The organism is Mesorhizobium intechi (assembly GCF_002879535.1).
GTDB lineage: Bacteria > Pseudomonadota > Alphaproteobacteria > Rhizobiales > Rhizobiaceae > Mesorhizobium > Mesorhizobium intechi.
In genome coordinates, this window is sequence record NZ_PNOT02000051.1 from 1 (window position 1) to 41,508 (window position 41,508).

Annotated in this window: 39 protein-coding genes and 1 pseudogene; 23 read left to right on the plus strand and 17 right to left on the minus strand. The window is 63.1% G+C overall.

Annotated features, from left to right (window positions below):
• The 4 genes from C1D09_RS04735 to C1D09_RS04750 all read left to right on the plus strand — a co-directional run.
• The coding region (locus tag C1D09_RS04735; RefSeq protein WP_143973226.1) for an SEL1-like repeat protein at positions 1-747 on the plus strand (747 nt) is incomplete at its 5' end.
• Between the two features lie 183 nt (positions 748-930).
• On the plus strand, positions 931-1,854 hold the full coding sequence (locus C1D09_RS04740; protein ID WP_143973227.1) for a sulfite exporter TauE/SafE family protein: 924 nt from the start codon (positions 931-933) through the stop codon (positions 1,852-1,854).
• Positions 1,854-2,642 carry a TIGR02186 family protein gene (locus C1D09_RS04745; protein WP_143973228.1) on the plus strand — a complete coding sequence of 263 codons (789 nt, stop codon included), beginning with the start codon at positions 1,854-1,856 and terminating at the stop codon, positions 2,640-2,642. Before C1D09_RS04740 ends, C1D09_RS04745 begins: the two co-directional genes overlap by 1 nt.
• Before the next feature lie 173 nt (positions 2,643-2,815).
• The gene (locus tag C1D09_RS04750; RefSeq protein WP_143973229.1) at positions 2,816-4,072 is read left to right on the plus strand and encodes an Hsp70 family protein; all 1,257 of its coding nucleotides are present in this window, start codon (positions 2,816-2,818) and stop codon (positions 4,070-4,072) included.
• Here the strand turns inward: C1D09_RS04750 and C1D09_RS04755 are convergent, their stop codons facing one another.
• Entirely contained in the window at positions 4,073-4,975 is a 903-nt protein-coding gene (locus C1D09_RS04755) for a LysR family transcriptional regulator (RefSeq protein ID WP_143973230.1), read from the minus strand.
• Positions 4,976-5,098: 123 nt separating this feature from the next.
• Between C1D09_RS04755 and C1D09_RS33040 the strand changes: the two genes are divergently transcribed.
• From C1D09_RS33040 to C1D09_RS04780, 5 genes are all read left to right on the plus strand, one after another.
• The gene (locus C1D09_RS33040; RefSeq protein ID WP_167514492.1) at positions 5,099-5,257 is read left to right on the plus strand and encodes a hypothetical protein; all 159 of its coding nucleotides are present in this window, start codon (positions 5,099-5,101) and stop codon (positions 5,255-5,257) included.
• Positions 5,254-8,184 (plus strand): molybdopterin oxidoreductase family protein, encoded by a 2,931-nt coding sequence (locus tag C1D09_RS04765; protein WP_143973232.1) that lies wholly within the window; start codon positions 5,254-5,256, stop codon positions 8,182-8,184. The genes C1D09_RS33040 and C1D09_RS04765 overlap by 4 nt, the downstream gene beginning before the upstream one ends.
• Positions 8,181-8,915, plus strand: a complete 735-nt coding sequence (locus C1D09_RS04770) for a 4Fe-4S dicluster domain-containing protein (protein ID WP_143973233.1) — start codon at positions 8,181-8,183, stop codon at positions 8,913-8,915. Before C1D09_RS04765 ends, C1D09_RS04770 begins: the two co-directional genes overlap by 4 nt.
• Before the next feature lie 2 nt (positions 8,916-8,917).
• Positions 8,918-9,853, plus strand: coding sequence for a dimethyl sulfoxide reductase anchor subunit family protein (locus tag C1D09_RS04775; protein ID WP_143973234.1), 936 nt, complete (start codon positions 8,918-8,920; stop codon positions 9,851-9,853).
• A 278-nt stretch (positions 9,854-10,131) separates the two neighbouring features.
• Complete coding sequence (locus C1D09_RS04780; protein ID WP_143973235.1) at positions 10,132-10,752, plus strand: tetratricopeptide repeat protein; 621 nt, start codon at positions 10,132-10,134, stop codon at positions 10,750-10,752.
• 18 nt (positions 10,753-10,770) lie between these two features.
• Here the strand turns inward: C1D09_RS04780 and pdeM are convergent, their stop codons facing one another.
• From pdeM to C1D09_RS04805, 5 genes are all read right to left on the minus strand, one after another.
• On the minus strand, positions 10,771-11,487 hold the full coding sequence (gene pdeM / locus C1D09_RS04785) for a ligase-associated DNA damage response endonuclease PdeM (protein WP_143973236.1): 717 nt from the start codon (positions 11,485-11,487) through the stop codon (positions 10,771-10,773).
• On the minus strand, positions 11,484-14,018 hold the full coding sequence (locus C1D09_RS04790; protein ID WP_143973237.1) for a ligase-associated DNA damage response DEXH box helicase: 2,535 nt from the start codon (positions 14,016-14,018) through the stop codon (positions 11,484-11,486). Before C1D09_RS04790 ends, pdeM begins: the two co-directional genes overlap by 4 nt.
• A gap of 196 nt (positions 14,019-14,214) precedes the next feature.
• The gene (locus tag C1D09_RS04795) at positions 14,215-15,075 is read right to left on the minus strand and encodes a C40 family peptidase (protein ID WP_143973238.1); all 861 of its coding nucleotides are present in this window, start codon (positions 15,073-15,075) and stop codon (positions 14,215-14,217) included.
• A gap of 31 nt (positions 15,076-15,106) precedes the next feature.
• The gene (locus C1D09_RS04800) at positions 15,107-15,457 is read right to left on the minus strand and encodes a MarR family winged helix-turn-helix transcriptional regulator (RefSeq protein WP_096453375.1); all 351 of its coding nucleotides are present in this window, start codon (positions 15,455-15,457) and stop codon (positions 15,107-15,109) included.
• Positions 15,458-15,527: 70 nt separating this feature from the next.
• Positions 15,528-16,892 (minus strand): leucyl aminopeptidase family protein, encoded by a 1,365-nt coding sequence (locus C1D09_RS04805; protein ID WP_143973239.1) that lies wholly within the window; start codon positions 16,890-16,892, stop codon positions 15,528-15,530.
• A 131-nt stretch (positions 16,893-17,023) separates the two neighbouring features.
• On the opposite strand from C1D09_RS04805, the gene C1D09_RS04810 reads away from it, so the two are divergent.
• The gene (locus C1D09_RS04810; RefSeq protein ID WP_143973257.1) at positions 17,024-17,845 is read left to right on the plus strand and encodes a tetratricopeptide repeat protein; all 822 of its coding nucleotides are present in this window, start codon (positions 17,024-17,026) and stop codon (positions 17,843-17,845) included.
• A gap of 87 nt (positions 17,846-17,932) precedes the next feature.
• On the opposite strand, the gene C1D09_RS04815 is transcribed toward C1D09_RS04810, so the two are convergent.
• The 9 genes from C1D09_RS04815 to C1D09_RS04855 all read right to left on the minus strand — a co-directional run bounded on the left by C1D09_RS04815 (position 17,933) and on the right by C1D09_RS04855 (position 27,041).
• Positions 17,933-18,952, minus strand: a complete 1,020-nt coding sequence (locus tag C1D09_RS04815; protein WP_010913358.1) for a type II secretion system F family protein — start codon at positions 18,950-18,952, stop codon at positions 17,933-17,935.
• Between the two features lie 9 nt (positions 18,953-18,961).
• Entirely contained in the window at positions 18,962-19,975 is a 1,014-nt protein-coding gene (locus C1D09_RS04820) for a type II secretion system F family protein (protein ID WP_143973240.1), read from the minus strand.
• A 23-nt stretch (positions 19,976-19,998) separates the two neighbouring features.
• A complete protein-coding gene (locus tag C1D09_RS04825; protein ID WP_143973241.1) occupies positions 19,999-21,507 on the minus strand; it encodes a TadA family conjugal transfer-associated ATPase in 1,509 nt (502 codons plus the stop codon).
• 24 nt (positions 21,508-21,531) lie between these two features.
• A complete protein-coding gene (locus C1D09_RS04830) occupies positions 21,532-22,815 on the minus strand; it encodes a CpaE/TadZ family protein (RefSeq protein WP_425463403.1) in 1,284 nt (427 codons plus the stop codon).
• Positions 22,816-22,873: 58 nt separating this feature from the next.
• Positions 22,874-23,611 (minus strand): CpaD family pilus assembly protein, encoded by a 738-nt coding sequence (locus tag C1D09_RS04835; RefSeq protein ID WP_143973243.1) that lies wholly within the window; start codon positions 23,609-23,611, stop codon positions 22,874-22,876.
• 14 nt (positions 23,612-23,625) lie between these two features.
• A complete protein-coding gene (locus C1D09_RS04840) occupies positions 23,626-25,152 on the minus strand; it encodes a type II and III secretion system protein family protein (RefSeq protein WP_143973244.1) in 1,527 nt (508 codons plus the stop codon).
• The gene (cpaB, locus tag C1D09_RS04845; protein ID WP_143973245.1) at positions 25,149-25,964 is read right to left on the minus strand and encodes a Flp pilus assembly protein CpaB; all 816 of its coding nucleotides are present in this window, start codon (positions 25,962-25,964) and stop codon (positions 25,149-25,151) included. The genes C1D09_RS04840 and cpaB overlap by 4 nt, the downstream gene beginning before the upstream one ends.
• 212 nt (positions 25,965-26,176) lie before the next feature.
• Positions 26,177-26,695: an A24 family peptidase gene (locus tag C1D09_RS04850; protein WP_143973258.1), complete on the minus strand. Its 519-nt coding sequence runs from the start codon at positions 26,693-26,695 to the stop codon at positions 26,177-26,179.
• Between the two features lie 169 nt (positions 26,696-26,864).
• Positions 26,865-27,041 carry a Flp family type IVb pilin gene (locus tag C1D09_RS04855; RefSeq protein WP_019863098.1) on the minus strand — a complete coding sequence of 59 codons (177 nt, stop codon included), beginning with the start codon at positions 27,039-27,041 and terminating at the stop codon, positions 26,865-26,867.
• Between the two features lie 355 nt (positions 27,042-27,396).
• Here C1D09_RS04855 and C1D09_RS04860 point away from each other — a divergent pair, with 355 nt between their 5' ends.
• The 3 genes from C1D09_RS04860 (at position 27,397) to C1D09_RS04870 (ending at position 29,208) form a co-directional block, all read left to right on the plus strand.
• Positions 27,397-27,819, plus strand: coding sequence for a pilus assembly protein N-terminal domain-containing protein (locus C1D09_RS04860; RefSeq protein WP_143973246.1), 423 nt, complete (start codon positions 27,397-27,399; stop codon positions 27,817-27,819).
• A 140-nt stretch (positions 27,820-27,959) separates the two neighbouring features.
• Positions 27,960-28,550 carry a TadE/TadG family type IV pilus assembly protein gene (locus tag C1D09_RS04865; protein ID WP_143973247.1) on the plus strand — a complete coding sequence of 197 codons (591 nt, stop codon included), beginning with the start codon at positions 27,960-27,962 and terminating at the stop codon, positions 28,548-28,550.
• A 34-nt stretch (positions 28,551-28,584) separates the two neighbouring features.
• Complete coding sequence (locus tag C1D09_RS04870; protein ID WP_143973248.1) at positions 28,585-29,208, plus strand: TadE/TadG family type IV pilus assembly protein; 624 nt, start codon at positions 28,585-28,587, stop codon at positions 29,206-29,208.
• A gap of 6 nt (positions 29,209-29,214) precedes the next feature.
• Here the strand turns inward: C1D09_RS04870 and C1D09_RS04875 are convergent, their stop codons facing one another.
• Positions 29,215-30,138 carry a phosphate/phosphite/phosphonate ABC transporter substrate-binding protein gene (locus C1D09_RS04875; protein ID WP_143973249.1) on the minus strand — a complete coding sequence of 308 codons (924 nt, stop codon included), beginning with the start codon at positions 30,136-30,138 and terminating at the stop codon, positions 29,215-29,217.
• Between the two features lie 276 nt (positions 30,139-30,414).
• Between C1D09_RS04875 and C1D09_RS04880 the strand changes: the two genes are divergently transcribed.
• The 9 genes from C1D09_RS04880 to C1D09_RS04920 all read left to right on the plus strand — a co-directional run bounded on the left by C1D09_RS04880 (position 30,415) and on the right by C1D09_RS04920 (position 40,108).
• The gene (locus C1D09_RS04880) at positions 30,415-31,656 is read left to right on the plus strand and encodes a phosphopentomutase (protein WP_143973250.1); all 1,242 of its coding nucleotides are present in this window, start codon (positions 30,415-30,417) and stop codon (positions 31,654-31,656) included.
• On the plus strand, positions 31,649-32,539 hold the full coding sequence (gene mutM / locus C1D09_RS04885) for a bifunctional DNA-formamidopyrimidine glycosylase/DNA-(apurinic or apyrimidinic site) lyase (protein WP_143973251.1): 891 nt from the start codon (positions 31,649-31,651) through the stop codon (positions 32,537-32,539). Before C1D09_RS04880 ends, mutM begins: the two co-directional genes overlap by 8 nt.
• 30 nt (positions 32,540-32,569) lie before the next feature.
• Entirely contained in the window at positions 32,570-33,343 is a 774-nt protein-coding gene (locus C1D09_RS04890; protein WP_143973252.1) for an enoyl-CoA hydratase, read from the plus strand.
• 181 nt (positions 33,344-33,524) lie between these two features.
• Positions 33,525-33,791, plus strand: a complete 267-nt coding sequence (gene rpsT, locus C1D09_RS04895; RefSeq protein ID WP_010913342.1) for a 30S ribosomal protein S20 — start codon at positions 33,525-33,527, stop codon at positions 33,789-33,791.
• Between the two features lie 850 nt (positions 33,792-34,641).
• Entirely contained in the window at positions 34,642-36,186 is a 1,545-nt protein-coding gene (gene dnaA / locus C1D09_RS04900; RefSeq protein WP_143973253.1) for a chromosomal replication initiator protein DnaA, read from the plus strand.
• A gap of 305 nt (positions 36,187-36,491) precedes the next feature.
• On the plus strand, positions 36,492-37,610 hold the full coding sequence (gene dnaN / locus C1D09_RS04905; RefSeq protein ID WP_010913340.1) for a DNA polymerase III subunit beta: 1,119 nt from the start codon (positions 36,492-36,494) through the stop codon (positions 37,608-37,610).
• Between the two features lie 83 nt (positions 37,611-37,693).
• Positions 37,694-38,833: a DNA replication/repair protein RecF gene (gene recF, locus C1D09_RS04910; RefSeq protein ID WP_143973254.1), complete on the plus strand. Its 1,140-nt coding sequence runs from the start codon at positions 37,694-37,696 to the stop codon at positions 38,831-38,833.
• A 31-nt stretch (positions 38,834-38,864) separates the two neighbouring features.
• Positions 38,865-39,617, plus strand: a complete 753-nt coding sequence (locus C1D09_RS04915) for a molybdopterin-synthase adenylyltransferase MoeB (protein ID WP_143973255.1) — start codon at positions 38,865-38,867, stop codon at positions 39,615-39,617.
• A gap of 14 nt (positions 39,618-39,631) precedes the next feature.
• Positions 39,632-40,108, plus strand: a complete 477-nt coding sequence (locus C1D09_RS04920; protein WP_143973256.1) for a GNAT family N-acetyltransferase — start codon at positions 39,632-39,634, stop codon at positions 40,106-40,108.
• A 47-nt stretch (positions 40,109-40,155) separates the two neighbouring features.
• On the opposite strand, the gene C1D09_RS04925 is transcribed toward C1D09_RS04920, so the two are convergent.
• On the minus strand, positions 40,156-41,157 hold the full coding sequence (locus C1D09_RS04925; protein ID WP_019863085.1) for a 2-hydroxyacid dehydrogenase: 1,002 nt from the start codon (positions 41,155-41,157) through the stop codon (positions 40,156-40,158).
• A gap of 148 nt (positions 41,158-41,305) precedes the next feature.
• Here C1D09_RS04925 and C1D09_RS04930 point away from each other — a divergent pair.
• A pseudogene (locus C1D09_RS04930) lies at positions 41,306-41,508 on the plus strand (SH3 domain-containing protein); the annotation flags it as partial.

Below are 41,508 nucleotides of genomic sequence, written 5' to 3' on the forward strand. Positions count from 1 at the left end.
GTCAAGGAAGACATGGCAGCAGCGGCCAAATGGTACGAGAGATCGGCGGAACTCGGTTTCGCGCCGGCCGAATACCGCATCGGCAATTTCTATGAGAAGGGCATCGGCGTCGCCCGCGACATCAAGAAATCCAAGACCTGGTACCAGCTGGCAGCCGAGCAGGGCAATGCCAGCGCCATGCACAATCTGGCCGTGCTGTTCGCCATGGCCGCCGATGGCGTGACCGACAATGAATCGGCCGCGCACTGGTTCCAGGAGGCCGCCGATCTCGGCGTCAAGGACAGCCAGTTCAATCTCGGCATCCTCGCCGCCAAGGGCGTCGGCATGAAGCAGAACCTCGAGGAATCCTACAAATGGTTCGCGCTGGTCGCCAAGACCGGCGACAAGGACGCTGCCGCCAAGCGCGACGAGATCGCCAACGCGCTGCGGCCCGAACAGCTCGAGCGGGCACGCGCCGCGACCGAACTGTGGAAGGCCAAGCCGCTCAACGCGGCGACCAATTCGGCCGACATTCCCGAATCCTGGCAGGAAGGCACGCCGCAGACGACCGCCGGCATCGACATGAAGAAGGCGGTCAAGAACATCCAGCTCATCCTCAACAAGAACGGCTATGACGCCGGCGGCGCCGACGGCGTCATGGGTGAGAAGACCAAGAACGCGATCATCGCTTTCCAGACCGACAACAAGCTGCCGGCGACCGGTGCCGTCGATGAAAAACTGGTGCGGGCGCTGCTGGCGCGCAAATAACAGAGAAGCGTCGTTTCCACGACGCTCTTGCCACACATTTGCCTGTTAACTGATTGAGATACTTTTTGTTTCGGCGCGGCGGCGGGGTTTGACCGCGCCGGTGCAAGGAAAAATTGGCTTTTCGGTGCGAGACTGCCCAGAACGGCTGTATTCGCCGACAGGCAAACTGATCGAGACTGACGGGTGGGCATCTATCTCCCGATTGCGGAAATTTCCGTCAACGTCTTCGTGCTGCTGGCCATGGGCGCGGCGGTGGGCTTCCTGTCGGGCATGTTCGGCGTCGGCGGCGGATTTCTCATCACGCCGCTCCTGATCTTCTACAACATCCCCCCGGCGATCGCGGTCGCCACCGGCGCCAACCAGGTCATCGCCTCTTCCGTCTCCGGCGTGCTTTCGCACATGAAGCGGGGCACGCTCGACTTCAAGCTCGGCGGTGTGCTGCTGGCGGGCGGCATCATCGGCTCGACCGCCGGCATCTATGTCTTCGCCTTCCTGCGCCGGCTCGGCCAGCTCGACCTGTTCATCTCGCTGCTCTATGTCGTGCTGCTCGGCACGGTCGGCGGGCTGATGCTGGTCGAAAGCATCAATGCGCTGCGCGCCACACGCAGCGGCGCCGCGCCGGTGCTGAAGAAATCCGGCCAGCACAACTGGATCCACCGGCTGCCGCTGAAGATGCGCTTCAGGGCGTCGAAACTCTTCGTCAGCGTCATCCCGGTGCTCGGCCTTGGTGCCGGCATCGGCTTCCTATCGTCGATCATGGGTGTCGGCGGCGGCTTCATCATGGTGCCGGCGCTGATCTATCTGCTCAAGGTGCCGACCAATGTCGTTATCGGCACCTCGTTGTTCCAGATCATCTTCACGTCCGCCTACACCACGCTGGTTCACGCCACCACCAACCAGACCGTCGACGTCGTGCTTGCCTTCCTGTTGATGGCGGGCGGCGTCGCAGGCGCGCAATATGGTGCCAAGGCCGGCCAGAGGCTGCGTGGCGAGCAGCTCAGGGCGCTGCTGGCCTTGCTGGTGCTGGCTGTGGCGATCAGGCTGGCGATCGATCTTTTCGTCACCCCGCCCAATCTCTATTCGCTGTCCAGCGCGAGCCTCAACTGATGGCGGGCCCGAAAGCATTCGCAGCCGCCATCCTCCTGTCCCTGCTTGTTGCCGCGCCGGCGAAGGCACAGACGCCGCTGACGGAAGGCATCCAGATCGGTCTCTCCACCGACAATGTCTCGATCACCGCCGGTTTTTCCGGCGCCGACCTGACCATTTTCGGTTCACTGGAAAACCCCGACCCGCTGGTCGCCCGCCAGGGGCGCTACGACGTCATCGTCGTGCTCGAAGGGCCACCCAAGCCGGTGGTGGTGCGCCGCAAGGACCGGGTGCTCGGCGTCTGGGTCAATCTGGACTCCGAAACCTTCGAGAACGTGCCGGTCTCCTACTCGGTGGCGACGACGCGGCCGCTGCAGGACATCACCGAACCGAACAGCTACAAGCAGCTGTCGCTCGGCGCCTCCAACCTCTATATGCAGCCCGCAGACGCCGGCGACAACCCGGCGACGATCGAGGAATTCACCGCGGCGCTGCGCGAGCGCAAGGGCGCGGCCGGCCTCTACAGCGAGAATGTCGGCGGCGTGCAGTTCCTGTCGCAGAACCTGTTCCGCGCCACCGTGAGGCTGGCACCGAATGTACCGGTCGGCACCCACAAGGCCCGCGCGTTCCTGTTCAAGAGTGGCCTGTTCATCAAGGAGAGCTCGGCCCAACTCGAAATCCGCAAGTCCGGCTTCGAACAGTCGATCTTCCGGGTCGCCCACGACTACTCCTTCCTCTATGGCGTCTTCGCCATATCGCTGGCCATGCTGACGGGCTGGCTCGGCAGGCTGATCTTCCGCAAGGATTGAGCGGCCAAAAGGGGTTTCCCTTTCCCGCGTCATGCTATAGACCGCACCTCCCCGCCCAACGGGCAAGCACGCACAATTCAATTCGGCAGAGGCGTCCGGTCGTCCGGAACCACAGCGCACGCGTCTCCCGCGAGCGCCGATCCGCTGTCCGCCGCCAATGACAGGAGGCTGCCTTGCGACCAGCATTCGCCGGCATCGACTTCGGCACTTCGAACTCCACGGTCGGCGTGGTCCGCAACGGGCAGCCTCACCTCGTCGCCCTCGAAGGCGGCCAAGTCACGCTGCCCAGTGCGGTGTTCTTCAATTTCGAGGACGGCCGCATCTGTTTCGGCCGCCAGGCCATCGCCAACTACACCGACAGCGTGGAAGGCCGGCTGATGCGCTCGCTGAAGAGCGTGCTGGGCAGCTCGCTGGCGCATGAAAAGACGCGCATCAAGGCGCGCTCGATCGGCTTCATGGAGATCATCGGCCTGTTCCTCGGGCATCTCAGGAAGAAGCTTGAAGACGATGGCGGCGATCTGGTCGAGACCGTTGTGCTCGGCCGTCCGGTGCAGTTTGTCGATGACGACCCACAGGCCGACGCGAACGCGCAGAGCGACCTGGAAAAGGCCGCGCATGCCCAAGGCTTCAAGCACATCGCCTTCCAGTTCGAGCCGATCGCGGCTGCGCTCGACTACGAGCAGAGGGTGACGCGCGAGGAGCTGGCGCTGATCATCGACATGGGTGGCGGCACGTCTGACTTTTCAGTCGTGCGCGTCTCGCCTGAGCGTGCCCGACTGCCGGACCGCAAGGACGATATCCTGGCCAGGCGGGGCGTCCATATCGGCGGTACGGATTTCGACCGGCTGCTCAGCATTGCCCACGTGATGCCGCAGCTCGGCTATTTGACCCCGACCAAGGACGGCAAGCGCAATCTGCCGGCCAGCTACTTCGTCGATCTCGCGACCTGGCAGCGCATCAACCTGGTCTACACAGCCAAGGCGATGACGCATCTGCGCCAGATCCGTTACGAGGCCGCGCGCGCCGACCTGGTCGATCGTTTTATCCACATTGTGGAGCACCGCTATGGGCACGCTTTGGCGGCATTGGTGGAAAAGGCCAAGATAGAGTTGACCGACCTGTCATCGGCCGAAGTCGCGGTGAGACTATCCGACGTGGAGTTCGCGGCCGAAATCACGCGTGGCGGGCTAGACGCAACCATCGCCCGGGACATCGAGCGGGTTACGGCAACGGTGGCTGAGACCATGCGCGACGCGCAGGTCAAGCCGTCCGACATCACCGCGGTGTTCCTGACCGGCGGCTCGACCGCCATCCCGCTGGCAAGACGGGAAATCCTGGCGCTGGTGCCGCAGGCTTCAGTCATCGACGGCGACATGTTCGGCTCGGTCGGCCTTGGCCTGGCGCTGGATGCGCAGCGGAAGTTCGGCTGATCAGGCCGAACCGCTTCGGCTCGTCTCGGCGCCGAGATGCGCCTTGAGCGCCATCTGGGCCAGGCTTGCCTGGCGGTCGCGGTGGGTGATCATGGCGAAGTCGCGTTTGGGCAGTTCGAGCGGCACGGACCGCAGGCTGCCTTCGGCGACGGCGTGCCCGACGACGAGCTCCGAAATGATGGTGGCGCCGGCACCCGCCTCGACCGCCTGGCGAACCGCCTCGTTGCTTGGCAGCACCAGGAACACCTGCAGATCGGCTAGCGAAATCCCCTCGCGCCGCGCCAGATCCTCCAGCACTTCGCGCGTGCCCGACCCGCCTTCGCGGATGATCCAGCGCAGGCCCCTGATGTCGGGACGGCCCGGTGCGGTTTCGACGATCTCGGGATGTGACGCCGCGACCACCAGCATCAACCGGTCGGTGTCGACCTTGGCCCGACGCAATATGTCGGATTCGGTGCGCCCCTCGACCAGACCGAGATCGGCGGTCCCATCCAGCACGCTGGCCTCGACCTGCCTCGTGTTGCCGATGCTCACGCTCAGCCGCACCGCGGGATAGGCCTCGTGGAAGGACGCCAGCCGGCGCGGCAGCCAATAGCTGGCGATGGTCAGGCTGGCGGCGATGGAGAGGCTGCCGGCGACCGTCTGCGAGACATGTTCCAGCACATTGCGCGCGGCGGCGGCCCGCTCCAGCACCGCCTTTGCCTCCGGCAGGAACCGGTGGCCTGTCTGGGCAAGCTCGATGTTGCGGCCGACGCGGTTGAACAGATGGACGCCGTGCTGCTCTTCAAGCGAGCGGATGGCGGCCGATGCGGCCGACTGGGAGATACCCAAAAGCTCCGCCGCCTTGGTCATGTGGCCGCGCTCGGCGACGGCGACGAAAATGCGCAACTGATCCAGGGTCATGATGATATCAAGAACCAATATCGATCGAATTTACAAGAACAACTGATTAGACGGATCGATAGCTTCATTCTACATTTTCATGCGAAGTTAGGAAAAATTCGCCAGCGGATGGCAGAGACTAAAATGATCGGGCGCTTCAAGTCCCTTCTCGCGCATTGGACCCGCGGCATCCGCAGACGGCTGGCCGGCAATCGCTATCACCCGGAAGAGCACTACATGCGCGGCCCCGGGCCGAAGACGCGAGCCAAATCCGCCGGCCGCGCGGGCACATCCGGATCATGAGGCATCCACCGCCGCGCGGCGCGAATTCAGCACCATCGCAACGCCCGCTTGCCGACACACGCGCGCCCGATGAAGGCGACGGCGTGGACACCTCGCCTGGCATTTCCGACAGCATCGCCAAGACGACCTGCTATATGTGCGCCTGCCGCTGCGGTATCGACGTGCACATCAAGGACGGCAAGGTCCGCTACATCAACGGCAACAAGGACCATCCGGTCAATCGCGGCGTGATCTGCGGCAAGGGCAGCTCCGGCATCATGCAGCATTACAGCCCCGCCCGGCTGAGGAAGCCGCTGCTGCGCACCGGCCCGCGCGGCTCGGGCGTGTTCCGCGAGATCGAGTGGGAGGAGGCTTTTTCGATCGCGACGGAGCGGCTCTCGGCCATCCGTCGCACCGATCCGAAGAAGCTCGCCTTCTTCACTGGCCGCGACCAGTCGCAATCCTTGACCGGTTGGTGGGCGAGCCAGTTCGGCACGCCGAATTTCGCCGCCCATGGCGGCTTCTGTTCGGTCAACATGGCGGCCGGCGGGCTCTATTCGATCGGCGGCTCGTTCTGGGAGTTCGGCGAGCCCGACTGGGACAACACACGATATTTCATGCTGTTCGGCGTCGCCGAGGACCATGATTCCAACCCGATCAAGATCGGGCTGGGCAAGCTCAAAGCGCGCGGTGCCAAGGTGGTGTCGATCAACCCCTGCCGCACCGGCTACAACGCGATTGCCGACGACTGGGTCGGCATCCGGCCCGGTACGGACGGCCTGTTCGTGTTTGCGCTCATCCACGAATTGCTGAAGGCCGGCCGTGTCGATCTCGATTATTTGCTCCGCTACACCAACGCCCATGTCCTCGTGGTGCAGGAGCCTGGCACCTCAGACGACGGGCTGTTCGTCCGCGACGCCGGCGGCAATCCGCTGGCCTGGGACAGGGTGGCGAAGACCTTCGTCAAGGCAACCGACCCGGAAGCGAAGCCGGCGCTGACCGGGAACTTCGAAGTCGGCGGCCGCCGCTGCACGCCGGTTTTCCAATTGATCGCCGACCGCTATCTCGACGACTGCTATGCGCCGGATGCGGTGGCGGAACGTTGCGGCATTCGCGCCGATACGATCCGCCGGATCGCCGCCGAGCTTGCCCATGTCGCCTTCGAACAGACGATCGAACTGCCGATCGCATGGACCGACTGGGCCGGGCGCCGGCACGAGACGATCAAGGGCCGGCCGGTTTCGATGCATGCCATGCGCGGGATCTCAGCGCATTCGAACGGTTTTCACTCTTGCCGCGCCATCCACCTGCTGCAAGTGCTTCTGGGCACGGTGGATGTTCCCGGCGGCTTTCGCTTCAAGCCGCCCTATCCCCGTTCGGCGCCGCCGGGGCCGAAACCCGCCGGCAGGACGGTCAAGCCGATGACGCCGCTGGATGGCATGCCGCTTGGTTTCGTCTGCGGGCCGGACGACCTGCTGGTCGAAGAAGACGGCACGCCGACCCGCATTGACAAGGCCTACTCCTGGGACGCGCCGCTCGCCGCTCACGGGCTGATGCACACCGTCATCCGCAATGCCTGGGCCGGCGATCCCTACCCGATCGACACGCTGATGATGTACATGTCGAACATGGCCTGGAATTCCTCGATGAACACCGTCGAGACGATTCGTATGCTGACCGACCGCGACGAGGCGGGCAACTACAAGATCCCCTTCATCATCTATTCCGACGCCTATTATTCCGAGACAGTCCCGTTCGCCGACCTCGTGCTGCCGGATACCACCTATCTCGAACGGCATGATTGCATCAGCCTGCTCGACCGGCCGATCAGCCATGCCGACGGACCGGGCGATGCCATCCGCCATCCCGTCGTCGAGCCCGATCGCGACGTCAGGCCATTCCAGTCGGTGCTGATCGAACTGGGCGCCCGGCTCGGCCTGCCCGGTTTCGTCGACGAGGACGGATCGGCCAGATATGCCGACTATGCCGACTATATCGTCAACCACGAGCGCACACCGGGCATCGGACCGCTGGCCGGCTGGCGCGGCAAGGACGGGACGTCGATCGGCAAGGGCGAGGTCAATCCGAACCAGTTGCAGCGCTACATCGACAATGGCGGCTTCTGGCATCACGACTTCGCCGACAACCAGCGCTACTACAAGATGGCCAACCGCTCCTATCTGGATTTCGCGGTGCAGATGGGTTTCATCCATAAAGCCGAGCCGATCATCTTCCAGCTCTATTCCGAGCCGTTGCAGCGGTTTCGGCTCGCCGCACGCGGCCATGGCCGTGTGCTGCCGCCGGAGGCCGAGCGGCAGCGCATCGAGACCTACATGGATCCGCTGCCGTTCTGGTACATGCCGTTCGAGGAAGCGGTGGTCGACCTCGAAAAATACCCCCTGCACGCGCTGACGCAGCGGCCGATGCACATGTATCATTCCTGGGGAGCGCAGAATGCGTGGCTGCGGCAGATCACCAGCCAGAACCGGCTGTTCGTGCACCACCGGACCGGCGCCGGTCTCGGTCTCGTCGACGACGACTGGGTGTGGATCGAGAGCATCAACGGCAGAGTTAAGGGGCAGATCAAGCTGGTCGACGGGGTGAACGAAAGCACGGTCTGGACCTGGAACGCGATCGGCAAAAGGCGCGGCAGCTGGGGGCTGAAAGATGATGCCGCCGAGAGCAATCGCGGCTTCCTGCTCAACCATATCATCGGCGACCAGACCTCGGCCGACGCCCAGGGCAAACGCTATTCGAATTCCGATCCTGTCACCGGCCAGGCGGCGTGGTTCGACCTGCGCGTGCGCATCGTCAAATGCAGGGCGGAAGAGGCCGGCTTCACCGAGCCGCATTTCGAGCGTTTCAGCCAACCGGCGCATTTCGAGCCTTCGCCCGACATCCTTCGTTTCGGCGCCGAATTCCGCCGGACAAGAGAGGCCGCCGAATGACCTGCCTGCCCGCCCATACCGACAAGAAACTTGGTCTCGTCATCGACCTCGACACTTGCGTCGGCTGCCAGGCCTGCGTCACAGCCTGCAAGGAATGGAACACTGGCGGTCACATGGCGCCGCTGACCGACATCGACCCCTATGGCGGCCATGTCGACGGCGTCTGGTTCAACCGCGTGCACAGTTACGAGCACACGACAGAGATGGGCGGGCGCACCGTCAACTTCCCCCGCTCCTGCCTGCATTGCGAAACGCCGGCCTGCGTCACGGTCTGTCCCACCGGCGCTTCCTACAAGCGGGCCTCGGACGGCATCGTGCTGATCGACGCGGACAAGTGCATTGGCTGCAAATTGTGCAGCTGGGCATGCCCCTATGGCGCGCGCGAATTCGACACCGATGTCGGCGTGATGAAGAAATGCACGCTGTGCGTCGACCGCATCTACAACGATAATCTGGCCGAAGAAGACCGTGTGCCGGCCTGCGTCGCGGCTTGCCCGACCAGCGCTCGGCATTTCGGCGATCTCGGCGATCCTCGGTCCGCCGTCTCGCAGCTGGTTGCCGAGCGCGGCGGTGTCGACCTGATGCCGGAACTCGGCTATCGCCCGACCAACAAATATCTGCCGCCGCGCGCCCATACGCAGCGCGCCGCATCGGTGCCCGCGAAGCCACTGGAGCCGGTGCGGGCCGAAGGCGGCCTCCTCGGCTGGGTCGATCGCATGCTTTCGAACTGACCATGCATCCAGCCTTCTCCGTTGTCTTCTTCACCACCGCCACGGGCGCCGGCTACGGCCTGCTGGCGCTGTTCGGCGTGCTCGGTGGATTGCAGATCGTGCCGGCCGATTTCTGGCTCGGTTTCGTCGGCCTGGGGCTGGCGCTCGGCCTCATCGCGGCGGGATTGTTGTCCTCGACCGGCCATCTCGGCAGGCCGGAGCGCGCCTGGCGGGCGTTCTCGCAATGGCGCAGTTCCTGGCTGTCGCGCGAAGGCGTGGCCTCGGTCATCACCTTCATCCCGGCGGGACTGTTCGGGCTCGGCTGGGTGTTGTTGGGCCGCACTGGCGGCTGGGTGACCATTGCCGGATTGCTGGCCGCTATCGGTGCAATCGTCACCGTCTGCACCACCGGCATGATCTACGCGTCGCTGAAACCGATCGCCCAATGGCACAGCCGCTATACTTTGCCGGCCTATCTGATCTTCGCGGCCACGACCGGCAGCGTCCTGTTGAACGCGCTCCTGCAGAGTTTCGGCGTCGGCTCGGTGGCCGTTCTGGTATTGTCGCTGCTGGCCACTCTGGCCGGCTGGGGCTGGAAGCGCGCGACCTGGCGGCACAATGACCGTCTCGAAATCGCGACCACCGCCAACACCGCGACGGGTTTGGCCGGCGGCACGGTGCGATCGCTTGAATGGCCACATACCGAGGAAAACTACCTGCTCAAGGAAATGGGCTTCCGCATCGCGCGCAAGCACAGTGCGAAACTTCGCATGCTGGCGCAGGCACTGGCCTTCGCCCTGCCCGTCCTGCTGCTCGCGGCCACCTTCGCCTTACCCTGGCCCGTTGCGGCGATCCCGTCGGTCCTCGCCGCGATCGTCCAGTTCGCCGGGATGCTGGTCGAGCGCTGGCTGTTCTTCGCCGAGGCAAAGCACACGGTCGCGCTTTATTATGGGCGATAGGACAGCTGAAAATGACTTCCGCCAGTTCCCTGGACGACAGTAAAATTCGGCATTATTGTTGACAGCGGAGTCGATACTATCCTTTAAATTCAGAACGCTCCAGTTCTCTATGCGTAGTTCACGGTGATGAATCTTTCTGCCTTCCTCTCTCCGACCTATCTCGCACGCGGCTTGTTTGCCGCATGTATGTTTATCCTTGCACCCTGCAACTTAATAGCAGGCGCGCTCGAAGCCGAAGCCGCCTTTAAAGCGAATAATTATTCAGAAGCGTACAAAGAATGGAAGGCTCTCGCCCAAAGGGTGATGCCATTGCCCAATTTAACGTCGGATTTCTGTATTCCAGGGGACTTGGTGTTCCACTGGATTATTCCAAAGCTGCCGAATGGTGGGGTAAGGCGGTGGATCAAGACATGGCAGTGGCCGAGTTGAAACTTGGACTTTTGTACTCCTGGGGCAAAGGCGTTCAGCAGGATGATTCCAAAGCGGCGGAGCTATGGCGCAAGGCGGCGATCCAAGGTTTGCCCGAAGCTCAGCAGTATCTTGGATACGCGTATTTTTCTGGGACGGGAGTGCCCAAAAGTGGTTCCGATGCGGTACTTTGGTTAAACAAAGCAGCTGAGCAAGGTAATGTTGCCGCGCAAATTAATTTGGGCGTTGCTTACCTGACCGGCGAGATTGTAGATAAGAACCCCAAGCTAGCCTTCTATTGGTACGAAAAGGCTGCGCAACTGAATGACAGCAAGGCGCAATTCAACGTGGCTTTGATGTATCTCAAAGGTGTTGGGGTTGAGCAGAATGATGACCTTGCCATCCAATGGTTAAAGCGCTCGGCAGCGCAGGGATACCGCGGCGCGGAAGAAGCGCTCGACCGCATTCATGCTGCGCTTAAGAAGACGTGAGCTTCAGGCGGCGGCCCCTCAACCCGGCCGCAGCATCGAACCCGAGATGGCAAAGATGCGGTCGGTGCCAAGCATATAGGCCATCAGCGATTCCAGGCGGAACAGCCCGGCATAGGCGCGATCGAGCACGTTGAGCGAACCGGTATAGGAGCCGAAGGCCGGCATGATCATGCGTCCGCCGTCACCGGCAAAGCAGCGCCGACGCACCGAACGGCCGCGCTGCACGATGCGCGCGCAGGGATGGAGATGGCCCGCGATCTCGCCCTCGACGCGCACTTTCGACGGTTCATGCCGGAACAGCAGCGAACCTATGGCCAATTCCCGCACCGTTTCACCGGGAAGATCGGCCGGCGCCTCCGGATCGTGATTGCCGGCGACCCAGAACCAGTCACGACCCACCATCAGCGCTTCCAGCCGCTCGCGAAAACTCGCATGCATGCGCTCGGCGCCGCCGCCATCATGAAAGGAGTCGCCAAGGCTGATGACGATCGACGGCTGGTAGTCGGATATGACGGCCTGCAGTCTGAGCAAGGTCGCGCCGGTGTCATAGGGCGGGATCAGCATACCGCGCCTTGCCAGCGAGGAGCCTTTTTCCAGATGCAGGTCGGAGACCGCCAACAGCCTGAGTTCGGGAAAATAGAGCACACCGCGCGGATCGCAGAGCGCACGCTCGCCGGCGATGCCTATCATATCGGCCTCGGTGATCAGCGACGTACGCGCCAGCGAAAAATTCATCCCTCACTCATTTCCGGCCCCATGGCCTCCTCGACCAAAGTCGCCGCATCCATCAGCAGTGTTTCATCGGCTTCGCCGTTCACCGGCATCTTGCCGATCTCGAGCATGATCGGCACGGCCAAAGGCGAAATCTGCTCCAGATTCTTATGCATGATTCGACCCTGGACGCGCGAGAGCATGTCGGCAAGTCTGCTGACATCGAGCAGACCGGCCGCCGCATCGGCACGCGTCGCCTGCAGCAGGATATGGTCCGGCTCATGGCTGCGCAGCACATCGTAGATCAGATCGGTCGATACGGTGACCTGACGACCGCTCTTCTCCTGGCCCGGATGGCGCTTCTCGATCAACCCCGAAATCAGCGCGCAATTGCGGAAGGTGCGCTTGAGAAGCCAGCTGTCGGCCAGCCAGGCTTCGAGGTCGTCGCCCAGCATGTCCTCGTCGAACAATGCGCCGAGAGACGGTTTCCTGGCTTTGAACATCGCGCCCATGTCGCCCAGCGACCATACGGCAAGCGCGTAATCTGTGGCGACAAAGCCAAGCGGCCTGGCGCCTGCCCTGTCGAGGCGCCGGGTCAGCAACATGCCGAGCGTCTGGTGGGCCAGCCTGCCTTCAAAGGGATAAGCGACCAGATAGTAGCGGTTGCCGCGTGGAAAGGTTTCGATCAGCAGGTCATCGCGTTTGGGCAGAACCGATTTATCGGCCTGGAATTGCAGCCAGTCGGCCACCTGCTCCGGCAGCTTCTTCCAGCGCCGCGGATCGTCCAGCATCATGCGGACCTGCTCGGCAAGGTAGGTCGAAAGCGGGAACTTGCCGCCGCCATAGTAGGGCACCTTGGCGTCGCTGCCGGGCGCGTTCGACACGAGGCATTCATTCTCACGAATGCCTTCGAAGCGAAGCACTTTGCCGGCGAACATGAAGGTGTCGCCATGCGTCAGCGTTTCGAGGAAGGCCTCCTCGATCTTGCCAAGAACGGCGCCGCCGCGTGTAGCCGAGCCTTTGCTGCCTGCCTTGACGTAACGCACGTTGAGCGCCGGCACTTCGATGATGGTGCCGACATTCAGCCGGTATTGCTGAGCCACGCGCGGATTGGAGACGCGCCACAACCCGTCCTTGTTCAGGCGGATGCGAGCATAGCGCTCGTAATTCTTCAGCGCGTAGCCGCCGGTGGCGACGAAGTCGATGACGCGGTCGAAGGTCGGCCGGTCGAGACTTGCGTAGGGTGCTGCCGTTCGCACTTCCTCGAACAGATCGTCGGCACGGAACGGCGCGCCGCAGGCGCAGCCGAGCACATGCTGCGCCAGCACATCGAGGCCGCCATCGACCAGCGGCGGCGTGTCCTGCGCGCCAAGATAGTTGGCATCGAGGGCAGCCCGGCATTCGAGCACCTCGAAACGGTTGGCAGGGATCAAGATCGCCTTGGAGGGTTCGTCCATCCGGTGGTTGGCACGGCCAATGCGCTGCGCCAACCGGCTGGCGCCCTTCGGCGCACCGACATGCACGACCAGATCGACGTCGCCCCAGTCGATGCCGAGATCGAGCGTCGAAGTGGCGACGATAGCACGCAGCGCGTTCTCGCCCATCGCCTTCTCGACGCGCCGCCGCTGGCCGACATCGAGAGAGCCGTGATGAAGCGCGATAGGCAAGGTGTCCTCATTGACCCGCCACAATTCCTGGAAAAGCAGCTCCGCCTGGCTGCGGGTGTTGACGAACAGCAGGGTCGTTTTGTGGCGCTTGATCTCGCGGTAGATCTCCGGCGTGGCATAGCGCGCCGAATGCCCCGCCCACGGTACACGCTCTTCGGAATCGAGAATGGAGATTTCGGGTTTCGCGCCTCCCGTGACGACGATCAGCTCGGACATATCACCCGGCGGATTCTGGCTGACCAGCCAGCGCCGCAACTCGTCCGGCTCGGCCACCGTCGCCGACAGACCGATGGTCTGCAGGCCGGGGACAAAGCTGCGCAGCCGCGCCAGCCCGAGCGCCAGCAGATGGCCGCGTTTCGACGTCACCAGCGAATGCAATTCGTCGAGAACGACATAGCGCAAATCCTCGAAGAAGCGCCTGGCATCGCCTGCTGCGATTAGCAGTGCCAGTTGCTCGGGTGTGGTGAGCAGGATGTCGGGCGGCACCAGCTTCTGCCGCTGGCGCTTGTGGGAGGGCGTGTCGCCGGTGCGCGTCTCGATGGTCACAGGCAGACCGATCTCTTCCACCGGCTTGGCGAGATTGCGCTCGATGTCGACCGCCAGCGCCTTGAGCGGCGAGATGTAGAGCGTGTGGATGCCGCGATGCGCCTGCCCCGGCTTCCGCCTTGGCCTCACCGCCAGTTCGGTCAGCGACGGCAGGAAGCCGGCCAGCGTCTTGCCGGCTCCGGTTGGCGCGATCAGCAGCACCGATTGGCCGCTTTGAGCCTTCGCCAACAATTCGATCTGATGGGCGCGCGGCGACCAGCCTTTCTCGCCGAACCATCTGAGGAATGGTTCGGGCAGGGCAATGGCGGCATTCTGCTCGGCAAGGCGCGGCTCAACTGTCACGCGCCAGAGGTAGCGCGGCTAGGGGCGATCGCCAAGGAAAATCGGAACAAAAGGGGATCGCAGCGCTCCTCGCCCCGTTCAAGGGGAGCGGATGCGGCAGGCCTTTAAGGGGCAGCACTGACTGTTCAAAACTTCGCGCTGCCCTCATCCGCCCTTCGGGTACCTTCTCCCGTATAGTGACCGGGAGAAGGAAAGGTCATGGCCTGCGAAACCCGGTCGGGCCGCCATAGAGGTAGCCGATGCGGGCGATGGCCTCCTTCAGTCCTTCGAGCGAGACCAGCATGGTGTGGCCGTTGGCATGAATCATGGTCTTAGCGTCGGCCATGACAGCGACATGGCCTTTCCAGAAGACGAGGTCGCCGCGGCGCAACCCGGCATAATCCGGACCCGGTTCGAGCGGCTCACCGATGCTTGCCGCCTGCATGTCGGAGTCGCGCAGCACGTTTTTGCCCGCCATGCGCATCGCCAGTTGCACCAGGCCGGAACAGTCGATGCCGAAACCGGACGCGCCGCCCCACAGATAGGGTGTGCCAAGAAACGTCTCGGCGACCGCGACATAGTCGGCGGCAATTTGTCCGATTGGCCTGAGGTGACCAGCAATGATCGCTTCGCCCGATGGCAGGACGGCGTAGTGTGTACCGCGCGTCTCGGCGGCGGCCGTCACCGTCACCGTCGACCCCATCGACAGCTGTCCCGCGATCGGAAAGCGCAGATCCGGACCGGGGTACAGGAAGGTGCGGGGCACCGAGACGACATGGGTGGGCGCGTGGTCACGTCCGCCTAGCTCAGTTGCCGCGACGTAGCCGACATAGCCGTCGCGTTCGGCCTGGATCCAGGCCCAGCCTTCGGCATCCTCGAAAACCAGCACATCGTCGCCGAACAAGGCTTGCGTGTTGACGCCGGCATCCGCACGCGGCGCCTTGCGGATGTCGGCCACCGAGGCCGAAATCCGCGCCGGCCTGCCGGCGACAAAACGCTCGGCAGAAACCTCGCCTTTCAGCCTCGCATCGGCAAGGTCGGAACGGAAGGCGTGGAGACGGGCATCGTGAGCAGTCAAAATCGGTAACCCTGTTGTATGGGCGGAACGGTCAGATCGGCAGTTCGTGGGCCTTGGCGATGATACCATCGCCGAAGCGCTCGACAAAGAGCGCGCCCTCGACCGTGCGCTTGATCAGCACGTTGCGCTTGTCGAGTTCGTCGCGATGGCGCGACACCAGCTTCAGCGCGCCCATCGTGTCGAGCGCGCGGGTGATCACCGGCTTGGTGACGTTGAGCCGGGCGGCCAGCCCGCGCACCGTGTGCGGCGGCGGATCGAGATAGATGGTGAACAGGATCGCCGTCTGGCGCATGGTCAGGTCAGGCGCATCGTCGCGCACCTGCGACAGCATCACCTGCTGCCACAGTCGCAAGGCCTGGCTCGGGCGCATCGCAATCGACATCGCGCCAGCATGACGGCAAATTGTTTCGGTTCCGTTTCAGTTTTGGCGATTTGCCGGCTCTGCCACCCCGTCAGCCAAAGCGTGTCGAGATGACCCGCTCCAGCGCGCGAATGCCTTGCGCCTCGCCGCCGGCAGGCCCATGCGGGCGATCGGCGGGGTTCCAGGCAAAGATGTCGAAATGCGCCCAGCTTGCCGTCTTCTCGACAAAGCGCTTGAGGAACAGCGCCGCGGTGATCGAACCGGCGAAACCGTCCGTGGTGACATTGTTGATGTCGGCGATCTTCGACGACAGTTTGGCATCGTAGGGCCGCCACAGCGGCAAGCGCCACAGCGGATCCTCGACCGCCAGCGACGCCGCAGCGAGGTCCGAGGCCAGCGCCTCGTCGCCGGTATAGAAAGGCGGCAGATCCGGGCCAAGCGCCACACGGGCCGCTCCGGTCAGTGTCGCCATGTCGACCAGCAAATGCGGCTCCTCGTCATCGGCCAGCGCCAGCGCGTCGCCGAGCACGAGCCGGCCTTCGGCGTCGGTGTTTCCGATCTCGACAGTAATGCCCTTGCGGCTCGCCAGCACGTCGCCCGGTCTGAAAGCATTGCCGGCTATCGAGTTCTCGACCGCCGGGATCAGCACGCGCAGCCGCAGGTTCAACCCGGCCGCCATGATCATCGAGGCCAGGCCAAGCACATTGGCGGCGCCGCCCATATCCTTCTTCATCAAGAGCATGCCGGATGACGGCTTGATGTCGAGACCGCCCGTGTCGAAGCAGACGCCCTTGCCGACCAGGGTCACCTTCGGCGCGCCCGGTTGCCCCCAGATCATGTCGATCAGACGCGGCGCACCGGATGAAGCACGGCCCACGGCGTGGATCATCGGGAAGTTCTGACTCAGCAGTTCGTCGCCCTTGATGACGGAGACTTCGGCCTTGTGAGCCGCGGCCAAGGTGCGCACCGCCTTCTCCAGATCATCCGGTCCCATGTCGCTGGTCGGTGTGTTGACCAGATCGCGGGCCAGGAAGACGCCATCGGCGATGCGGCGAACGCGCGCCGCGTCGACGCCGTCCGGCACGTCGAAACGCAAGGCCTTACCCGGCTTCTTGCCGTAACGGGTAAAGACATAGCCGCCTAGCGCCAGCGCGATCGCCGCGAGTTCCGGCTCGGCAGGAATGGAGGCGAAATGCCAGTCGCCTTCCGGCAGGGTTTTCGACAGTGCACCGAGCGCGAGTGCGCCTTCGCCTTCGCCGGTGCCGAACAGCGCGCCGGCAAGTGCGCCGTTTTCGCCGGGCACGGCGAGCGTCCTGCCTGCCTCGCCGGCAAAGCCGTTGGCCTTGGCCCATGCGAGCGCAGATGGCGCAAGGCCCGCCGCCTCCAGGCCGTCACGGGCCACCAGATGCACCGGCAGCGCACCTTGCAATTTCGTCTCGACGAGTTCCACAGGCATTCGATGTTCTCTCCTGCCGACCCTTCGCGAGTCGGCGTTTCTTAACCCTCCGTTAGGGTTAACAGAATATTTCTGCGGGAGGGAAGATGGCCACGCAATGGCCGCGCGCACGAATGGAGGCCTAGGTGTCGATGCCGACCAACCGCACAGTGAATGCCAGAGGAAAATGGGTCGTCACCACCGCCCTCATGCTGGCGCTCGCCGCGGGCGTCGCCGGATGCGGAACCAGCAGGATGACTACCGGCTCGATCGAGCGCAGCAGCGGCAAGCCGCTGGAGAGCATGTCGGCGGGAGAGGTGCACAATGCCACGGCCGCCCTCGGCCAGTCCTACTCCAGGAATCCCAACGACAAGCGAATCGCAACCAACTTCGCGGCCGCGCTGCAGATGGACGGCGATGCCGACCAGTCGCTTGCCGTGATGCGCAAACTGGCCATCGCCTATCCCAAGGATCGCGACGTGCTCGCCGCCTATGGCAAGGCGCTGGCCGCCAATGGCCAGTTCGAGGCAGCGCTCGACGCCGTGCGCCGTGCACAGACGCCTGAATATCCCGACTGGAAGCTGGTGTCGGCGGAAGCGGCTATCCTCGATCAGCTCGGCCAGAAAGACGATGCGCGCCAGCTCTACCGCAAGGCGCTCGAACTCAAGCCGAACGAGCCCTCGGTTCTCTCCAATCTCGGCATGTCCTATGTGCTGGAAGGAGATCTGCGCACCGCGGAAACCTATATGCGTTCGGCCGCCCAGCAGCCCAACGCCGACAGCCGCGTGCGCCAGAACCTGGCGCTGGTCGTCGGTCTGCAGGGCCGCTTCGACGAAGCCGAGAAGATCGCCTCGCAGGAGCTGTCGCCCGAGCAGGCTCAGGCCAATGTCGCTTATCTCAGGCAGATGCTTGCGCAACAGAATGCCTGGAGGCAGCTCAAGGATCAGGACAAGCCGAAGACGGCAACCAACTGAGGCGACGATCTACAAAGGCCCCGATCGAACGAAGAAGCCGCGCTGCGTTCAGCGCGGCTTCTTCGTTTGTCTCCGCGTGCCCCGACGCTACTTGGCCGATGAAGACGGATGATCGGTGCCGAAGATGCCGCGCTGGCTGACCTGGATGCCGGCCGGACCCAGGATGATGGCGAAAAGCACCGGCAGGAAGAACAGGATCATCGGCACGGTGAGCTTGGGCGGCAAGGCGGCGGCCTTCTTCTCGGCGGCATTCATGCGCTGGTCCCGGCTTTCGGCGGCAAGCACGCGCAATGCGTGCGCCACCGGCGTGCCGTAGCGTTCGGCCTGTACGAGCGCCTGCGACACCGATTTGACCGATTCCAGACCGGTACGGTTCGCAAGATTCTCATAGGCCTGCTTGCGTTCCTGCAGATAGGAGAGCTCGGCGTTCGTCAGGATGAATTCTTCCGCCAGAGCCACCGACTGCGCGCCGATCTCGTCAGCGACCTTGCGGAGCGCTGCTTCCACCGACATGCCAGACTCCACGCAGATCAGCATCAGGTCGAGCGCATCCGGCCACGCCATCTGGATCGACTGCTTGCGCTTGGTGGCGCGATTGTTGACATAGACGACCGGCGCGTAGAAGCCGCCATAGGCGACCAGGATGCAGACGAACAGCCGGATGACCAGGGGTTTGTCGGGCAGTCCTCCGAGCACGAATATGTAGACCAGCCCCAGCGCGAAGCCGACAAAGGGCAGAACGAGGCGGAAGAAAAGGAAACGCGTCAGCGGGTTCTGCCCGCGAAAGCCGGCGACCTTGAGCTTCTGCAAGGTGCTCTCGTCGGCCAGCGCGCGCCGCAGGTCGAGTCGATCGACGATGTTGCGCATGCCGACTGACTGTTGCTCGCGCAGGCCCTTGCGGCGGCGATCGGCCTCGCTCGCGAGCCTTGCGCGCTGCTTGGCGCGAAGCTCGTCGCGCTCCAGCGCGACCGACTTCATGCGAGCCTTGAGCTGGTTTCCGCCGAATGCCGGCAGCAATGTAAAGACCGTCGCGAAGACGGCGATGGCGACCAGCAGCGCGATCAGTAGGCTGGGGTCCGTCAGTGATTTGATGACTTGTTCGGTCATGCCGCTGCCCTAGACTTCAAAGTTCATCATCTTGCGCATGACCAGGATGCCGATCGACATCCAGACAGCGGCACAACCCAGTATCAGATTGCCAACGCTGGTGGTGAACAGCGGCATCAGATAGTCGGGGCTGGAAAGATAGACGAGAAAAGCAACGATGAAGGGCAGCGCGCCGATGATGGCGGCGGACGCCTTCGCCTCCATGGACAGCGCCTGCACCTTGGCTTTCATCTTCTTGCGATCACGAAGCACGCGTGAAAGGTTGCCCAGCGCCTCGGACAGATTGCCGCCGGCCTGCGACTGGATCTGGATGACGATGCCGAAAAAACTCGCCTCGGTGCACGGCATGGTTTCGGGCATCCGCAAGGTTGCATCCGGGATCGAAAGGCCCATCTGCTGCGAATCGACGATGCGGCGAAACTCCATCTTCACCGGCTCGGGGGATTCGTTGGCGATGAGCCGCACGGCATCGTTCAGCGGCAGGCCGGACTTGACCGCGCGCACGATGATGTCGAGCGCGTTTGGAAATTCGTTGAGGAATGCCTTGACCCGGCGCGCGCGGCGAAACGATACGAACCAGCGCGGCAGGCCGAGCGCGCCAGCCAACAGCACGCCGGGCAAGACAAGCATCGGCGCGCCGGCCACGAATGCGATCACCGTCAGCGCCAGACCGCATATGGCGGAATAAATGTAGAAACGCTCGATTGAGACCTTCATTCCGGCTTGCCGGAGTTGCGCCTTCAGCGGCGCCTTCTTGATGGCGCTGTCCTTGGTCTTCTGCTTCTCGTCGAGCTCCTTCAGCGAATCCTGCACGGATTTCCGACGCTTGGCCGCATCCGTCGCGCGGTCGCGGGAGGCCTTGACAACCGACCGGTCCGTCTCGGCGGCCTTGATCGTCTCCAGCCGCTTTCCAGCCTGCTTCTCATTGCTGATCTGGTTGAACAGGAATGCATAGGCGACCGCGCCGGCGCTGAAGCCGGCGAGCACGACAAACGCCAATACGGTGCCGTCAATTCCAAACATCGACCAGAACCCTCAACGCCGCGTCAGTCAGCGCGTTTCTCCATAGCCTCGAGTGCAACGGCGAGGCGCTGCTCCTCGCCGTAGTAGCGAGCGCGGTCCCAGAAATGCGGGCGGCCGATGCCGGTCGAGACATGCTCGCCCAGCAGCCTGCCGTTGGCGTCCTCGCCCTTGATGTTGTAGAGGACGATGTCCTGCGTGATGATGACGTCGCCTTCCATCCCGATCACCTCGGTGATGTGAGTGATACGGCGCGATCCGTCGCGCAGACGCGCCGCCTGGATGATCACGTCGATGGAACCGACGACGATTTCGCGCACGGTTTTCTGCGGCAGCGAATAACCGCCCATGGCGATCATGGATTCGATACGGTTCAGGCATTCGCGCGGGCTGTTCGAGTGGATCGTTCCCATCGAGCCGTCATGGCCGGTGTTCATCGCCTGCAGAAGATCGAACACCTCGGGTCCGCGCACCTCACCGACGATGATGCGCTCGGGCCGCATGCGCAGGCAATTCTTGACCAGGTCGCGCATCGTCACTTCGCCTTCGCCTTCGAGGTTGGGCGGGCGGGTTTCCAGACGCACGACATGGGGCTGCTGCAGTTGCAGTTCGGCCGAGTCCTCGCAGGTGATGACGCGCTCGTCGCGGTCGATGTAGTTGGTGAGGCAGTTGAGCAGCGTCGTCTTGCCGGAGCCGGTGCCGCCCGAGATGACGATGTTGCAGCGAACACGACCGATGATCTTGAGGACCTCGGCGCCCTGCGGTGAGATGGCACCGAACTTGACCAGTTGATCGAGCGTCAGCTTGTCCTTCTTGAATTTGCGGATGGTGAGGGCGGTGCCGTCGATGGCGAGCGGCGGAGCGATGACGTTGACGCGAGAGCCGTCGGGAAGGCGGGCGTCGCAGATCGGGCTGGATTCGTCCACACGGCGACCGACCTGACTGACAATGCGCTGGCAGATGTTGAGAAGCTGCTGGTTGTCACGAAAGCGAATGCCGGTCTGCTCGACCTTGCCGTTGACCTCGATGTAGACGTTCTTGGAGCCGTTGACCATGATGTCGGCGATGTCGTCGCGGGCGAGCAATGGCTCGAGCGGCCCGTAACCAAGCACGTCGTTGCAGATGTCCTCGAGCAATTCCTCCTGCTCGGCGATCGACATCGCGAAATTCTTGATCGCGATGATGTCGTTGACGATGTCGCGGATTTCCTCGCGCGCGGTCTCCGGGTCGAGCTTGGCGAGCTGCGACAGGTCGATCGTGTCGATCAGCGCCGAGAAGACCTGGCTCTTGGTGTCGTAATAGGTTTCGCTCTTTTCGCGCTGGGGCCGCCTCGCCTCCGGCGCGATGGGCGGCGCCTCGACGGCGCGGCGAGCCGGCGGCGCCACTGGCGCGCTTGGCTGCAGCGGTGCCGCGGGCCGGGCAAGAACCGCCGTATCCGTCGAACCGGGGGGCGGCGGCGCGGCCGGCGCTGGTGCTGGCTGGCGGAATTCCGGCGTGAACCGATTGCCGTCGTCGTTGCCTCTTTTACCGAACATGATCGACTACCGGTTCCAAAAGCGTCACTTCTTGTTAAGCGAGAGCTTGCCGAGCAGACCGCCCAGGCCAGCCTTCTTCTTCGTGCGGATTTCGCTTCGCCCGGTCAGCACATGGGCAATCTCGTTGATGATCGCGACAACCGGGTTCTTGGCATCCATCTCGCCGAGCATACGCCCGTTGTTGGCGGCATTGCCGAACAGCAGTGGGTCGAAGCCGATGACCGACATCGGCGTCAGGCCGAGCGGCTCGGCGAAATCGGTCGGCGAAATTTCCGGCCGCTTGGGAACGCCGGACTGGTTGATGATCAGCTTGGGCGGCGGGTCGTTGGGGCGAAGCCGCTTGAGCATGTCGACCATGTTCTTGGTGTTGCGCAGATTGGCCAGTTCCGGGGTCGCCGTGATGACGATCTCGTCGGCTTTGACCAGCGTGTTCTTGGCCCAGCCCGTCCAGACATGGGGGACGTCAAGGACCAGAAGCGGCACGCTGCGCTGCGCGGTATCGACAAGCTGCGCAAAGGCGTCGGGATCGAAGTCGTAGACGCGTTCCAGCGTCGAGGGCGCGGCGAGCAATGACAAATGCTCGGCGCACTGCGTCAGCAGCCGGTCGAGATAGACTTCGTCGACGCGTTCGGGTGAGAACACCGCTTCGGCGATGCCCTGAGCCGGATCCTGGTCGAAATTGATATTGGCCGTGCCGAAGGCGAGATCGAGGTCGGCGACGACGACCTCGGATTTGAACAGGGAGGACATTGCCCAGGCGACATTGTGGGCGATGGTGGAAGAGCCGACGCCGCCCTTGGCGCCGACAAAGGCGATCGAACGCCCGATCGGTTCAGCCTCCGGATCGACGAAAATCGACGACACGACGCTGACGATGTCGGCCATCGAAACGGGCGCGATGACATATTCGGAGATGCCGGAGCGGATGAGCTCGCGGTAGAGACCGACATCATTGTAATGGCCGATTACCACCACTTTGGAGGATGGATCGCAGTATTCAGAGAGCTGGGCGAGTTGCTCCAGCAGTTGCTTGGGTTCGCTGCGTGACTCCAGCAGGATCAGGTTCGGCGTCGGCGCCGACTGATAGAACTCGATTGCCGTGGGAATGCCGCCCATATGGACCTTGAGATGGGCCTTGGTCATGCGGCGGTCCTCGCCGGCGCGCTCGACCGGATTGGCAACGCCCTCGGTCTCGCAGAATGCCTGGATCGAGATGCGCGGAACCGGCCGCAACGCCTGCATCGCGGCGATGTCCTGCGGCGATGTATCACCGCCGTCCACGGTGGCGTCATAGGCAAGATTGCTCATGGTCATGCTCTTTCCGTGGCCTTTTCTTTCCCTGTCTTCTCTTTCCCCGAAGGGTCGCTTAGTAGGTCACTTCCGAATTGCCGAGGAATTCACCCGAAATGCCCCTGGCGCGGTAGACATCGATCACCTTGCCGCGATTTTCCGCGTCGATGGTGGTCTGCTTGCGCGGCCCGAGCAGATCGGCCGGGTTGGCCATCTGGGCGGCGAGATTGTTCTGATAGGAGCAGCCAAAGTCGGCATAGTGCTTGTTTTCCGACGTCTCGAACAGATCGTCGGGCCAGCGTCCGCATTTGTCGGTCTGGGCCCTCACCGCGATATAGGAGACACGAACCGGAGCGGATGTCTCACTCGAGCCGGCCTGATAGGAGGTGACGACGATCCGGTTGCGCTTGATACCGCTGGCAACCGCGAGCCTGGCGAAATCACGGCCGGCCGCCGTCGCGGCAACCTCGTTGGCCGATCCGCTCGGAATCTGGATGGTCAATGTCGGCGCGGCACTCTTGTCATAGCCGTCCAGGAACCCCAGCAGCGTGTCGCGCTGCGAACCGGTCATGCCGCGGTCGCCGGCGCCGACGGGCAGGTCGATCTTCTGGTTCTTCTCCGCGATGACGATCGGATGGTTGGTGCGATAGTCGTCCGGGATGGCGCCGACGGTGATGCTGTCGCGCTGGGCGCACCCGGCCAGCAGCGCGGTCATCGCTACCGCCAGAACCGGCAGCATCCGCAGCCCGGTCCGCGAACGGCAGGCGCGCATCGTCGTGGCGATGGTCCTTGTCTTCAACGCTGACTGAGACATGTCCGCTTCCCCATTCACTTGTAGATGTAGCCGACAACGCCGTGGTAACGGCCGTTGGGCTTGTCGGTCTGCATGGTGCCGTAGACGCGATTGACCTTGCCAAGGAAATTGGCGGCACCGTCGCTGGCAGGGTTGAAATTGTCGTCCGGCTTGGCGAGATCGTTGCGTGCCACCGGCTTCGCCAGATATGGCGTGATGAAGATCACCAGCTCGCTTTCGTTGCGCACGAAGTCCCGGCTGCGGAACAAGGTGCCAAGGACCGGGATCTTGGCGAGACCCGGGAGTCCCGAGACCGCTTGACGCACGTCGTCGCGGACCAGACCCGCAATCATCATGGAGCCGCCGGAAGGCAACTCGATCGTGGTGTCAGCCAGGCGCTTGCGGATCGACAACAGTGTGGTTCCAGGCAAGTTGCCCAGGCCTTCGAGGGTGGTGGCGCCTTCCGTCGTTGGCTCCGACACCGAGGTCCTGACCTTGAGGCTGATCCGGCCGGCCGACAGCACGACTGGCTGGAACTCGAGGCCAATGCCGTATTCGATCTGTTGGTTGGAGTATGTGATCTGACCGGTCTGGTTCTGTTGTGAAACGTTCTGTGAGCGCTGGGTAATGATGTTGAACTCACCGCCGACTTTGAATGTCGCCTTCTCACCCGACACCGCCGTCAGTGTTGGTTCGGCCAGGGTTTTCATGACTCCCGACTGTTCCATCGCATTTATGTAGGCCTGAAAGGGCGAGCGTGCGTTGCCAAGCCCAAAGCCTGAGTACTGCGATAGCGGTTTGCCCAAACCGTAATTCTGCGAACCCAGCGCGTTCCAGCTGATACCGTTGCTGTTGCCGCTGGCGATCATGTTTACGCCGAGCTGCTTCATCACAGAGCGACTGACTTCAGCGACCGTCACCTTGAGCGTGACCTGGTCGTCGCCGATGATCTGCAGAAGATTGACGATCTTCGAGACGCGTCGTTCCTGGTCGGGGTTGTTGATGTCGACGCCGCCCTGGGCCGAGCCGCCGGCCGCGGTCTGCGAATACTGCCCGGTCGTTGCTTCACCGCCGGAGACGAAGATCGTCGCAAGGTCGACCGCCCGCTTCGCGTCCAGCGGTGTATCGACCATTCCGGTCAAGACGACGTTGTCGTTCAGCAGTTCCACCTTGACGTCCGAGGTCGGAAGGAAGCGCTTGATATAGTCCTCCAGGCCGGCGACGTCGCGTTCGACGGCCAGGTCCAGGCTGGCGATCTGTTCGCCGTTCGGACCGAAGACGAAAATGTTGGTCTCGCCGACCGATTTGCCGAACAGATAGATACGCCTCGCCGTGCGGGTCACCGCATCGGCAACGGTCGGGTTGGCGACAAGAATGTCGTAGGCATCGCTCGGCAGGTCTATGACCACCGATTTGTTGAGGCCAAGCTTGACGCGCTGCGTGGCTGTCGTGGCCGACACCTGCGTGTTCTTCGCCTCGACGACGCCCTGTACATTCGTTCCGACGAGCAGCAGGCCGAATGCCGCGGCTGCGATTGCCGGCAGTTTACCGCTTAGCCTCATTTCCTTGCCCCTACTTCGGAGACTTCGCCCGACTTGATCAGTCTCACCGTTCCCTTGCGTCCATTGCCGGAAACGAGATAGTCGGCCTCGCCCACATTCTTTTCCTGGGTGTCCGCGACCGCGCGCAAGGCCAGCGTCAGGCGATCCGCCATCTGCTGGGCGACGGTGATGATCTCCGCCTGCTTGGGCGTCAGCTCCAGCGTGGCGGTCTGGCCCACCCTGGTCTTCTTGCCCTCCTCGTCTTCCTGGATCGTCTGGTCGATCGCCAGGACGCGAATGTTCTTGAGGATGGTTTCGGTGTTGAAGCCGGTGCTGCCGCTGTTGGCATCCGCCCTGCGGGTCATGATGACGTCGACGAAATCGTTGGGAAGGATGAAGCCGCCGGCCGAAGTGTCGGCCGAGATGGTCGTGGCGACCGCCCGCATCCCGGAGGGCAGGATGGACGACATGAAGCTCTGCCCCTCGCCGATCAGCTTGGAACGCCGCACCGGCTCACCGGCATACATCGGCACGCGGGCGATCGATCCCTTCAATTTCTCCAGGGCGTCGGGAGCATTGGCCTTGGTGATGAAATTCGCGTTGACGCCGTCGGCCGGCCAGGATTGCCAGGAAATGTTGTTCTGAAGCGCGTTGCCCATCGCGACATCGCCCGAGAGCACAAGCACGTCCTGCAGGGCCACGGCGGGAGCCTGGGGGCCGGAATCGACCACGATCTGGGGCGGCGGCGCGGCGACCATGTTCTTTGCGACATAGCCAGCGCCACCCGCCGCGGCCACCGCCACGCTCAGAATAATAAGTCGGGATGCTGGCATCTGTCCGAACCTCGCCCTTGGCAAACCACGTAGCCAGGCCGGACTTTGCAGCGGCAATCGTCAAAACAAGGTTAATGTAATGCTTACGATCGTGATTAATTTAAGGTTTACATAAATTAGCTTGATCGCTGCGCCACGTATAAAGGGCCCGGCCAAGGCTCATTTCAAAGCCGGACGGGCAATGTGGTCAGGGAAACGGAAAACGATCGCCTTCAGCTCGCAAGCCTGGCCAGCGCCCACACCATCAAAGGTGAATCCGGATAGGTCAGCAGCCCGCCAAGGCCAAGCGCGATCCCGTAGGGAATCCCGACAGACTCTTCCGCGAAATGGCGCAGGAACGGATTGCGGCCCGTCACAACCGCCAGCGGCGACTTCCGGTAAAGCAGGATGGCTATCGTCAGCAGGCCGCCGATGAGTGTCGAGACAACAAGGTATTCGACGAGTTGGATGTTCAACCCCATCCACACGGCCGTTGCGGCCAGCAGCTTGGCGTCGCCGCCTCCCATGCCACCCATTGCGAACAGGCCGAACGTCACGGCAAGGACAAGGACGCCGGCGGCGAAATGCCAACCATAGGCGGCCCACTCCATACCCGTCAGCGGCGCGACCAGCGCGAAGACGACGACAAGCAGCACCGACACGCGGTTGGCAATTGTCATCGACAGCATGTCGGAGATCGCTGCAAACAGCATGCAGAAGGGAAAGACGACGAAGATCAGGGCTTCAAGCATCGGCGCCATGCCTATTGTTCACGGGCTCAATCTAGAATGGATCGATTAACGATTGATGAGGTCGGGGAGGCTCAGTCGGCTGCGACTTCGACAAGCAACAATAGACAGGGGCCGCCCATATGGGCGGCCCCTGTTTGAAAGACATTCTGAACGTTCAGCAATAGGCAGATTAGCTGCCGCTTGAGTTCAGGGTGTTTCCGATGTTGGAGAACTTGGCGTTGATTGCATTGCCGAGGGCGCCGGCGCCGGTGATGATGGCGAGCGCGATGAGAGCGGCGATCAGACCATATTCGATAGCGGTCGCGCCGGATTCGTCCTTCACGAAACGTGCAAAAAGGTTAGACATTCGAGAGCTCCTACTCCACGTGTTACAGCACTTCCGTCAACTTCTGTGATGGTTGATCGGATGCTGCCAATCTAGGGAGAAGCTCTTTCGATCGGCTTAATAAACAGCCTTACCGATTCCTTTCCCGGCTCGAACCGAATGCGTGGTTAACCCGACGCTAAGCGCTGGCTAATGCACTGTTTCGCAAGCCAATGCCGCAAAAGGCAAGGGCTTTGGCAAAGCTTGCGACCGGCACGTAGCCGGCGATGCGATCAGCCACACCGATCGCCATATCCACCGCCGCAAGCCGACTTAACCGTTGGTTCACCAATCTCGTTCATGTTCCGTTGAACAGTTTGCTTGCGGGAGCGCATCGATGGCCGTGCAGAGATCCTCAATCCTGATTGCCGTGCTTCTTGCCGCCACGAGCTTGGTCACGCCAGCCAAGGCCGCCGCCGATATCGAAGTGACGATGAATCAGGCCAAGATCGTGAAGTTGTCGCGTCCCGCCGACACGATCGTCGTTGGCAACCCGGCCATCGCCGATGCCTCCGTCCAGGACGCCTCCACGATCGTGCTCACCGGCAAGGGTTTCGGTGTCACCAATCTCGTCGTTCTCGACCAGGAGGGCAGCCCGATCGTCGACGCGCAGGTTACCGTCGTGCGGCAGGCGGCCTCGTCGGTTCGCATTTACCGGCGCGCCGAGGTCCAGACCATGTCTTGCACGCCCTATTGCGAAAGCTCCTACAAGAGCGAGGCCGAGAAAGCCTCCGAGTCCGAGATGAGCGCAAGCAAGTAGGTTGTGCGGCCCCACCAGCCTGTCCAGGTTACCGGCCGGTTAAGGCGCCCGCGCCGACTTTAACGATCATTCAAACCGGGCCTCAATTGGTTTGCGCTAATACACCTGTCGGAACCGTCCAGGGGTGGCAGGAACAGGACATGGGCAACGAATTCAGCTCGACAGATCAGCACAGGGCGGAGCGCGCCGGGTTTCTGACGCGCTTCGTTCGCAATCGCCGTGGCAGCACGGCCATCGAATTCTCGATACTTGCATTGCCGTTCGCTCTCCTCGTATTCGCCATCCTTGAAAGCTGCATCTCGTTCGCCGGCCAGGAGGTGATGGCCAACATCACCGACGATGTCGCGCGCCAGTTGCGCACGGGCCAACTGCGGCCGGCCGACGTCGCCGGGAGCAAATTGACGACCCTGATCTGCGGCAGGTTGCAGATCATCGTCTCCACGGATTGCCCGCAACAGCTGCTCGTGGACCTTCGCGAGTATCCGACCTTCGCGGACGCGGCCACCGCGACCTTCAAGATCCAGAACGGCGATGTCGTGCTGATGCAAGGCACGAACTCACAGACTTTCGCAAACACGCCTGGCCTGGCGGAATCGAAGAACATGCTGCGGGTCTTCTACAGATGGCCTGTCATGACCGATCTGATGGCCAAGTCGATGGCCAATCTGAATGGCGGCAGGACGCTGCATTTTGCCTCGGTGACCTGGCAGAACGAGCCGTTCGACAATTGAGTTCAGAACGACCAACAAGAAAAAGGCAAATGCCATGATGCGTGCGGGGGCACATCTGAAAATCGCGGAGTCCTGGAGCAGGACGATCGGATTCTGGTCTAACCGCAAGGGCATCGCGGCGGTCGAGTTCGCTCTTATCGTTCCGATTCTGCTGGTCATGTACTTCATGACCATGGAGGCTTCGCAGGCCATCGAGACCAGCAAGAAGGTCAGCCGCATCGGCAGCATGGTTGCCGATCTCGTCACGCAGCAGCCGACCATCGTCAAGGCGGATCTCGACGCCATCATGAAAATCGGCACCTCGACCATTCAGCCCTACAACCGCTCGACGCCGAACATCACCATCACGGCAATACAGGTCACCACCGATACACCACCCAAGGTCCTGGTCGTGTGGTCGCGCAAGGTTGACACTGGCGTCTATAGTGCCGCGGCCGCCGCGGGCACGGCCACAACGGTTCCGGCAACGCTCAAGGTGGCCGGCACCTTTCTCATCCGCGTCGACAGCAATCTGAGCTATACGCCGATCATCGGCTGGACGACCGACACCCAACAAAAGCTTGGGCTGACCAAATCCCTCACCACCACGATCCCGATGGGCGAGACCTACTATCTGCGTCCGCGCAGAAGTTTGACCATTCCCTGCGGCGATTGCTGAAGACTTTTACTGCCGGCTCCCATCGAGCAACACCTGGCGCACGATGGCCTCGGCCGGCGCATAATCCTTTGGGGCCACGGTCAAAAAGCCGCCGGAGTGCTTCGATTCCAGGAGATCGTAGACATCCGGCGTCGTCGATTTGAGGTTGGTGAGGAACACGGTCAGCCGGCGCCTGGCTTCCGCGTCGAGATCGCTGCGCACGGCATGGGGACCGTATCTCAGCAGGCCAGACATCCACACCACCTGGAGCGCCGACGGCGAAAGGCCGGCCGCTTCGAGCCTGGCCTGCGTGCCACCGGATAGCAGCGGCTGGCCATCGGCCGCGGCCCGCACCCAGCCGAACGTGGCGTCGGCCTGGCCGTCGACAAGCATGGTTTCCGCCGCGGACGCCGAATCGGCATGGATCAGAAACGGGGCATCCTCGGTGATCTTGGCGTGTTCGGCGGCCAACTCCACCAGCGGCAAAAGCGAGCCCCCGACGCTGTCCGCCGGCGGCATGGCGATCCGGTGCGTCTCCATCGCCGCCAGGCCGGACAGCTTGCCGTCCCGGGTCAACAGCACGGAGCGGATGCCGGCCGCACCATCGGAATCGACCGGAGCCACAAGCGGTTCGACACATCCGCAACGCTGCAGCGCCGTCGCGTAGGCCGTCGCCGAATAGATGGCGTACTGGATCCGGGCGTTGGCCTGCGCCTCGATCAGTGCGGCGTAATCGCGCGCAACGACGAACTCCACCTTCATGCCAAGCGCATTGGTAAACGATTGCGTCAACAGCGCCAGCCCCGGAACAGTGTTGCCGGCGCCGGGCTCGGCGACGATTCCGATGCGGAATGTGCCGATATCATCGCGCCAGTCGGCCCGCGCCGGACCGCAGCAGAGCGCGCCGTGCATGACCGCAAGGGCAGCACATGTCTTCAGAGCGCCGTTCATGACAAGACTGTCCTGCGTTTCCTTCGATCCATGCCCAAGTCCCAGCGTTGCGATGCTTTACATGTCGGATTGTGCCTGTCGTCGTCGCCCCAAACCCGTGCGCCTTTGTGGGCGACATGCCCTTTTGGTTGTCCATGTCGTTGTCCCAAAACGCATGCGCACTTTCGGGCGACATGGACAGGACCATCGCGCCAAGCCGTTGCCGTTTGGTTTCAGAATTGCCAATGCCGCCTTGGAACCCTATGTCTGGGCGTCCAAACTGGCAACAATGACCCGATGGCGCGTGCTTTCCTCTTCGTCCTGGACTCTTTCGGCATCGGTGGTGCGGCCGACGCCGAACGCTATGGCGACGCCGGCGCCAACACGCTTGCGCATATCGCCGAAGCTTGCGCCGAAGGGCGCGCGGATCGCGAGCGGCTTCGGCAAGGGCCGCTGTTTGTCCCGCACATGGCGTCGCTCGGGCTTGGCAAGGCAGCGGAGACGGCGACAGGGTTGGGTTTTGCCCATTTCGGGACGGATCTGGTCGCCAACGCCTTCCATGGCGCGGCGCAGGAAGTTTCGAGCGGCAAGGACACACCTTCCGGCCACTGGGAGATCGCGGGGCTGCCAGTGCGTTTCGAGTGGGGTTACTTCCCGGATACGGTTCCCGCCTTTCCGGCTGATCTGACCGCGGCGATGATCCGCGAGGGCGAGGTGCCAGGCATTCTCGGCAACTGCCATGCGCCGGGCACCGAGATCATCGAACGGTTCGGCGAGGAACACATCCGTACCGGCAAGCCGATCTGTTACACCTCCGTCGATTCGGTCCTGCAGATCGCCGCGCATGAAGTTCATTTCGGGTTGGATCGGCTTTATGAATTCTGTCAGGTGGTGCGCCGGCTGGTCGATCCGCTCAGAATCGGGCGCGTGATCGCACGGCCGTTTGTCGGCGAGACCGCCGCCACCTTCCAGCGGACCTACAATCGCCGTGACTATGCCGTGCCACCGCCGGAGCCGACCTTGCTCGACCGGCTGACGGAGCGGGGAAGCCACGTCATCGCCGTCGGCAAGATCGGTGACATCTTCGCCCATCGCGGGATTTCGGAAGAGCGCAAGGCCGCCGGCAACATGGCCATGTTCGAGAAGGCGCTCGGTGCGATGGACGATGCCGGCGATGGCGATCTCGTTTTCGCCAATTTCGTCGATTTCGACACCGAATTCGGCCATCGCCGCGACGTCGCCGGCTATGCCGCCGCGCTCGAGGCCTTCGACCGACGGCTGCCGGAAGCATTCGCCAAGCTGCGGCAGGGCGACCTTCTCATCCTGACGGCCGACCACGGCAATGATCCGACCTGGCGAGGGACCGATCACACGCGTGAACGCATCCCCGTGATCGGCATGGGACCGGGTCTGGCAGGTGGCGACATCGGACTGAGAACGACATTCGCCGATATCGGCGAAACCGTCGCCGAGCACCTCGGGCTGGCGCCTGGCCGCCACGGCACTTCTTTCCATGCGATGATTGGCGGCCATGCCTGAATTGCCCGAAGTCGAAACGGTCCGGCGTGGCCTGCAGCCGGTCCTGGAAGGCGCCCGTCTGACCAGGGTCGAGGCGCGTCGGCCAGACCTCCGGTTTCCCTTTCCCGAACGGTTTTCGGAAAGGCTGACCGGCAGGACCATCACTGCACTCGGCCGCCGGGCCAAATATCTGACCATGCATGTGCAGGACGGCCCGGTGCTGATCTGCCATCTCGGCATGTCGGGTTCCTTTCGCATCGAGACCGACGACGACGGCGAGACACCCGGCGTGTTTCACCACGAGCGCTCGAAAAGCACGGCACACGACCATGTGGTATTCGATGTGGTCGGTGCCGACGGCGCCCGGTCCCGCGTGATCTTCAACGACCCGCGCCGCTTCGGTTTCATGCTGTTTGCGGAAGGATCGCCGGAGACGCACCCGATGCTGGCCGGGCTGGGCGTGGAGCCAACGGGCAATACGCTGGACGGCGCGCTGCTCGCCTCGTTGCTGCAAGGCCGCGGATCGCCGCTCAAGGCAGCACTTCTTGACCAGAAGCTGATCGCGGGACTTGGCAATATCTATGTCTCGGAGGCGCTTTGGCGCGCCGGCCTGTCGCCCCTGCGCGAGGCGGGCACCATCGCCAAGCCGGGCAAGAAGGCCCGACAACAAAGCGAATGCCTGGCCGAGGCGATCCGCTCGGTCATATCGGATGCCATCGCCGCCGGCGGGTCTTCGCTGCGCGACTACATGCACACCGACGGATCGCTGGGGTATTTCCAGCATTCCTTCGCCGTCTACGACCGTGAAGGCGAGCCCTGCCCGAAGCCCGGCTGCGGCGGCCATATCGAGCGCGTCGTGCAGAGCGGACGCTCGACCTTCTATTGCCGGACGTGTCAGAGCTGAGTTAGACCAGCGGAGCGAGGAGAAGCGGCCATGGCCTATGAAACGATCATCACCGAGACGCGCGGCAAGGTCGGACTGGTCACTCTGAACCGGCCAAAGGCGCTCAATGCGCTGAACCTTCAGCTTCTGGCCGAACTGGTCGCAGCCGTGAAAGACTTCGACGCCGACGCCGGCATCGGCGCCGTGGTCATTACCGGTTCCGACAAGGCCTTTGCCGCCGGCGCCGACATCAAGGAAATGCAGGCAATCTCCTTTGCAGACGCGTATCTACAGGACCTATTCGTCGGCTGGGAAGACCTGACGCGGGTCCGGAAACCCGTTATCGCGGCAGTGGCCGGCTATGCGCTCGGCGGCGGATGCGAACTGGCAATGATGTGCGACTTCATCATTGCCGCCGACACGGCCAAATTCGGCCAGCCCGAAATCACGCTCGGCGTCATTCCCGGCATGGGCGGGTCGCAGCGCCTGACCCGGTTTGTCGGCAAGTCGAAGGCGATGGACATGTGCCTGACCGGGCGGATGATGGATGCGGCGGAAGCCGAGCGCTCAGGCCTGGTGTCGCGGGTCGTGCCCGCCGCCGAGCTTGTCGAGGAGGCGGTCAAGGCGGCGGCCAAGATCGCCGACTTCTCGCTGCCGTCGGTGATGATGGCGAAGGAAGCCGTCAACCGTTCCTATGAGACGACGCTGGCCGAGGGATTGCGGTTCGAACGTCGTCTGTTCCATTCGCTTTTCGCGCTAGAAGACCAGAAGGAAGGCATGACGGCCTTCGCCGAAAAGCGGAAGCCGAATTTCGCCAATCGGTAGAGCCTTGCCGGCCCGCGGCCGAAACCCTGTGGCGTCGACCAAAAAGAACGCCAGGCAGCGTTGACGCGCCGGAAAAGCTGAACTATAAGCCGCACCAACCGAGGCGGCCCTGTGGCTGCCCGTTTGTTTTTTGCGCCCTGCGGCATGCCGCGTGCGCCGACCAGATCAGAAGAGAGGCATCATGGCCAACACATCCTCGGCCAAAAAGGCAACGCGCAAGATCGCCCGCCGCGCGGCGATCAACAAGAACCGCCGCTCGCGCGTGCGCACCTATGTCCGCCAGGTCGAGGAGGCGCTCGCCTCCGGTGACAAGGCTGCCGCGCAGGCCGCCTTCAAGGCCGCCGAGCCAGAATTGATGCGTGCCGCAACCAAAGGCGTCATCCACAAGAACACAGCGTCACGCAAGGTGTCGCGCCTGGCCGCACGGCTCAAGGTGCTGTCGGCCTAACATCGCTATACAGACTAGCTTGTCTAAAACCCGGCCGCTCGCGCCGGGTTTTTTCGTTTGCCGGCAAGTACTTGAAAAGAATGCTCGGAAACGGCGCCTGGGGCGGCTTCCAAGCTTCCAAATGCTTTGCCGGCACATACGTGCCCCCTGGCGGCTGGCGCGCTCAAAAAGTGCCATCTTGTAAATTCCTAGCTACCAGAAATAAGCAATATTTTTCAGATACTTACCCATGGTCATCCACAGCATGTCCACAGCACCCCAGAGCGATGGGAGGACAACTGGCTGTCAAGCGAATTATTTCAGAATATTTCGTATCGGCCCGGCTTTTTCATATTCGCCGGAAAAGGGTTTGAATCACAATGGCTTTGTCAAAATCCGCCGCTGCGACATGGCGCCCGAAGGCGCCGGAGGTAACCAGATTCCTTAAAAATCCGTTAGACGTGGCCTTGCCCTATCCACAGCGATTTCGGTAATGTCCATTCATCGAAGGGGACGGGCCTCTGGCCCTTAACCCAGCCTGACGCAGCCAGCTTAAATTGGCGGGATTTGCGACGCGGATCAAGTCCGCGGACGGCTTTGGTTTGCCCTTTTCGATACGGTAGGGGACTGGCGTAACGAGACATGGCAGGTTGACAGCGCGCCGGCGTTTTACGCCGGACGATGTTGTATTGCCCTGACATACCCAACGCGGACTGGCTTCCATGGGCCGGCACCGGTTCCCTCCGGATAGTGGCGACGTTCATTGCCGGCGGCGGCAACGGGCATCGTAGCGAAGACGCAATCGCCGGAACAAGGATGCAGGAGGCGCATTCCCGGCGGAAAACGGTACAGAAAGACAAGGAACTCGATCATGCAGAGCGGCGTCGAAAGGGAGCTTACGGGCGACCTCCCATTTCCTGGAACTTTGATCGGAGCAAACGAGATGGCGGTTTCCAGCGACGCGGAACAGAAGTTCGACCGGGTCAAGGCCCAGTTGAAGGCGCGTCTGGGAGCTGAAGTCTATTCGAGCTGGTTCGGCCGCATGAAGGTCGCGGAAGCGTCCAAGGGCATTGTCCGCATCTCGGTCCCCACCGCGTTCCTGCGCTCGTGGATCAACGGCCACTATCTCGACCTCATCTCCGAACTGTGGAAGCAGGAGGATGCCGATCTCCTCAAGATCGAGATCGTGGTGCGCACGGCCACCCGTCAGGGGCGCAGCCATGCCGAGCCGGAATTGGCGCCGGCGCGCAAGATGACACGACAGACGCAGACGGCGCTGGCCGCCGGCACCGTAAGCCCCGGCAGGGTGGAACGGCCCCCCGTACCGCGCCCGGGTGCGGCGGTCGAGAGCGAGTTCCGCCACAATGTGCTGGGGTCGCCGCTCGATCCGCGCTACACGTTCGGCTCCTTCATCGAGGGGCCGTCGAACCGGGTGGCCTTCGCCGCCGCCAAGGCCGTGGCGGAATCGCAGTCGAGCGCCGTGCGCTTCAATCCGCTATTCCTGCATGCGACCGTCGGGCTCGGCAAGACCCACTTGCTGCAGGCCATCGCTGCGGAATCGCTGAAGCAGAACCCGAAGTCCCGCGTCGTCTATCTCACCGCGGAATATTTCATGTGGCGCTTCGCCACGGCGATCCGCGACAACAACGCGCTGACGCTCAAGGAGCAGCTGCGCGACATCGACCTCCTGATCATCGACGACATGCAGTTCCTGCAGGGCAAGTCGATCCAGCATGAATTCTGCCATTTGATCAACATGCTGCTCGATAGCGCCAAGCAGGTCGTTGTCGCCGCCGACCGGCCGCCGTCGGAGCTGGAGTCGCTGGAGCCGCGCGTCCGCTCACGCCTCAATGGCGGCGTCGCGCTTGAAATGTCGGCGCCCGATTTCGCCATGCGTCTCGGCATGCTCAAACTGCGCCTGGCCACGGCCCGGATCGACGACGCATCGCTCGACATTTCCGAAGAGATCCTCAATCACGTCGCCCGCACCGTGACCGGCAGCGGACGCGAACTGGAGGGCGCCTTCAATCAGCTGCTGTTCCGGCAGTCGTTCGAGCCGCAAATCACCATTGACCGCATCGATGAGATCCTCGGCCACATCTATCGCACCGGCGAGCCGAAGCGGGTCCGCATCGAGGATATCCAGCGCATCGTGGCGCGCCACTACAATGTGTCGAAGACCGAATTGCTGTCCAACCGGCGCACGCGCACTATCGTCAAGCCACGGCAGGTCGCGATGTACCTGTCGAAGGTGATGACGCCGCGCTCACTGCCCGAAATCGGACGGCGCTTCGGCGGCCGCGACCACACCACGGTGCTGCACGCCGTGCGCAAGATCGAGGACCTTTCCGGCAATGACAACACGCTGGCACAGGAACTCGAGCTGCTGCGACGGCTGATCAACGACCAGGCCTGACCGGTTCAGGACGAGCAAGCCGGAACTGGGCTGGAATTCAACGGCTTGCCTGCCCGGCGGTGAGCCCGGAATGGGCTCGCGGCATCGGTCGCCGAAGATGCGGATTCCGGATTCAGCACACCGGTCGGCGGTCTTCGCGGCGTTTATCCCCAGAAAGCCCGCGCAGCCTGCCCGAACCGGTGTCGCGGGCTTGCGTTTGCTGGCTTTTTCCTGTCAGTTTACTCAGATTCTGAGCCTGTTCAGACCTTTCGCGGGGCGCCGCCAGCCGGAGACCCGCTCATCCTTTCAAGCGAGCCTGTTTCGTCATGCGTGTTATCCTGGAACGGTCAAATCTCCTGAAGTCGCTCAACCACGTCCACCGTGTGGTCGAACGGCGCAACACGATACCGATCCTGTCCAATGTGCTGCTCAGCGCCGAAGGCGCCAGCCTGGAAATGAAGGCCACCGACCTCGACCTGGAGGTGACGGAAGCAACGCCAGCCAAAGTGGAGCGTGGCGGGGCGACGACGGTTCCAGCGCATCTGCTCTACGACATCGTGCGCAAGCTCTCGGACGGAGCCGAGGTGATGCTGAAGACGGATGAGGACGGCAATGCCATGACGGTGACGTCGGGCCGCTCGAGCTTCCGCCTGCAGTGCCTGCCGCAATCCGATTTCCCCGAACTTTCGGCCGGATCGTTCTCACATATCTTCCGGCTCGACTCGGTTGCCCTGAAGGGGTTGATCGAGAAGACGCAGTTCGCCATTTCCACCGAGGAGACGCGCTACTATCTCAACGGCATCTACCTGCACACGCATGAAGTCGGCGGGAAGCTGAAGCTGCGCTCGGTGGCGACCGACGGCCACCGCCTGGCGCGCGCCGAAATCGACGCGCCGGCAGGTTCCGAAGGCATGCCGGGCATCATCATTCCGCGCAAGACGGTGAGCGAGCTGCAGAAACTGGTCGACGATCCGGATGTCGCCGTGACCACCGAACTGTCCGATACCAAGATCCGCTTCACCATCGGTAGTGTGGTCCTGACCTCGAAGCTGATCGACGGCACCTTCCCCGACTATCAGCGGGTCATTCCGACGGGCAACGACAAGAAGCTGATCCTCGACCGCCAGAGCTTTGCCGCCGCCGTCGATCGCGTTTCGACAATTTCCTCCGAACGGGGCCGCGCGGTGAAGCTTTCGATCAGCGAAGGCCAGGTAACGCTCGCGGTCAACAACCCGGATTCCGGCAGCGCCACCGAGGAACTGGCGGCCGATTACTCCTCCGACCCGATCGAGATCGGCTTCAACGCCAAGTATCTGCTTGATGTCGCCGCGCAGCTCACCGGCACGGAAGCCAAATTCATGCTGGCCGATGCCGGTTCGCCGACGCTGATCCACGACATGGCCGACGAGACCGCGCTTTACGTGCTGATGCCGATGCGGGTGTAGCCGGCGCTGCATCATCGATCCGGCGCTGCGACAGGACCGGCAGCAAGCACAATGGTCGCGGCACTTCCACAGGCGGATAGCGGTTGCCGGCACAGACCCATATAAGTAAGCTTACACTTACTAATTTCCGCAACTATGCGGCGCTGGCGATCGACCTCGCCCCGGGCGCTGTCGTGTTTTCCGGCGACAATGGCGCCGGCAAGACCAACCTGCTGGAAGCGATTTCCTTGCTGACGCCCGGGCGTGGCCTGCGCCGTGCCCCTTACGCCGATGTCGCGCGCGAAGGCGGCGATGGCGGCTTTGCGCTGCATGCCCGGCTCGACGGACCCGACGGCCAGGTCGAGATCGGCACGGGCATTTCGGCTGGCGAAGGCGAAGGCGGCAGGCGCGTTCGCATCAACGGCGCGACCGCCCGATCGGCCGAAGACATGCTGGAATGGCTGCGCGTGGTTTGGCTGACGCCGGCCATGGATGCGCTGTTCACCGGACCGGCCGCGGATCGCCGGCGCTTTCTCGACAGGCTGGTTCTGGCGATCGATCCCGGCCACGGCCAGCGCGCGCTCGACTACGAAAAGGCCATGCGCGGCCGTAACCGCCTGCTTACGGATGGATCCCGGGACGATCGTTGGTTCGAGGCGATCGAGACGCAGATGGCCGAAACCGGCGTCGCCATTGCGGCAGCGCGCGCCGAACTGGTGCGCCTGCTCGCCGCCATGATCGACAGGCTGCCCGACACGGGGCCGTTCCCACAGGCCGACATCAGCCTTTCGGGCGATCTGGAAGCCGAGGTTTCCAGCGCGCCGGCGGTCGATGTCGAGGAGCGGTTCCGCCGGGCGCTCGCCGGCGGACGCGATCGCGATCGTGCCGCGGGACGAACGCTCGAAGGCCCGCACCGTTCCGATCTCCTGGTGCGGCATCGGCCCAAGGCAATGCCGGCAGAGCTCTGTTCTACCGGCGAGCAGAAGGCCTTGCTGGTCGGTATCGTGCTCTCGCATGCAAGGCTGACCGGCGAGATGTCCGGTATGACGCCGATCCTGCTGCTGGATGAGATCGCGGCACACCTCGACGGCGGGCGGCGGGCGGCACTGTTCTCGATCCTCGAAGAGTTGAACTGTCAGGCCTTCATGACGGGAACCGATGCCGCGCTGTTCTCCAGCCTCAAGGGGCGTGCGCAATTCCTAACCGTCGACCATGGCACGGTTGGGCCAACCGAAGACGCCTGACAAGGTTTTTCGGCCGCTGTATTGTCCCGACATGACCACTGCGCTCACCGCCGACGAGATCGAACGCTACGCCCGCCACATCGTGCTGCCGGAGGTCGGTGGTGCGGGCCAACAGAAGCTCAAGCAGGCACGCGTCCTAGTGATCGGCGCCGGCGGGCTGGGCGCGCCGGTGCTCGAATACCTTGCGGCGGCCGGCGTCGGCACGCTCGGCATTGTCGACGACGACACCGTGTCGCTCTCCAATTTGCAGCGCCAGGTCATCCACGACACCGATACGGTCGGCAAGCTGAAAACCGACAGCGCCAGGGCGGCAATCGCCCGCATCAATCCCAACACCGTGGTCGAGACGCACACGTTCCGGCTGAGCGCGGACAACGCCCATGCCCTCGTCGCCCGCTATGACATCGTGGTCGACGGTTCCGACAATTTCGAGACCCGTTATACGGTGGCCGACGCCTGCGCGAGCGCGCGCAAACCCCTGGTGCACGCCGCCGTTGGCCGCTTCGACGGCTCGGTGACGGTGCTGAAGCCTTTCGAGGTCGGCAAGGATGGCAAGCCTAACCCCGGGTACCGCGATCTCTTTCCCGAAGCGCCACCGCCAGGCCTGGTGCCGTCCTGCGCCGAGGCCGGGGTGCTTGGGGCGCTGACCGGCGTCGTCGGCACGCTGCAGGCGATGGAGGCGATCAAGCTGATCACCGGCATTGGGGAGCCGCTGGTCGCCCGACTGCTGCTCTACGATGCGCTCGCCGCGCGCTTTGAGACGATCCGCTACGCCAGGCGCTGATCTTGGAGCGGACCATGCCCCTTACAATCGACCGCATTCCGGCCGATTTCGGCCGCTGGGACGAGGTGCTTGCCTTGATCATGCATGCCTTCGCCTTCATGGACGGCGTCATCGACCCGCCGTCCTCGGCTCACCTGCTCACCGTCGATACACTGCGCGACAAAGCCTTACGCGAGACCGGTTTCGTGGCTCTCGATGACGACAGGATCGTCGGCTGCGTCTTCGCTCAGGAAAGGGCCGACGATCTTTACGTCGGCAAGCTCGCCGTCGCCCCGGACTGCCAGGGGCAAGGCATCGGCCGGCGACTGATGCAGTGTGTCGAACGTCTCGCGCTCGATCGCGGCAAGGCGGCGCTGGAACTGCAGACGCGCATCGAGCTTACCGCCAATCACGCCGCCTTTGTCCGCCTCGGCTTTCACGAGACCGGGCGCACGGCGCATGAGGGCTATGCCAACCCGACATCGATCACCCTGCGCAAGGTCCTTTCGTAAGCCTTGGCTTGCATTTGGAGAACAGGGACCGCGTTGCCGCGATGCCGTCAGGTTCTGAGCGGCAGCACGCGGTCGGGCGGGCGGTGACCGTCAACGAAGGCCCGGATGTTGATGATGACTTTCTCGCCCATGTCGATGCGGCCCTCGAGCGTCGCCGAACCCATATGCGGCAAAAGCACGACCTTGTGCCGGGCAGCAAGCTTGAGCAGCTTGGCATTGAGCGCCGGCTCATGCTCGTAAACGTCGAGGCCGGCGCCGGCGATCTTGCCGTCCTGGATCAGCTTGACCAGCGCTTCCTCGTCGATGATGTCGCCGCGCGCGGTGTTGACGACGTAGGCTGTGGGCTGCAGCAGCGCCAAGCGCCGTGCCGACAGAAGATGGAAGGTCGCGGGCGTCGACGGACAATTGACGGAGATGATGTCCATGCGGGCCAGCATCTGGTCGAGGCTCTCCCAATAGGTCGCCTCCAGCCCGTCCTCGACCGCCGGCAAAACGCGGTGACGGTTGTGATAGTGAATGGAAAGGCCGAAGGCCTTGGCCCGGCGCGCGACGGCCGTGCCGATGCGGCCCATGCCGACGATGCCCAGCCGCTTGCCCCAGATGCGCCGGCCAAGCATCCAGGTCGGCGACCAGCCGGCCCATTTCTTGTCGCCGGTGAGTACATTGGCGCCCTCCGCCAGCCGGCGCGGTACCGCCAGCATCAGCGCCATGGTCATGTCGGCGGTATCTTCGGTCAGCACATTGGGCGTGTTGGTGACGGTGATGCCCCTCTTGGCGGCCGCGGCCACGTCGATCTTGTCGACGCCGTTGCCGAAATTGGCGATCAGCTTGAGGTTGTCGCCGGCCTGGGCGATCAGCGCCGCGTCGATCTGATCGGTCACCGTCGGCACCAGCACGTCGGCCTCCTTGACCGCGGCGACCAGCTCCGGCTGCGTCATCGGCCTGTCCTCGACATTCAACCTGGCGTCGAACAGCTCGCGCATGCGGGTCTCGACAGGGTCGGGCAGCTTTCGCGTGATGACCACGAGAGGCTTCTTTTTGCCTACCATTGTTTCCCTCGTTGAGACCTCTTTAACCAAGACCGGCGAAACTGAAAGCCGGTCGCGGTAGCCGATTTACCCATGTAACAAGCGGTGCCGCCGAAGACAAAGAAAAAGGGGCGCCAAGGCCGTCGGGCCGACGCCGAAAGGAACGAAAGTGTCTGGTTTCGCGTCGCTTCGCCTGGCTCTCAGCGCAGCATTTCTCGGCGCTCTCCTCTATTCCCCGCTTGCCGCTGCGCAGGGCGCGGCCGCGCCCGCCCAGAGCGCCGTCACGCTTGGGCCGAGCGGCCTGCCGCTGCCGCGATTCGTCAGCCTGAAGTCCGGCCGCGTCAATTCGCGCGTCGGCCCCGGCGCCAACTA

Excerpts from the sequence above, each read along its gene's own strand:
- C1D09_RS04745 (WP_143973228.1), top strand. The coding sequence starts at position 1,854 with ATGGCGGGCCCGAAAGCATTCGCAGCCGCCATCCTCCTGTCCCTGCTT.
- C1D09_RS04755 (WP_143973230.1), bottom strand. The coding sequence starts at position 4,975 with ATGACCCTGGATCAGTTGCGCATTTTCGTCGCCGTCGCCGAGCGCGGC.
- C1D09_RS33040 (WP_167514492.1), top strand. The coding sequence starts at position 5,099 with ATGATCGGGCGCTTCAAGTCCCTTCTCGCGCATTGGACCCGCGGCATC.
- C1D09_RS04765 (WP_143973232.1), top strand. The coding sequence starts at position 5,254 with ATGAGGCATCCACCGCCGCGCGGCGCGAATTCAGCACCATCGCAACGC.
- C1D09_RS04770 (WP_143973233.1), top strand. The coding sequence starts at position 8,181 with ATGACCTGCCTGCCCGCCCATACCGACAAGAAACTTGGTCTCGTCATC.
- C1D09_RS04775 (WP_143973234.1), top strand. The coding sequence starts at position 8,918 with ATGCATCCAGCCTTCTCCGTTGTCTTCTTCACCACCGCCACGGGCGCC.
- C1D09_RS04780 (WP_143973235.1), top strand. The coding sequence starts at position 10,132 with ATGGAAGGCTCTCGCCCAAAGGGTGATGCCATTGCCCAATTTAACGTC.
- pdeM (WP_143973236.1), bottom strand. The coding sequence starts at position 11,487 with ATGAATTTTTCGCTGGCGCGTACGTCGCTGATCACCGAGGCCGATATG.
- C1D09_RS04800 (WP_096453375.1), bottom strand. The coding sequence starts at position 15,457 with ATGTCGATTGCGATGCGCCCGAGCCAGGCCTTGCGACTGTGGCAGCAG.
- C1D09_RS04805 (WP_143973239.1), bottom strand. The coding sequence starts at position 16,892 with ATGCCTGTGGAACTCGTCGAGACGAAATTGCAAGGTGCGCTGCCGGTG.
- C1D09_RS04810 (WP_143973257.1), top strand. The coding sequence starts at position 17,024 with ATGCCGACCAACCGCACAGTGAATGCCAGAGGAAAATGGGTCGTCACC.
- C1D09_RS04815 (WP_010913358.1), bottom strand. The coding sequence starts at position 18,952 with ATGACCGAACAAGTCATCAAATCACTGACGGACCCCAGCCTACTGATC.
- C1D09_RS04820 (WP_143973240.1), bottom strand. The coding sequence starts at position 19,975 with ATGTTTGGAATTGACGGCACCGTATTGGCGTTTGTCGTGCTCGCCGGC.
- C1D09_RS04825 (WP_143973241.1), bottom strand. The coding sequence starts at position 21,507 with ATGTTCGGTAAAAGAGGCAACGACGACGGCAATCGGTTCACGCCGGAA.
- C1D09_RS04830 (WP_425463403.1), bottom strand. The coding sequence starts at position 22,815 with ATGAGCAATCTTGCCTATGACGCCACCGTGGACGGCGGTGATACATCG.
- C1D09_RS04835 (WP_143973243.1), bottom strand. The coding sequence starts at position 23,611 with ATGTCTCAGTCAGCGTTGAAGACAAGGACCATCGCCACGACGATGCGC.
- C1D09_RS04840 (WP_143973244.1), bottom strand. The coding sequence starts at position 25,152 with ATGAGGCTAAGCGGTAAACTGCCGGCAATCGCAGCCGCGGCATTCGGC.
- cpaB (WP_143973245.1), bottom strand. The coding sequence starts at position 25,964 with ATGCCAGCATCCCGACTTATTATTCTGAGCGTGGCGGTGGCCGCGGCG.
- C1D09_RS04850 (WP_143973258.1), bottom strand. The coding sequence starts at position 26,695 with ATGCTTGAAGCCCTGATCTTCGTCGTCTTTCCCTTCTGCATGCTGTTT.
- C1D09_RS04855 (WP_019863098.1), bottom strand. The coding sequence starts at position 27,041 with ATGTCTAACCTTTTTGCACGTTTCGTGAAGGACGAATCCGGCGCGACC.
- C1D09_RS04860 (WP_143973246.1), top strand. The coding sequence starts at position 27,397 with ATGGCCGTGCAGAGATCCTCAATCCTGATTGCCGTGCTTCTTGCCGCC.
- C1D09_RS04865 (WP_143973247.1), top strand. The coding sequence starts at position 27,960 with ATGGGCAACGAATTCAGCTCGACAGATCAGCACAGGGCGGAGCGCGCC.
- C1D09_RS04870 (WP_143973248.1), top strand. The coding sequence starts at position 28,585 with ATGATGCGTGCGGGGGCACATCTGAAAATCGCGGAGTCCTGGAGCAGG.
- C1D09_RS04875 (WP_143973249.1), bottom strand. The coding sequence starts at position 30,138 with ATGAACGGCGCTCTGAAGACATGTGCTGCCCTTGCGGTCATGCACGGC.
- C1D09_RS04880 (WP_143973250.1), top strand. The coding sequence starts at position 30,415 with ATGGCGCGTGCTTTCCTCTTCGTCCTGGACTCTTTCGGCATCGGTGGT.
- mutM (WP_143973251.1), top strand. The coding sequence starts at position 31,649 with ATGCCTGAATTGCCCGAAGTCGAAACGGTCCGGCGTGGCCTGCAGCCG.
- C1D09_RS04890 (WP_143973252.1), top strand. The coding sequence starts at position 32,570 with ATGGCCTATGAAACGATCATCACCGAGACGCGCGGCAAGGTCGGACTG.
- rpsT (WP_010913342.1), top strand. The coding sequence starts at position 33,525 with ATGGCCAACACATCCTCGGCCAAAAAGGCAACGCGCAAGATCGCCCGC.
- dnaA (WP_143973253.1), top strand. The coding sequence starts at position 34,642 with ATGCAGAGCGGCGTCGAAAGGGAGCTTACGGGCGACCTCCCATTTCCT.
- dnaN (WP_010913340.1), top strand. The coding sequence starts at position 36,492 with ATGCGTGTTATCCTGGAACGGTCAAATCTCCTGAAGTCGCTCAACCAC.
- C1D09_RS04915 (WP_143973255.1), top strand. The coding sequence starts at position 38,865 with ATGACCACTGCGCTCACCGCCGACGAGATCGAACGCTACGCCCGCCAC.
- C1D09_RS04920 (WP_143973256.1), top strand. The coding sequence starts at position 39,632 with ATGCCCCTTACAATCGACCGCATTCCGGCCGATTTCGGCCGCTGGGAC.
- C1D09_RS04925 (WP_019863085.1), bottom strand. The coding sequence starts at position 41,157 with ATGGTAGGCAAAAAGAAGCCTCTCGTGGTCATCACGCGAAAGCTGCCC.